Genomic DNA, 55,612 nt, shown 5'->3' on the forward strand with positions numbered 1-55,612 from the left:
CTCGGTCGAGAAGGTCGATCGCATCGTGCTGTCGGGCCGGGAGGCGACCCACCCGCGCCACCTCGCCTATGAGGGCCGGTTCGACGACGTCGCCGTCTACTGAGCGCCGATCGCCGCGAGCGCGCGTTCCGCGAGTTCCGGCGGCAGGCCGTGGACGAGCAGCGCCGCCGCCGCCAGTTCGACGGCGGTCACGAGCACCACGACGTACGGCGCCCACCGGCTGCTCACGGGGACGCCGAACGGGAGGCCGTACTCCTTCTCCCAGAACGGATAGAACAGCGCGAGTCCGCGCCTCGTTCCCAGCAGGTCGAGCACGTAGTGGGTGAGCACGCCGATCCACACCCAGTGGAGGTTGGCGAAGTGGATCGGATACGCGAGCACGACCGCCAGCACGGGCAGGTTGTGGAGCGTCTTGCGGTGGCGCCCGAGGACGGCGTCGACGTCCGGGAACAGCGCGCCGAGGACGATCGGGACGAACAGCTCCGCGATCGCGGTGAGGGTCTCGACGTCGCCCGCGGGGTGAACGACGTAGCCCAACCCGATGCTCAGCAACACCGCGTTCAGCACGTGCCCACGTTTGTTCATATATTTGATATATTACGCCGGCGAACGATAACGATTGCGTCAGACGCCGGACCGGTCCCGGTCGTCGATCTCGTCGAGCAGGTCGGCGAGCGCCCGTCGGGCGATCTTCCCCTTGATCTCGGTCCGCGAGCCGTCGAACTCGTGGCGAGAGACGGTGGCGTAGGAGCTCTCGGTCCCCCAGGGGCCGGCGTAGGCGACGCCGACGTAGACGGTCCCCACGGGGGTCTCCTCGCTGCCGCCGGAGGGGCCGGCGACGCCGGTGGTGCTGAGCCCCCAGGTGACGTCCGAGACGTCGCGGGCCGCACGGGCCATCTTGCGGGCGACCGGCTCCGAGACCGCGCCGTGGGTGTCGAGCGCCTCGCGGGAGACGCCGAGGCTCTCGCGTTTGGCGTCGTAGGCGTAGGTGACGAACCCTCGATCGAGGTAGTCGCTCGATCCGGGGACGTCCGTCAGCAGCGAGCAGACCAGCCCGCCGGTACAGGACTCCGCGACCGCGGCGGTCGCTCCGGCCTCACGCAGCGCCTCCCCGACCCGTCTCTCGACGGGGTCGTTCCCGGTTTCGTCCATAGTCCCGGCTACGGCGAGCCTCCCCATACCTCCTGCGGAGTCCGAAAGAGGGAGGGTAGATCGCTTCCGAGAGATGACATGGACTACGAGAAGCCCCTCTTCTTCCAGGTGATGCGCTACGCCGCCGAGGCGGATCGGGACGTGATCGACATGGTCAGCGGCAACCCCGACTGGGAGCCGCCCGAGGCGCTCCGCGAGGGGCTACGCGAGTACGCCGACCTCCCGGTCGAGGAGTTCCAGTACCCGCCGAGCGACGGTCTCGCCGAGCTGCGCGAGGAGATCGCCGCTCGACGATCGGTCCCGACGGAGTCCGTGATCGTCACCGACGGCACCGGCGAGGCCAACTACCTCGCGATGGCCGGAGCGCTCGAGCGCGGGTCGGGAAGCGAGGTGCTCCTCACGGATCCGGTCTACCCCTACTACCCTGGGAAGACGAGCATGCTCGGCGGGGAGGCGACGTACGTTCCGGTCGGGGAGGACGGCCGCCTCGACCCCGATGCGATTCGCGAGCACGCGAACGAGGGGACCGCGGCGATCGTCGTCAACACGCCCAACAACCCCACGGGAGCGGTCTACGGCGAGGGGACGATGCGCGAACTCGTCTCGATCGCCGAGGAGCACGACGCGATCCTCGTGAGCGACGAGGTCTACGACCACTTCGATCACTCCGGGCGGTTCGAGAGCGCGCTCGCGTTCGACTCCACTCACCGAGCGGTCACGAGCGGTTTCTCGAAGTCGATGGCGATCACGGGCTTTCGCGTCGGCTACGCGGTGCTGCCGCCCGCACTCGCGGAGGGGGCGCGCACCCGTCACATGCTGATCAACGTCGCCGGCTCCCGTCCGGCCCAGTACGCCGTCTTGCGCGCGCTCCGCGAGACCGGCCCCGACTACTACGAGCGAAACCGGGTGATGCTCGCGGAACGTCTGGACGCCTTCACCGATGCGCTCGCGGAGGCGGGGGCATCCTACACCCGTCCCGACGGCTCGTTCTACGTGCTCGCGCGCTTCGATGGCTATCCGGGAACGATGGAGAACGTCGAGCGACTGATCGACGAGGCCGGCGTCGCGGGGATGCCCGGCGATGCGTTCGGATCGAGCCGAGAGGAGTGGATCCGCTTCGCGCTGGTCACGCCACGCGCGGAGGAGGCCGCGGACCGGCTCGCCGAGTACTTCGGTTGAGCGGATCGACGGCGGTGACCGCCGGACTCCATCTACTGGATAGAGGACGCGTATCGATCACACCGGTCGGTTGCGGATCCCGATCCACGCACCGTCGTCCGGTGTGCACGGTTTAGCGAACCAGTGGAGATATCCGCAGTTCGTTGGGACTCCCGAGTGTTATTGGACGTCTTGAATCCTCGAACGGAGGTCTTCGACCGTCCCGTCGTCGAACTCCAGCTCGGGATGTTCGCTCTCAGCGTGTTTCTCGGCTTGCGACAGGACCTCCTCTTCGGTTTCGGCTTCGATAGTCGCATGGCATCCATCGAGAGGACATTCCAGTTTCTTTGGCATATGATCGTTATTTATAGGGCAGTCGCGTGGATAGCGCTATCGGTACATCCACCGGGACGTGCCATCGCTCCGGATGCAACGGATAGTACGGATCGTTATCCGGCGACTTCACTCAAACTACTTCGACCGACCGCTGTCCTCCTCTGGAATCGGGCCAGCAGTGTAGTGCGATGGTCGATCGGATCGTGAGGGTTCGGCTGACCTTCCCAGTCACTAGCAGAAATGGCGTGTCGAATGGATGATTCAGAGCTATCGCGTTCGGAGGGAACGTCCGTCTCACAGCCACCGGGTATAGCACGCCGATAGTCATCATCTACCAACCGGAAGGCGCATGTTCAGCACAGAGGCGGAGACGCGTCGATCCCAGACGGACGGAAATCCAACGGGTGATTTGGCACGTGTGAGTTACCCGCGTCGGAGCCGGTACCAGTGCTCGTCGGGCTTCAACAGCAGTTCGACCGGTCTTGGTGCCTCGAAGTGCGTCTCTCCCAGATCGGTCACCGTCCAGCCGGGGAACGCCGCCTCGATCTCGCTGCGGCTCGCCCCCCGCGGTAGCGGCCCTCTGCGCTTTGGCTCCCACGTGAGCATGAGTACGCTGGCATCGGGTGCGGCGACCGCATCGACTTCCCGACCCATTGCCTCTCGTTGTTCGCGGTTCAACCCGTGGAAGGTCCCCGTATCGAGTATCAACTGGTATCCGGGATCGATTCCGGACGCGCGAAGGTCCGTCACATCACCGAGGACGAGTCCCATCTCGACACCGGTAGTCCCGATCCGGTCACGGGCTCGTTGCAGGGCTTTCTCGACGTTGTCGATACCCGTGACCTGCCATCCACGTTTCGCCAGTTCGATTCCCCAGATCCCGCTCCCGGTGCCGACATCGAGCGCTCGTCCGTAGGGCGGCTCACGGTCACGCTCTTCTTCCTCGAACAGTTGCGTGATCCTCTCGACGAACAACGGCTCTTCAACGGCGTCCTCCCACGGGTGGAAGCCGATTCCGTACGCGAACTCGTAGTTCACCCCTGCCCACCACCGTGTCGCCAGCCTTCGGTTACGACGTTTGGCGTAGTCATGTCCATCCCCTCGGTGGATATACACGACGTGAAGCCATAAGCTAGCAGATACCACGTCCTCCCGGCTATAGTGGGTCGTCTATCGGTAGCTGGGCTCGCGAATCAGTGAATCTACCCGGAGATGACGTACCGTGTGTGCTGAATGGATCCACCGTATCTCACGCACCCTGAGAGAGCGATCGGGTATCGACTACTCGAACGCGGTGCTACGAACTCCCCTTGCTGTAGACCTACTGGACCGGGACCGACGGGTACACAACCGCGGATCGAAAAGGGCGGACATGGCCGAACTGGACGTCGAGCCCGTCGAACGGGTCGAGGACGCCGGCGTATCGCTCCCTACGGGGGTCGACGCCCCCGACTACGTGCTCTACGGAGGGAAGGGCGGCGTCGGGAAGACGACGATGGCCGCCGCGACAGCGCTCGCGAGCGCCCGCGACGGTACTGCCACGCTCGTCGTCTCGACCGACCCCGCCCATTCGCTCTCGGATACGCTCGAGACCGAGATCGCCGCCGAGCCCGAGCGGATCCGCGAGGCGATCCCGCTGTTCGCCGCCGAGATCGACCCCGATCAGGCGCTCGAGGCGGGAGGACCGCTGGGCGAGGGCGGCGACCTCGGCGGGTTCGAGGGACTGCTCGGCGGCGAGAACGACGAGGGAGAGAACCCGCTCGGCGACCTGCTGGGCGGCGGGGCGATACCCGGTGCCGACGAGGCGGCGGCGATGCGCCAGCTTCTCACCTACCTCGACGACGACCGCTTCGACCGGGTCGTGATCGACACGGCGCCGACGGGTCACACCCTCAGACTGCTCGAGCTTCCCGAGGTGATGGACACGATGGTCGGTCGGCTCCTCCAGTTTCGCCAGCGGATGCAGGGGATGTTCGAGGGCGTGAAGGGGATGTTCGGCGGCGACGCCGATCCGGAGGCGGGAATGGCCGATCTCGACGAACTCCGCGAGCGAATCGAGCGCCTCCGATCGGTGCTTCGCGACCCGACGAAGACCGACTTCCGGGTCGTGATGGTGCCCGAGGAGATGAGCGTCGTCGAGTCCAAACGACTGCTCTCGCGGCTCGAGGAGTTCGAGATCCCCGTCTCGACGGTCGTGGTCAACCGGGTGATGGAGAACCTGGCCGACGTCGCGGGCGCCGATCCCGACGCGTTCGTCTCGCCGGATCTCGAGGGCTGTGAGTTCTGCAAACGCCGCTGGAAGGTCCAGCAGGGCGCCCTCTCGAGCGCACAGGAGCTCTTCCGTGGCCACGACGTCAAACGAGTGCCGCTCTTCGCCGACGAGGTACGGGGCGAGCAAATGCTCGAACTCGTCGCCGCCTGTCTCGACTGACGCCCGGATTTATTCCCCTCGAGCGAGCGTATCCCGCATGGAGATCCGCGAGGCGACGCCGGAGGACGCGGAAACCGTTCGGGAGGTCCACGCCGACTCCATCCGCGGGCTCGGCACCGAGGCGTACTCCGAGGAACAGGTCGACGCGTGGGCGGCGGGCTGTGAATCGGCGGACTACGCGATGGCGATCGAGTCCGTCGAGGACCGGTTCGTCGTCGCCGAGGGCGGCGAGGGGATCCACGGGTTCGGGACGCTGTCGTTCGATACGCCCGCGTTTATCTCGAACCGATCCGAATCCCGGCCATGAGCGACGACTACGGCTCCGAGTTCGACTACGAGGGCCGAACCCGTGCCTGCCGGAGTGCGCTCCGCGACGCCGGCGCCGACTGTCTCGTCCTTCTCCCCGGCCCGAACCTCCAGTATCTCACGGGGTTTCGGGACGAGCCCTCCGAACGTCATTTCCTCCTGTTCGTCCCCCGCGAGGGCGAACCGATTCTCCTCGCCCCGACGATGTACGACGAGCAGCTCTCCGAGACCTGGCTCTCCGACGTGCGGCTCTGGGACGACCACGAGGACCCCCGCGACCGTCTCGACGCGATCGTCTTCGAGATCGATCCTGATCGGGTGCTCGTCGACGATCGCATGTGGGCACGCTTCACGCAGGACCTGCGAGCAGCGACGGACGCCGAGTTCGGGCTGGCGAGCGAGGTGCTCGCGGACCTCCGGATTCGGAAGGACGACGCCGAGATAGACGCGATCGAACGTGCGAGCGCGCTTGCGGATCGGGTGAGCGAGGAGATCCGCACGCTCGGTGAGGAGGCGATCGACGTGACCGAACGCGACCTCGCCCGCGAGATCGATTCTCAACTGGCGAGCGCCGGCGGCGAGGAGCCCGCCTTCGAGACGATCGTCGCCTCGGGGCCCAACGGGGCGCGACCCCATCATCGTCGGAGTAGTCGGGAGATCGAGGCGGGCGACCCGGTCGTGCTCGACTTCGGGACGCGCGTCGACGGCTATCCGAGCGACCAGACCCGGACCGTCGTCTTCGGCGCGGAACCCCGTTCCGCGAAGGAGAGCAGCGACGAGCCGCGATCGGGCGAGCCGCCGGCGGGGTTCGAGGACGTTCACGACGTCGTCCGCGAGGCCCAGCGGGCGGCGATCGATCGAATCGAGCCCGGCGTCCCCGCCGAGGCGGTCGACGCCGCGGCGCGGGAGGTGATCGAGCGGGCGGGCTACGGCGAGGCGTTCACCCATAGAACGGGCCACGGCGTCGGCTGCGAGGTCCACGAGCCACCCTATCTCGTCGCGGGTAACTCCCGAGAGCTCGAACCCGGCATGGTCTTCAGCGTCGAGCCGGGGATCTACCTGGAGGGCGAGTTCGGCGTCCGGATCGAGGACCTCGTGTGCGTCACCGACGACGGCGCCCGCCGGCTCAACGGCTCGTCTCGGGGCTGGCGGTAGCGCCCACCACGAGCACCCGGAGGTCGTTGACGTTCGTTCCTGTAGAACCCGTCTCGATCAGCGCGTCCCGCTCGTCGAGATAGGGGTTGGCGTCGTTGTCCTCGAGCGCGTCGCGCGCCCGCTCGGGATCGGAGACGGTCTCGCCGTCGATCAGCGCGCCCGCGACCTCGGTCGCGCCGTCGATCCCGTCGGTGTCGACGCTCGCGAGCGCGACGGCCTCCTCGCCGCGCAGTTCGAACGCCGCGCTCAGCGCGAACTCCTGGTTCGGGCCGCCGGTCCCTTCGCCACGGAGGGTGACCGTCGTCTCGCCGCCCGAACAGATCACGGCGGGGGCCTCGATCGGATTGCCGCTCGCGCGGACCTCCTCTGCGATCGCCGCGTGGGTCTTCGCGGCCTCGCGCGCCTCGCCCCGAACGCGCGAGGTGAGGATCAACGGCTCGTACCCCCGTTCGCGTGCGAGATCGCGGACGGCCGCGAGCGGGGTGAACCCGTCGGCGAGCACGTGGTTCTCGATCCGATCGAAGGCGGGATCGTCCGGTCCGGGCGTTTCGGCCACCTCACCCTCGTCGCCGCGTTCGAGCCGCCGTGCGATCTCCGCGGGCGGGTCGATCCCGTAGCGCGAGAGCACTGCGCGCGCGTCGGCGAACGTCGTCCCGTCGGGCACGGTGGGACCGCTCGCGATCGTGCTCAGGTCGTTGCCGACGACGTCGCTGACGATCAGCGAGACGACCGTCGCGGGGGCGGCCCGTCGTGCGAGCCCGCCGCCCTTCAGCGCCGAACAGTGTTTGCGGACGGCGTTGATCTCGTCGATCGTCGCCCCGCTCGCGAGCAGCGCCTCGGTGATCTCCTGGAGCGCCTCGAGCGAGACGCCCTCGGCGGGCGCGGGCATCAGCGCGCTGCCGCCTCCCGAGATCGCGACGAGGACGAGCGCGTTCTCAGCAGCGTCGTCGGCGAGTTCGAGCATTCGACGGGTGGACTCGACGCCCCGTTCGGAGGGGACCGGGTGATCGCCGGGAAGGACGTCGATCCGCTCGGTCTCCCGCGGCGCGTCCGTGACGATCGCGCCGCGGTCGATCCGGTCGCCGAGGACGCGCTCGAGCGCGGCGGCCATCGGCCCGCCCGCGTTGCCCCCGCCGAGGACGATCACCTCCTCGTAGTCGGCGAGGCCGTGGCTCGTCCCGTCGACGACCAGCCGGTCGCCCTCGATCGAGAGCACCCGTTCGATCGCGCGTTCGGGATCCGCGGCCTCGATGCCGGCCTCGACGCAGTCGAGCGCGAGTTCGCGGGCCTCGGTCCCGCCGAGCGCCTCGCGGTCGTGGATCATCCGGCGATCTTGAGCGCCAGCTTGAACAGCGTATCGCGCAGCCCGTCGGGCAGCAGTCGGGCGACCGACCCGACCTTCGCGAGCGTTCCGATGGGGTAGCGCGCGTTCGGCCGGGTCGAACTCGCGGCGTGGACGATCCAGTCGGCGACCTCCGCGGGCTGGACCGCACCGGGGCCGCCGCCGCCGACCGCCTGGGTGTCGTCGATGATCCCGTAGATGTCGCTGTACTCCGGCGAGCGGGGGACGTCGTCGGTCTCGTCGGTGGCGCGTTCAGTGAACGCCGACTCGACGGGACCGGGCTCGATCAGAACGACGTCGACGTCGAACCGACTGGCCTCGACGCGCAGTGCGTCGCTCATCGCCTCGAGGGCGGCCTTCGAGCCGGAGTAGACGCCGCCGCCGGGGAACGCGACGCGTCCGGCCACGCTGGAGACGTTGACGATCGTCCCTTCCTCGCGCTCGCGCATGTGGGGGAGCACCTCCTGGATCAGCCGTTGGGGGCCGTAGACGTTGGCGTCGAACTGCCTCTCGACGTCACGGACGGGCACGTCCTCGATCGGACCGAGCTGTCCGTAGCCCGCGTTGTTGACGAGACAGTCGATCCGACCCTGCTCGTCGATGATCCGTTCGACGACCGCCAGCACCTGGGCGTCGTTTGTAACGTCGAGTTCGGCGGTCTCACACCCCAGATCGGCGAGGTCTGCGACGTCTTCCGGATCACGGGCGGTCGCGTACACCTGCCACTCCTCGTCCAGAAAGGCCCGCGCCGTCGCCCGACCGATCCCCGACGAACAACCCGTGATACAGACGGTCTTCTCCATGGCCGGTCCGTCGGACGCGGGGGAGTTAACTGTTGGCGGGTTCGCTCGGGCGAACGCTTTTTGCCGCTTCCGGCCTGCCCTCGCGCGCGAACGAGAACCGAGCGGTTCCAGCGGCGAATCGACGAGGAGTACGTCTCGGTGCCGAGCCCGCGAGGACGAGCCGTACGCCGTCCTCCGAAGACCGGACTCCGGTTCGCCGTGGACCCACGTGGTGACCGCCGTCACCACCGTCTGGTCTCACTCTCGGGGTGGCGAACCTGCTGTACGCCGTCTACGTCTCCCTCAACTCGCCGACGAAGCTCCTGATCGAGGACGACTGCTTCGACGGACTTCGATCCCGACGCGAACGCATTGGCCCTGTTGCGCCAGCGCTACACACGGAGAGCTGAAGCGATCGCGAGTTCGACCATCGCCTCGAACGGCTGCTCGGAAGTCGGTACGAACGCGACCGTGACGGTGGCCGCTCGGAGCCCGAACGCGCTCACGGGCGCTACTGATCACGCATCGATCTCGCGGGCGCGCTCGCCGGCGTACCGGTCCGCGAGCCGGATCGGTTCGGGCAGCTTGTAGCCCGCACAGTGGGACTCGGCGAGCGAGGCGGCCGTCTCCGCGCTCACGCGGTGGCCGGGGCTCACGTAGAGCGGGTTGATGTAGCGTGATCCTCCCTCGTACTGGCGGGTCTGGACGGCGTAGCCGAGCACGGTACCCTCGGGGACGTCCACCCGGCCGTCGGCGACGACCGGGACGCGCGTCCCCTCCGAGAAGGGGTCCTCGGGCGGGTTGCTCAGCCGGCCACAGAGCAGGCTCTTAGCGACGCCGACGCTCGGCAGCTCCAGCGTCACGCCCATGTGGGTGGCCAGGCCCGCCTGCCGGAAGTGGATCCGGCCGCTGCCGTCGAACAGCGCGAGGTCGGGCTCGCACTCGAGCTTCTCGAACGCCGCGAGGATCGACTCGCCCTCGCGAAAGGAGAGTAGCCCGGGGATGTAGGGGATCGAGAGCTCCGTGACCGACGAGACGCGTTCTACCACCTCGCCGTCGCGCATGGCGACGACGACGCTCACGGCCCGCTCCTCGGGGAACGCCTGGTCGACGCCGACGACGACCGGTGAGTCGGGAAGCGAGACGTCGTCGCCGAAACACGCCTCGGCCGCGAGTTCGCGCTGGAGGCTCTCCATCTCCTCGCGGGTGAGCGCGGGATCGGGCCGAAACTCCGGACGCGTGACCTCCATTAGAACCCTCCTCGACCGGGGCCGCCGGGCCCTCCGGGTCCGCCGGGTCCTCCGGGCCCGCCCGGTCCGCCGGGACCGCCGCCGAACCGGAGCTGGTCGGGCGCGCGCTCGCCCTCGCGTCGCAGCTTCTCGCCGTACCCCAGGCCGATGAACAGCCCCGCGAGGTGCGCGAGGTGGGCGACGCCGCCCGCACCGACGCCGCCGATGCCGACGATACCGACCGACACCAGCGCGAACCCGAGCGTGAGCAGCCACAGCGGCATCGGGATGAAGAAGAACAGCAGCACCCGGAGCTGGGGGTTCAGCACGGTGAGCACGCCCATGACGGCCATGATCGCGCCGCTGGCGCCGAGGACGGGCGACGGCGGCTGGCCGAGCGCCAGCCCGACGCCGATCTGAGCCAGTCCGGCGACGACGCCGCTGACGAGAAAGAGCACGGCGAAGGCCTTGCTCCCGGCCTTGCGCTCGACGATCGGCCCGAAGAAGTAGAGCACGATGCTGTTGAAGACGATGTGAAAGAAGTTGCCCGGGCTGTGGGCGAACACCGAGGTGATCCACGTCCAGACGTTCCCGAGTGCGTTCGGATCGAGCAGGAACAGCGTGTTGTGGAGCGCCGTCCCGAAGAGGACGAGGACGACGAACTGCAGCAGGAACGTGACCCACATCACCCCGAGGAAGACGTAGGTCATGTTGTTCCGGAAGTACGCGAGCGGGCCGCCGGTGCCGGTGTTGATCGGCACTCGGTCGCTCAGCCTCCGTTCCTGCTGCCCGCCGGGATCGTTCACGTCATCGTCGAAGCCGCTGTCGAACAGTCCGTCGGGGTCGTCCCACTCCTGGAGGCCCGGACAGTCGTGGTTCTCCGGCAGTCGGTGTTGGGCACAGAAGACCCCACCGCAGCGTTGGCAGCGGTAGGGCAGGTTCTCGTGTGCGCCACACCGATCACACTTCGCCATTGGCGGGGGTTCGCGGCGGGGCGACAAAAGGGGTTTGGCATCCGACGGAACGACGAAACGGCGAGACGACGAGAGGGGATTTTTCTCCCTCGATCACCGAACCCGAGGCGTGCAGGAGTACGAACGGAAACAGCTGCTCGAACGGGTCGGTCGCGAGGGGGCGACCATCGGCGCGCAGATCCCCGAGGAGATCGACGTCCAGGGCGAGCGCGTCGAACTTCGAGACTTCGTCTTCGAGATCAAGCGCCGCGAGACGATCCCCTCGGGTGAGCGAGAACGCGTCGAGCAAGCCAAACGCAACCTGCGGCGCGAGCGGATCGAGCGGATGGACCGGCTGGAGGAGGGCGAGATCAGCCGCGAGGAGGGCGAACGCATTGCCGAGTCGATCATCGGAATCGACCGCGCGCTCGAGGGGCTCCAGAACCTGGGTCCGGCGGACGTCGAGGCCGAGGCCAAAGCCCAGGAGATCGCCGACCGCAAGCGCTGGACGCGCTTCATGCGCCAGGCGCTCGGGATGGACGAGGAGAACACGCCCAACAGGCGATAGCGCGGCCCGAGGGTCCCCTCGAACGCACGCCCCTACCGGCGTTCGCTCGACCGGTGGAAATACCGTCGGCCGGTACGTTCGAGCGGACATGAGCCGCAACGCCGAGCTCGCCGCCCTCTTCGAGGAGTACGCCGACTTCCTCGAGGCGAACGACGTCGAGTACAAGCCCAACACCTACCGACGGGCTGCCGACAGCATCCGCGAGCACCCGATCGCGATCGAGGAGCTCGCAAGCGAGGGCCAGGACGCCGTCGAGGAGATCGACGGCGTCGGCGACGCCATCTCCTCGAAGGCGATCGAGTACCTCGAAACCGGCGAGATCGAGGAGCTCGAGGAGCTGCGAGTCGAGCTACCCGTCGACATGGACGAGCTCACGAGCGTCGAGGGGGTCGGGCCCAAAACGGCCGGAACGCTCTACCGGGAGCTCGGCGTGACGAACCTCGCAGACCTCGAGGAGGCCGCGAGCGGCGGGGAGATCCGCGAGATCAAGGGGTTCGGCCCCAAGACCGAGGAGAACGTCCTGGAGAAGCTCGAGTTCGCCCGCGAGGCTCGCGAACGCGAACTGCTCGGTGACGCCCGGCCGCTCGCGGACGACGTCCTCACCCATCTCCGGGAAGCGGAGGCGATCGAACGCTGTGAGGTCGCGGGCTCGATCCGCCGCTGGCGCGAGACGATCGGCGACGTCGACGTGCTCGCCGCGAGCGACGACCTTCAGGGGGCAGTCGAGGTGTTCACCGGCTGGGAGCGGGTCGAAGGCGTGATCGAGTCCGGAGAGAACAAGGCCTCGATCCGCGTCGGCGGGATCCGGGTCGACCTCCGGGTCGTCGTTCCCGAGGAGTTCGGCAGCGCGCTCCAGTACTTCACGGGGAGCAAGGCCCACAACATCCGGTTTCGAAACCGCGCGCTGGATCGAGACCTGAAGGTCAACGAGTACGGGATCTTCGACGTCACCGAGCGAAGCTCGGCTGGCCAGTCAGAAGCGGACGCTTCTGACGATGTTTCCGATCTCGACGATACGAGCGGCCAGCGCGCGGGCGAGCGGGTCGCCGGCGAGACCGAGGAGGGGATGTACGACGCCCTCGATCTGGCGTGGATCCCGCCCGAACTCCGCGAGGACACCGGCGAGATCGACGCCGCGGCGGACGACGCCCTTCCGAAGCTGATCGAGGAGGGCGACGTCCGCGGCGACCTGCACACCCACACCGAGTGGTCCGACGGCACCACCTCGATCGAGGAACTCGTCGAGGCCGCCGAGGCGTTCGGCCACGACTACCTCGCCGTCGCCGACCACGCGACCGGCCCGGGGATGGTCGGCGGGGTCGGGCTCTCGGACGAGGAGCTGCTCGAACAGATCGAGCGGATTCGTGAGGTCGACGAGGAGGCGGGAATCGACGTGTTCGCGGGCGTCGAGGCCAACGTCGACCGCGAGGGCGGGCTGAGCGTCGGAAGGGACGTTCTCGAAGAGCTGGATCTGGTGGTCGCCTCGCCCCACAGCGCGCTCGACATGGAGCCCGATGCGGCGACCGACCGGCTCGTGGCGGCGATCTCACACCCCGAGACCGACGTGCTCGGCCACCCGACCGGACGACTGTTGACTCGCCGTCCCGGGCTCGAACCCGATCTGGAGGCGATCGCCGAGGCCGCCGCCGAGCACGGCACGGCCCTCGAGATCAACGCCAACCCCAACCGGCTGGATCTGTGGGGACGGGCGGTGAAGGTCGCGATCGAGGCCGGTGCGACGGTCGCGATCAACACCGATGCCCACGGACCGGCGGAGTTCGAGCACGTTCGCTACGGCGTCCACACCGCACGGCGCGGGTGGGCCGAAGCGGGTGACGTGCTCAACGCGGGCTCCGCTGCCGACGTGCGATCGTTCCTCGAGGAGTAGCGCCGGACGTCGCCGTTCAGCCGTTCGACCGACCGGGGTCCGACGGTCGAGCCGGCCGTTCGGGAGCGTTGCTGGTCCACTCCTCGCAGGCGTCTATCGACTCGAGCAGGCGTTCGTGTCGACGGCAGTACGGACGGATGCCGTCCTCGGTTCGGGCGTAGTCGACGTGGGCGCAGTTCCCGCAGTAGCGGTCGACCGGCGAACCAGGCGGCGCCGTCTCGGAGCCGCCGTCACCGCGGGGTTCCGCCGACGCGGGTGGGGTGGACGTGGGGACGTCGGACGAGCCAAGGAGGCCGACGCTACCCACGCCCACGGGCCGTTCGACCTCGACGATCCGCGTCTCTCCCCTGCGGACGACGTCGAGCGAGACGGTCCCACCGGGGGAGTTTCGCGTCTTGAACCGGGCGACGGCGACGAACAGACAGGCGAACGTCGCCGCAGTGCCGAGCAGGTAGCAGGCGACCACTGGAAACGTCAGATCTCGGCCGTAGCCCGCCCAGTCGGCCGGATACGCCGTCCAGAACCAGACGACGCCACAGCCGGCGAGCGTCGCCCCGCCGACCGCAGTGGTGCGCACCCGACGTGTCGCCGGCAGGACGGTCACGATCCCTAGAAACGCCGCCGGTACGCCGAACCCGGCGAGAACGCCCGCGATGCGACGTGACTCGTAGACCCCGTAACCGACGTCGGCGAGGAGTTCGGTCGTTCCGAAGAGCGCTCCGAGCGCCGCGAGGGTCACGCCGAGGACGAACAGCCCGCCGCCGAGCGCCAGCCGGCGCGTGCTCGCGTCAGCGCCCGCCCCGCTGTATACCTCCGTGAGACCGGCCATGCGATAGATACATACTCATCCTATAAAAATTTCTCTATAGATATAGGAAATAAAGTCGGGAAAACCTCTTTGTCGTCCGTGGGGGACCGTTCGCTATGGAATCGCCAGACACTACCGAGATCGTCCACGAACCCTCGGAGGAGTTCGTCGAATCGACGAACGTTCACGCGTTCATGCGGGAACACGGCATCGAGGACTACGACACGCTCATCGAGCGGACCACCGGCGAGATGGAGTGGTTCTGGGACGAACTCGTCGACCACCTGGGAATCGAGTTCTACGAGGAATACGACCGGGTACGCGACGATAGCAACGGCCCGCAGTTCGCCGACTGGTACCCCGGTGGGCGGCTCAACGTCGCGCACAACGTCGTCGACAGACACGCCGCCCCCGACAGCGAGACCCGCAACAAGGTCGCCTGCATCTGGGAGGGCGAGCCCGGCGACGTCCGCGAGATCACCTATCACGAGCTCCACCGCCAGGCCAATCGGGTCGCGAACGCCCTCGAGGCGCGCGGCGTCGAGACCGGCGACACCGTCGGGCTCTACATGCCGATGGTGCCCGAGGTGATCTCGATTCTATATGGGTGTTTCAAGGTCGGTGCGATCGCGGTCCCGATCTTCTCGGGCTTCGGCGTCGACGCCGCCGCGACCCGCCTCGAGGACGGCGGCTGTTCGGTGTTGTTCACGGGGGACGGCTTCTACCGCCGCGGGAGCGAGGTCCACCTGAAGGAGTCGGCCGACGAGGCCATCGAGCAGGCCGGAAGCGTCGAGCACACGATCGTCTTCGAGCGGCTGGGCGCCGACTACGACCGTCAGGAGCGCGACGAGACGTGGGAGGAGGCCGTCGGCTCCCAGCCAGACGAGTACGAGACCAAGTCGCTTCCCTCGAACCAGGAGTCGATGCTGCTCTACTCCTCGGGCACCACCGGGAAGCCGAAAGGGATCGTCCAGACCCACGCGGGCGTCCAGGTACAGTGTCCCAAGGAGGTCCACTTCGCCTTCGACCTCAAACCCGCGGATCGGTTCTTCTGGGTGTCGGACATCGGCTGGATGATGGGCCCCTGGACGCTGATCGGCGTCCACACCTTCGGCGGGACGATGGTGATGTACGAGGGCGCGCCCGACCACCCCCAACCCGATCGGTTCTGGGAGATGATCGACCGCCACTCGATCACGCAGTTCGGCATCTCGCCGACCGCGATCCGCTCGCTTCGCAAACACGGCGACGAGTACGTGGAGCGCCACGACCTCTCCTCGCTTCGACTGCTGGGCTCGACGGGCGAGCCGTGGGACGCCGAGGCCTGGGAGTGGTTCTACGAGAAGGTCGGCGGCGGCGAGGCGCCGATCATCAACATGTCCGGCGGGACGGAGATCTGTGGCTGCTTCCTGATGCCGATGCCGATCCAGCCGCTCAAGCCGTGTACACTCGGCGGACCAGGATTAGGAATGGACGTCGACATCGTCGACTCGAGCGGCGAATCGGTCGCCGACGCCCACGAGCGGGGCTTTCTGGTCGCTCGTGACTCCTGTCCGAGCATGACGAAGTCGCTCTGGGAGGGAGACGAGCGCTATCTCGAGGAGTACTGGTCGACGTTCGAGGATCCGCCGATGTGGGATCACGGCGACTGGGCCCAGAAGGATTCTGATGGATTTTGGTTCCTTCACGGGAGAGCCGACGATGCGCTCAACGTCGCCGGGCGGAAGGTCGGCCCCGCCGAGGTCGAGGGCGCGCTGATGGACCACGGCGCCGTGAACCAGGCCGCCGCGGTCGGCGTGCCCGACGAGACGACCGGAACGGCGGTCGTCACCTACGTCATCCTCGAGGACGACGCCGAGGAGAGCGACGACCTGCGAGAGGAGCTTCGAGCGCAGGTGGGCGAGGAGCTCGGAAAGCCGTTCCGTCCACGGGAGGTGCTGTTCGTCGATGAGTTCCCGAAGACCCAGAGCGGGAAGATCATCCGACGAGCGGTGCAGGCCTCGTATACGGGCGAGGAGCTCGGCGACATGAGCTCGATCGAGAACCCCGGCGCGATGGAGAAGCTCGAACGGGCGCACTGACCGACCGTTCGTCGCCCACCCCGGGGGGATCGCGTGCCGAGGACCTACCGAAGCGGAACGTCCGCCGGATCGACCGTGACCGGCTCCGGTGTGTCGTCCTCCGCCACGGCGACGTCGGCCTCCGCCTCCGCACCCGGGAAGACGATCGTCGCGCCGACCGACACCGGCGCGAGCACTCCCGCGACGATCGTTCCGGGTCGCGAGAGAGGCGCGCGGATCGCCACTGCGTCGCCCGAGTCGAGCTCCCACCGCTCGACGACGCTCTCCGTAGCCGCGAGTAGCTCACCGTGCTCGTACTCGTCCCCATCGGTCGCCAGAAACGCCGTCTCCGGGCCGATCTCGGGCGGCATCGGACAGAAGGGGTTCTCGCTCCAGACGCTCTCGCCGAACGATTCGACCGCGGGATCGTCGCTCTCCCCGTCGTAGGCGACGCGGGTTGCGCTCGGTGGCAGGTCGTACGTCTCGATCACGTCTGCGGGCGCCACGAGGACGCGGGCGTCGATCTCTCGAGGTGGGTCGAACCGGACGCGCGCGCCGAGCAGCGCCGCCCCGAACAGCGAGAGGATCGGCGCGCCGCTCTCGCTCGCGACGATCGCGACCCGTTCGCCGGCGCGTACCCCCCGGTGACTGAGGAAGTTGCCCGTCTTGTGGGCCGTCGTACAGAGCTGGTAGTAGTCATAACGGGTGTTCACGCCCATCCGCGCCCGAAGCGCCGGCTCGCGCGAGCGCCGGTCGCGGGCGACCAGCTCGCCGATGGTGTCCATGCCTCCCGTTGATCGTCCCGATAGAAAGCCGCTGTGTGATCCGCTCAGTCCGCCGTCGCGGGTTCGGCGTGTTCGACGTCGGTCCCGAGGAGATCGAGGAACTCGGCGAGCCACGCGGGGTGGTCCGGCCACGCCGGCCCGGTGACGAGGTTGCCGTCGCGCGTGACGTCGTCCTCCCAGCTCCCGCCCGCGGCGATCACCTCCGCCTTCAGCGCGGGGTAGGCGGTACAGTTCCGCCCGTCGAGGACGTCCGCGGCCGCGAGGATCTGCGCGCCGTGACAGAGCGCCGCCACCGGTTTCTCGGCCTCGAAGAAGTGCCGGACGATCTCCAGCACTTCGTCGTACGTCCGGAGGTACTCCGGGGCGCGCCCGCCCGGTACCACGAGCGCGTCGTACTCCTCGGGATCGACCGCGTCGAAGTCCTGGTTCAGCGTGAAGTTATGGCCCGGCTTCTCGGTGTAGGTCTGATCGCCCTCGAAGTCGTGGATCGCGGTCTTCACCTGGTCATCGGCGCTTTTCTCGGGACAGACCGCGTGGACCTCGTGGCCAACCGTCTGGAGCGTCTGGAACGGCACCATCACTTCGTAGTCCTCGACGAAGTCGCCTGCCAACAGCAGTATGTTCTTTCCTGTCAGGGCTCCCCGAACGGTTCGTGGTGCCCCACGATAAGCGTTGGCGCCGACCCTATAGGGAGCTCTTGATCCGCTCGAAGAAGCCCTGCTCGACCTCGATCTCCTCGCCGCCGGCCTCCGCGAACGCCTCGAGTGCCTCGCGCTGCTCGGGACTGAGGCTCTCGGGGGTGACGACCTGGACGGTCACGTAGAGATCGCCGTGGCCGCGTCGCCGAAGCCGGGGCATTCCCTTGTCCTCGAGTCGGAAGCGCTCGCCGCTCTGAGTGCCCGATGGAATGTCCATCTCCACGGAGCTCTCCATCGTCGGCACCTCGACGGTGTCGCCGAACGTCGCCTGCGGGAACGAGATGGCGTGACGGTAGTGGAGGTCGTCGCCGTCGCGCTCGAAGTCGGGGTGGTCCTCGACGACTATCTCGATCAACAGGTCGCCGCTCCGGGCGCCCGGTTCGCCCGGAGCGCCCTCGCCCTCCATGCGCAGCGTCTGGCCCTCGCGGATGCCCGGCGGGATCTCGACTGAGAGGTTCGCCTCGCGGGTGACCTGTCCCTCGCCGCGACACTCGCTGCAGGTCTCGTCGTAGACCTGGCCGTCGCCGCCACAGCGCCGACAGGTCTGGGTCTGTTGCATCCGGCCGAAGGGCGTCTGCTGGACCTGGGTGACCTGGCCCTGGCCGTTACACTCGGGACAGGTGCTCGGGTTCGTGCCGCCCTGGCCGTCGCAGGCCTCGCAGCGCTCGGGCCGGTTGATCGTCATCTGTTTCTCGACGCCCTCGTAGACGTCCTCCAGCGTGACCGTCAGCCGAGTCTGGAGATCGGCGCCGCCACGGGGGCCGCCCCGTCCGCCGCCCCCGCCGAAGAACTGCTCGAAGATGTCGCCGAGGCCGCCTCCGCCGCCCGTGCCGCCGAAGGGATCGCCACCGCCGAAGCCGCCGGCGCCCGCGCCGCCGCCGTCGAACCCGCCGCGCTTCTCGGCCTGCTCGAAGCGATCGTGGCCCATCCGGTCGTACGCCGAGCGTTTCTGCTCGTCGGTGAGCACCTCCTTCGCCTTCTTCGCCTTCTTGAACTTCTCCTCGGCGTTCGGGTGGTCGCTGACGTCGGGGTGGAACTCGGCGGCCTTCTTTCGGAACGCCGAGTTGATCTCGTCCTCGTCCGCGTCCCGACTCACGCCGAGAACGTCGTAGAAATCCTCGCTCATCAGTTGTCGGACCTACTCGGCTCATACACTTCAACTGCCCGCTCCGGTCGTTTCGATCGAAGGCCGTTGAACGACCCTACGCCGGCGCCAGCGACCGGATCGACGCAGGGAGCGTTCCCGCCTCCCGCCAGCCGTCCTCGCTCCGCCGGACGACCCGCCCGCCGTTCGTCCCCGCCGTGACGGTGCCGTCCGCGACGGTCCACGCGAGGATCACCTCCTCGGGGCCGCCCGGATAGGGCGCTCGCTCGAAGCCGTCTCCGTTCTCGGACTCGAACAGCGCGGCATCGGCCCCGTTCTCGCCCGACCAGGTGCCGGGCGAGCTCCGGGCGGCCGCGGCGTACAGCCGACCTTCGTGGGTGATCGCCTCACGGAAGTAGCGGTGATCGAGCCCGCCGTCCAGTCGGCTCCAGGACCGGCCCGCGTCCGCGGTCCGGTACAGCCCCGAACCGGTCGAGGCGACGTACGTCTCCGGGCCGCGAACGAGCACGTGGTGGACGTCGTCGTGGACGCCCTCCCGGCGCTCGGTCCACGTCTCGCCCCGGTCCTCGCTGACGTGGACGCCGCCGACCTCGACGCCGGCGATCACGCGCTCTGGCGCGTCGGGGTGGGTTCCGAGGCTGCGGACGTGGGCCTCGTTTCGATGCCGCGGCGTGTACCACTCCTCGCGCGAGGGCAGCTCCTGGAATCCCCCGAGCTCGCGCCACGACTCGCCGTCGTCGCTCGAGACGTACAGATGCGCGGGGTGGGTGCCCGCGTAGAGGCGCTCGCCGTCGGGGCCCGCCACGACCGAGTAGACCTCCTCGCGCGGAACGCCGAGGTCCGTCCACGAGTCGCCCCCGTCGCGCGATCGATACAGTCCGGTCTCCGAGGCGGCGAAAACCCCCTCGATCGAGTCGAAGCGCCGGACGCGCATGACGCGCCCGGCATCGAGCACGCGTTGGGCGTCCTCGGTCGTCCCGGTCGACGCTCGAAAGACGCCGTCGTCGGTTCCGGCGATCAGCGACATGGCCGGGAGTAGGCCACCCGACCGGATAAGATCGACGTGAACCGCACGTAGCCCGCCGCCCGCCGGTAGAGGTTAGTCGCCGTTCACTGTACTATGTTCCATGGCAACATCCGACGATGACTTCGTACGCGTCGCCACGACCGCGGACCTCGAGGACGACCGGACGCTCGTCACCACCGGCGGTCAGTCGATCGCGATCTTCCGCCACGAGGGAGCGCTCCACGCGGTCGACAACCGCTGTCCGCACATGGGATTCCCGCTGGCGCGGGGATCGGTCGAGGACGGCGTTCTCACCTGTCACTGGCACCACGCTCGCTTCGAGCTCTCGTGTGGCAGCACGTTCGATCCCTTTGCCGACGACGTCCCCTCCTACCCGGTCGAGCTTCGCGGCGATGAGATCTGGGTCGATCCCAACCCCGACGCGGACGAACCGCCCGCGGAACGCTGGATCGGCAGGTTGGAGGACGGTCTCGAGGAGGACCTCCGGCTCGTGCTCGCGAAGTCGATAATCGGTCTGGACGACGCGGGCGTCGAGCCCGGACAGCCGTTGGGAATCGTCGCGGGGTTCGGCGCCCGGTATCGCGACGAGGGCTGGGGCCCCGGCATGACGATCCTCGGGGCGATGGCGAACCTGCTTCCCGCGCTTGAACCCGAAGACCGTCGCCGGGCGCTCTACGTCGGCGCCGTTCGGGTCGCCGACGACTGTGCGGGACGGCCGCCGCGGTTCGTTCAGGACCCCCTCGCCGGCTCGGAGCACGATCCGGCACGACTGGAACGCTGGTTCCGCGAGTGCATCGAGGTCCGCGACCGCCAGGGGGCAGAACGCGTCCTTCGGAGCGCGATCGCGGCCGACCTCCCCGAGGAGCGGCTCGTCTCGATGCTCGTCGACGCGGCCACCGATCACCGGTATCTCGATACCGGCCACACGATGGACTTCCTCAACAAGGCCTGCGAGACGCTCGATCACGTCGGCTGGGAGCGCGCCGACGAGCTGCTTCCCGCGCTCGTCCCGGGGCTCGCGAGCGCCCAGCGAAGCGAGGAGCGGTCATCGTGGCGCCAGCCGGTCGACCTGGCTGCGCTGCTCGAGGAGACGTTCGAGGGCCTTTCCGACCGACTTGAGACCGGTGAAACGGTGGACGAGTGGAGCCCGGACGAGGGGTTCGAGGGGACGCTGCTCTCCGAGGATCCCGACGCGATCGTCGCCGCGCTAGACGGCGCGATCGAGTCCGGGGCGAGCGCGCAGGAGCTCGCCGATCGGGTCGCGCGGGCCGCCGCGATCCGAGTCGCGCAGTTCTCGACGGGCAACGAGTTCCGCGACTGGAACACCGTCCACCACACCTACACCTACGCGAACGCGGTCTGCGGCCTCGCGCGGCGGACGGACGGCGAGGGCGTCTACCGAGCGGTCTACGACGGCGCGATCGACGTCTACCTCGATCGATTCCTGAACACGCCACCCGCGACGATCCCGGAGCCACGCGAGGTCGACACAGCGCCCGAGAAGCTGCTCGACGCGCTCCTCGGGACGTTCGACGAGGAGGGCGAGGTCAACAGGGCAGGCCGGCTCGTCGCCGACTACCTCGACTCCGGCGGCGATCCCGACGTGTTGAAGCGAACCCTGGGAGGCGCGCTGCTCCGAGAGGACGCGAACTTTCACACGCTCCAGAACGTCGAGGCCGCCTTCAGGGGGTTCGACCGTGACGGGCCCGAGACGGGGCGGATCCACCTCGTCGCCACGGCTCGGTATCTCGCCGCCCACACCCCCACCCGCAGGGAGCGAGAGCAGACGTTCACCATCGCCTCGCGCCTGCATCGCGGCGAGGAGATCCACGAGTCGGCCTGAGCGATCCGTGTGGTGCCGGCCGTACGCTTTTGGAGCCGCCGTTCCTCCCTTATCTCGATGGAAGTACTCATCGCGGGTTCGCACGGAGGGGTCGGACAGCGGATCACCGATCTGCTGGCCGCGAGCGACCACGGCGTCAGGGCGATGGTTCGCGACGAATCGCAGGTGAACGAGATGGAGGGGTTCGGCGTCGAGGCCGTCGTCGCGGACCTGACCGAGGACGTCTCGCACGCCGTCGAAGGCTGTGACGCGGTGATCTTCGCGGCGGGCTCGAGCGGCGAGGACGTCGAGGGGGTCGACCGCGACGGCGCGATCCGCATCATCGACGAGGCCGAGAAGCAGGGCGCCGATCGGTTCGTCATGCTCAGTTCGATCAACGCGGACAGACCCGAGGAGAGCCCCGACGCCCTTCGAGACTATCTCGAGGCGAAGTTGGCGGCCGACGAGCACCTTCAGGAGAGCGACCTGACCTACACGATCGTCCGCCCCGGGGCGTTGACCGACGAGCCCCCGACCGAGCGGATCGAGGCGGCCCGCCGGGTCGAACGCGGCGAGATCGCCCGGGAGGACGTCGCACGGACGCTGGTCGCTGCGCTCGAGACCGAGAACACGTTCGGAAAGACGTTCGAGATCGTCGAGGGCGACGAGCCGATCGAGTCCGCGCTGGAGGGTCTCTAGATTCGTCGCTCGAACGGACGTGTTCCCCATACGGTAACGGCCGTTCGCGGAGGAGGTTCGGTTCGGAACCGAAACGATAGTTCGTTCTCGGTCGCTCGGGTTACTGCTCCTCGTCGTCCCCTTCGTCCACGTCCTCGAAGTCGGCGTCGACGTACTCGCCTTCCTGGCCGCCCGCACCGGCCGCTCCGGCGCCACCGGGACCGCCGGCGCCGCCCATGTCGCCCATGCCGCCGGGGCCCGCACCGGCACCCGCGCCGGCTCCGCCGGCGCCACCTGCGGCGCCCTCCTGGGCACCCTGGTACATCTGCTTGCCGATCTCCTGAAGTGCCTTGCTCAGCTCCTCGGTCGCCGACTTGAGCTCCTCGGTTTCGGCCTCCTCGTCCTCGAGGACGGCCTCGACGTTCTCGATCTCCTCCTCGATCTCCTCGACGAGCTCGTCGTCGACGTTCTCCTCGTTCTCCTCGAGCAGGTTGCGCGCGCGCTGGACCGAGCTCTCGGCGTCGTTGCGCGCCTCGATGCGCTCGCGGCGTTGCTCGTCCTCTTCGGCGTGCTGTTCGGCTTCCTCCTGCATCTGTTCGATCTGCTCGTCGGAGAGTCCGGCGCCGCCCTCGATGGTGATGTCCTCCTTGTTACCGGAGCCCTGGTCCTCCGCGCTCACGTTGACGATCCCGTTCTCGTCGATGTTGAAGCTCACCTCGATCTGGGGCGTGCCCGCGGGCGCCGGCGGGATGCCCGAGAGCATGAACTCGCCGAGCAGCTCGTTCTCCTCGGCGATCTCGCGCTCGCCCTGGAAGACGCGAACCTGGACGGAGGTCTGGTTGTCCGCGGCGGTGGTGAACACCTTCGACTCCTCGGTCGGGATCGTGGTGTTCTTCTCGATGAGCCGCTCGAAGAGGCCGCCCTTGACCTCGATGCCGAGGCTGAGCGGCGTCACGTCGAGCAGGACGATGTCGTCGACCTCCCCTCCCAGAACGCCGGCCTGGATCGCCGCGCCCAGCGCGACGGCCTCGTCGGGGTTGACGTTCTTCTTGGGCTCCTGGCCCACGAGGTCCTCGACCTTCTCCTGGACCTGGGGCATCCGCGTCGACCCGCCGACGAGGATGACCTCGTCGATCTCGTCGGCCGAGTAACCGGCGTCCGAGAGCGCCTGCTGGGTCGGCTCGACGGTCCGTTCGATCAGATCCGAGGTCAGCGACTCGAACTTCGCACGGGTGAGCGAGGTCTCGAGGTGGACCGGGCCGGAGTCGGTCGCCGTGATAAAGGGCAGGTTGATGTCGGCCTCCTTTCGTGAGGAGAGCTCGATCTTCGCCTCCTCGGCCGCGTCCTTCAGACGCTGGAGCGCCTGACGGTCCTCGCGTAGGTCGATGCCGTGGTCGTTCTGGAACTCCTGGGCGAGGTGGTCGATGATCGCCTGGTCCCAGTCGTCGCCGCCGAGGTCGTTGTCGCCGTTGGTGGCGACGACCTCGTAGACGCCGCCGCCGAGATCCAGTACGGAAACGTCGAACGTGCCGCCGCCGAGGTCGTAGACCATCACCGTCTGGTCGGAGTCGTCGTCGAGCCCGTAAGCCATCGAGGCGGCGGTGGGCTCGTTGACGATGCGTTCGACGTCGAAGCCGGCGATCTCGCCGGCGTCCTTCGTCGCCTGGCGCTGGCGGTCGTTGAAGTACGCCGGAACGGTGATCACCGCGCGCTCGACCTCGTCGCCGAGGTACTCCTCGGCGTCGCGCTTGAGCTTCTGGAGGATCATCGCCGAGATCTGCTCGGGGGTGTACTCCTCGCCGTCGACCTCGACGGTGTGGTCCTCCTCGCCCATGTGGCGCTTGATCGACGCGATCGTGCGCTCGGGGTTCTGGATCGCCTGGTTCTTCGCCGGCTTCCCGACGAGGCGTTCGTCGTCGGTGAAGGCGACGACCGAGGGCGTCGTCCGGTCGCCCTCGCCGTTGACGATGATCTCGGGGTCGCCCCCCTCCATGACCGCCATGGCGCTGTTCGTCGTTCCCAGGTCGATTCCCAGAATCTTGTTACTCGCCATCGTTGTCGTAGGATTGCGCTCTCGGTCGTTTAAGACTTGCTACCTCGGGGACGTGAGAGAATCCCTCTCACCGGACCGCTGGCGCGAGAATTCCGGGGATTCGTGGCTCCGGAGGACGGCGAAAAACCGGAACCACAACGCCACCCTACTCGCCGTCGGAGCCGTCGCTGACGGTGACCTGCGCCGGGCGGAGCACCCGCTCGCCCATCTCGTAGCCGGGGGTGTAGACCTCGTCGATCGCGCCCTCGGGTCGGTCGCTCTCGACGCGCATCATCACCTCGTGGCGCTGGGGGTCGACCTCGCTGCCCTCGTCGGGCGTGATCTCGCGGACGTTCTCGGCGTCGAGTACGCGGTCGAACTCCGCGAGCGTCATCTTCACGCCCTCGCGAAGCGCTTCGACGTCGTCGGACTCCTCCTGGAGCGCCCGGTTCAGGTTGTCCCGAACGTCGAGCAGTCGCTCGACGAGCTCCTCGGTCGCGCGCTCCTCCATCTGCGTCTGGCGCTTCTTCGCGCGCTTCTTGTAGTTCTGGAAGTCCGCCTGCGTGCGCTTGAGCCGGGATTCGAGTTCGTCGATTCGTTCCTCGCGCTCCTCGAGCTCGGTCTCGAGGGTCTCGACGCGGTCGTCCGCCGTCCCGCTCTCGTCCGCCTCGATCCGATCCGATTCCTCGGACGGCCGTCGATCGTCCGCCGGTTCCTCGGCGTCCCTCTCGGTCTCGACCTCCTCCTCGACGGTCCCTGGCTCGTCGTTGCTCATGTCAGAACGGTGCCGCCGGATGCGGTTAAGGGTTACAGAACCCGCTTGCGACGCAGACTCCTATTTGACAGAAAGTATATATGTGTCGTCGAAGACCTCCCACACATGTCCTCCCCGAGTTCTCGTCGGGAGGTGCTCTCACTCTCGGGCGCGCTGGCGGGGGCGGCGCTCGCGGGCTGTCTCGGCGAGGCGTCGCCCGAGGACCCCGAACCGAGCGTGAGCGACGAGACGCTCTCGGCGCTCGTCCGGGCGAACGCCGCGTTCGCACTGGCGCTCCACCGGGAGCTCTCCGCCGGGTCCGACGAACCGAACGTCTTCGCCTCGCCACACAGCGTCTCCGTGGCGATGGCGATGCTCTTCGCGGGCGCACGCGGCGAGACCGAACGCGAGATGGCCGAGGCGATGCGCTACGAGCTCCCACAGGAAACGCTTCATCCGGCGATCGAATCGCTCTCCGGGGCGCTCGACGAACGGGCCGAGAACGCCGACGACCTCGGACTCCTCGATCGGCTGCGTGGGCGCGAGGCGACCTTCGACCTCTCGGTCACGAACGCGCTGTGGGGGAACGAGGAGTACCCCTACCGCGAGGCGTACCTCGAGGCCTTGGACGACCACTACGGGGCCGGCCTTCGGCAGGTCGACTTCACCGAGTCCGAGGCGACGCGCGCGGAGATCAACGACTGGGTGGCCGGGGAGACGAACGATCGGATCGAGGAGGTCCTTCCTGAGGGGTCGATCCAGCCGAACACCCACCTGGTGGTGACGAACGCGATCCACCTCCTCGCCGACTGGGCGACGCAGTTCGACCCCAAGGACACCGCGGAGGGGGAGTTCACCGCCATCGACGGAACGAGTACCACCACACCGATGATGCGACAGAAGGCGGAGTTCCCCGCCGCCCTGAGGGACGGAATCTCGCTCGTCGAACTCCCCTACGTCGGCGAGGAGGTGAGCATGGTCGTGATCGTCCCCGACGGACGATCAGTGGAGTTCGAGCGATTCGAGGCCGATCTCACCGCGGACCGACTTGACGCGCTGCTCTCGGACCTCGAGACGAGCGAGGTCGAGGTCGTCCTTCCCCGCTTCGAGTTCGGGTTCGACGCCCACCTCAACGCAGTCCTCACCGGACTCGGTATGGAGCGTGCGTTCGATCTCGGCCGTGCGGAGTTCGGTGGGATGACCGACGCGACGGTGGCGATCGCCGATGTCTTCCACGAGAGCTACGTCGCCGTCGACGAGGCCGGCACGGAGGCCGCGGCGGCGACCGCCGGGAGCGCGGCGGACTCGGCGCCGCCCCGGGTGGTCGCGGATCGTCCCTTTCTCTTCCTGATCCGCGACCGGCCCACGGGCGCGATCCTCTTCCTCGGTCGGATCGGGGACGCCGGCGCGCTCGCGTGAGGACGGCGGGCGCGGACGCTCGGATCGGGTCGCAGGTTGAGGACGAAGGAGACGCCCGTTCGGGTCGACGTCTCCGTTCTCGGACTTCGATCGGGTTATGGTCGTTCCGGACGACCGTGACGCCGTGTCTCGCGCCCGGAACCTCGGTTCGTTCCTCCTGGTCACCCTGCTGTTCGGCGCGGTGTTCCCGGCGATCAAGGTCGGACTGGCCGACGTTCCGCCCCTGCTGTTCGCCGCCGCCCGCTACTATCTCTCGGCGGCGCTGCTGCTGGGATACGCGCTGGTGACGACCGACCGGTGGCGACCCCGCACTCGAAACGATCGGATCGCGGTGCTGGCCGGCGGCGTGCTGTTCGTCGGCGGGACCGGCCTCTCGTTCGTCGGGCTCCAGTTCACGACCAGCGGCGTCGGCGCGATCGTCTTCAGTCTCATTCCGATCCTCACCGTGCTCGTCGCCTGGGTGCTCCTCCCCGACGAACGCCCGAACCGTCGGGGTCTCCTCGGGGTCTGCGTAGGATTCGTCGGCGTCGCCATCGTCGTCCGACCGGACCCCGCCGCCCTCGGGGCGTCCGTCGTCGGCGAGCTGCTGGTCCTCTCGGCCGCGGCGGGCGTCGCGCTCGGAACCGTCTTAGTCCGGCGGAGCCGTCCGACCATGCCGATCGTGGCGCTGACCGGCTGGGCGATGGCCGTGGGCGCGACCGTCCAACTGGGGTTCGCCCTCGCGCTCGGCGAGTCGCTCGCCGCCGTGCGGCCGACGGCGTCGGCGCTCGCGGCGCTGCTGTACCTCGGCGTGGTCGGCGGCGCGGTCGGGTTCGTGATCTACTTCACCCTGCTCGAACGGCTCGGCGCCCTGGAGATCAACCTGATCGCGTATCTCGTCCCGATCGTCACGCTCGCCATCGGGTGGGCGGTGCTCGACGAGCCGATCGTCCCGTCGACGGTCGTCGGATTCCTCGTCGTTCTCGTCGGATTCGCCCTGCTGACCGACCGCGAGATCGCCGCCGAACTCGCACGGTTCCGAGGAGCGGGGCGCTGAACACGGACGCATCGGTTCGATCGGGCGGGCTGTGAGCCCCGCTCGACTCGGGCGAGTTAAGCCGCCGGAACGACTACGGACGCCCGTGTCCGCTCGACTCACCTACGAGGAGGGGACGATCCGCGTCTCGATCCAGAACGCGGACTCGGACGCGAGTACCGATCGGGCGGTCCCCGGTGACGAGGGGTGTCTCGACCTCCCCTACGTCGAGTACGACCCGCGCTCGAGGAGCGGTCGTGCCCCCGCCTTCCGGTACGCCGACCTCCTCGAACGTCTCGATCGCGAGGGAGTCGAGTACGAGGACGGCGTTTTCGAGACCCCGACGCTTCGAGGACTCGCCTCGACCTACGAGCTTCGCTCCTACCAGGCCGACGCGCTCTCGGCCTGGCGGGGAAACGACGACCGGGGCGTGCTCGAACTGCCCACCGGAAGCGGCAAGACCGTGATCGCGATCAAGGCGATCGAGGCGCTCGCGACCCCGACGCTCGTCGTCGTGCCGACGATCGACCTCCTCGAACAGTGGCACGCGGAGCTCCGCGAGGAGTTCGACGTACCCATAGGACGGTTCGGCGGCGGCGTCCAGTCCCGGGAGGCGATCACCGTCTCTACCTACGACTCCGCCTACCTCAAGGCCGAGTCGATCGGCGACGTCTTCCCCTTCGTGATCTTCGACGAGGTCCACCACCTCGGCGGCGAAGGGTACAGGGAGATCGCCCGCCTGCTCGCCGCACCCGCCCGGCTGGGCCTCACGGCGACGTTCGAGCGCCCCGACCGCGCGCACGAGGCCGTCGAGGAGCTCCTCGGCCCGGTCGTCTACCGCACAAGCGCGGACGACCTCGCCGGCGAGCATCTCGCACCCTACGACGTCAAGCGGATCGAGGTCGAGCTCACCGACGAGGAGCGTGAGGCCTACGAGCGAGACCAGGAGACGTTCGTCTCCTACCTCCGTGAATCGGGCATCGACATGCAGCGGGGCAGCGACTACCAGGAACTGGTCAAACGGTCCGGCTCCGACCCCCGAGCACGGGAGGCGTTGTTAGCGAAACAGCGTGCCCGCGAGGTCGTCTCGAACGCCGACCGGAAGATCGAGGAGCTCGCCGGGATCCTCGATCGTCACCGCGACGACCGAATCATCGTCTTCACCGCGCACAACGACCTCGTCTACCGGCTCTCGGAGCGTTTCCTGATTCCGGCGATCACCCACCGGACCGGAACGGAGGAACGCCGGGAGATCCTCGAGCGCTTTCGCGAGGGCACCTACTCACGGATCGTCGCCTCGAACGTGCTCGACGAGGGGGTGGACGTTCCCGACGCCAACGTCGCCGTCGTGCTCTCGGGCAGCGGGAGCGAGCGCGAGTTCACCCAACGGCTCGGGCGCGTGCTCCGGCCGAAGGCAGAGGGCGGCCGGGCGCTGCTCTACGAGCTGGTGAGCCGGGACACCGCCGAGGAGAACGTCGCCGCCCGCAGACGGTAGGCGAGCCGCGTTCCGCGTCGGAACGGCGGTCCTGCCGGTCGGGTGCGCCCTCGCCGTGTTCGCCCCGCTCGTCGGCCCGCAGCACGTGGTGGTGATCGTTCAGAATCCCCATCACAACGGAGAAGTCACCCGTTCCGCATTCGTCGGCGATCACGAGTGGGGTCGGGTCGGCGCTACTGCCGACGGCGGATCACCGTGTCCGAGCACGCGTCGTCTCGCGCGTTTGGCCGGGCTTTTGACTCCCGGGCCCCTACGGGGAGACGGTGCTGACGAAGGACCTGCTTCGCGTCTCGCGGGCGGGCGGGGGCTACCGCCTGTCGTTCGCGGGTCGCGAACACCGCCCGCTGGCCGCGAAGGTGCTCGGCGCCTTTCGCGAGCACGTCGGCAAGCCCCGAAGCGAGCTCGAGGAGGCGCTCGAAGCGCTCGAGCGGGAGGCGGAGGACTTCAAGCTCGTCCGCGGGCTCGCGAAGCTGGTCGAACGCGACTGCACGTTCGAGACGCGCTCGCCGGTCGAGCCCCGGCGAGCGCGTCGGGCGGCGTTCGAGGCCGCCGAGGCCCTCTCCGTCGCGAGCGAGGCCGACCGCCACGAGGCGCTCTCACGGGCGGGCGAGGCGATAGGCGTCGACGGCGAGGCGGTCGCGAAGTCGCTCTACGCCGACCGCGAGGAACGACAGGTGCTCGTCGCCGCCGGCGAGCGCTTCGATCCCGACTCGCTGCTCGCCCAGTACGACCTCTCGCTCGCCCAGACCGCGCTGTTCGACGCCACGGAGGTGCGCGTCCGCAGCAGCGACCCTCGACGACTGGTCTCGGCGACCAAACGGCTGGGACTGCTCTACGAGCTGCGACGGACCGATCGGGGTCGCGAGCTCGTCGTCACCGGCCCGGACGCCCTCTTTCGAGCGACCCGGCGATACGGCACGCGCTTCGCCCGCCTGCTTCGCGCGGTCGTCGAGGCGGGCGAGTGGGAGCTCGTCGCGACGATCGACGACCGCGGGACCGAACGAGTTCTGGAGATCTCTGACGCCGATCCGATCCGGCCGCCCGACGCCGAACCCGTCGTCGAGGTCAGCTACGACAGCGGCGTCGAGCGCGACTTCGCCGCCCGCTTCTCGGCGCTGGATCTCGACTGGGAGCTCGTCCGCGAGCCCGAGCCCCTCGAGGTCGGCGCGAGCGTGATGATCCCCGACTTCGCGTTCGACTATCTCCATACCGAGTTCCGCGTCTTCTTCGAGATCATGGGCTTCTGGACCCCCGAGTACGTCGAGAAGAAGCTCTCCCAGCTCGAGAACGTCGAGGACGTCGAGCTGCTGGTCGCCGTCGACGAGAGCCTCGGCGCCGGCGAGGCGATCGAGGCGCGAGACCACCGCGCGATCCCCTACTCGGGGCGCGTCCGGGTCAAGGACGTCCGCGACGCGCTTCGCCGCTACGAGGACGAACTCGTCGCCGCGAGCGCGGCGTCGCTACCCGCCGAACTCGTACCGGAGGAGGAGGTCCTCACGATCGCGGCGCTCGCGGCCCGCCACGGCGTGAGCGAGGCCGCGCTCGCGGACGTCACGTTCCCCGACCACGAGCGGATCGGTCGAACGCTCGTCCGGCCCGCGGTGCTCGACCGGCTCGCGGACGCCCTCGAACCGGGCCAGTCGCTCGCCGAGGCCGAGGCGGTCCTCGAGGAGGCCGGCATCCACGAGACCAGCACCGCCCTCTCCGCGCTCGGCTACCGCGTGGAATGGACGGGACTCTCCGGCGGGACGATCCGCTCGAAGGACGCGGGATGACCGGGCTACCGTACGCGGACCAAAAGACTTTTTATTCAGAGGTGTATAGGTTGTATTACTTCCCGGTCCTGCTGATCCCCTCCCCACCCCAGTGGATTCGGGAAGTGCTTTCCTTTCCTTACAACGAGACGTCCGACAGACGCACGGCTCCGAGGCTCCCGACCGCGAGCGCCAGGAGGACGGCGAGACCCCCGTAGGCGATCCCCCAGCCGGCAACGTCGGCGAGCGTGCCGACGACGACGCTGCCCAGCGCGCCGAGCAGCATGTAGACGGTTCGGACGAGCCCGAACCCCGTGTTGCGCTCCTTCTCGGAGAGGCGGGCGATGTAGCGGTCCTGGAGCGGCGCGCTCCAGCTCATCGCCACTCCGGCGAGGACGACGCCGCCGACGATGACCGACGTCGACCCGCCGGTCGCGAGCACCCAGTAGCCGACGATCCCGGTCGCGAGCGTGGCTGCGAGCGTCGGATCCCGTCCGAACCGATCGGAGAGTCCGCCGATCGTCGGCGCGCAGACGCCGTGAACCACGAAGTACAGCGAGAACAGCACGCCCGCGAACGCGGTCGAGTAGCCGTGGTGAGCGACGAGCAGCGTCGGGAGAAACGAGGCGGTCGCCTGCCAGGTGAACGCGGCGATGGTCGCGAGCACGGTGGTGTAGGCGATCCGCGGGCGCGAGAGCAGCGCGGCAAGCGTCCCCGGGTCGAACTGCTCGCGCATCGGTCGCTCGGGGTGCTGTGGCGTGATCGGCCGGACCCGCCGGGCGAACGTCACTCCGACCGGTACCGCGGCCGCCGTCCCGAGCAACAGCGCGCTCCGCCAGCCGTAGCGCGCGCCGATCGCCGCCGCGAGCACCGGCGCGGAGAGCCCCGCGATCGGACTCCCCGTGACGTGAAGCCCGATCGCCCGCCCGGTGTTCGAGAAGAGCCTCGTGAGCAGCGTCGTCGCCACCACGTAGTGAAGCCCGGCGCCGGCGCCGAGGACGACCGCGAACAGCCCGAACAGCGCGAGCGACGGCGAGAGCGCGAGAAGAAGCGAGCTCACCGCCGTGATCGAGACGGCCGTCAGGATGACCCGCCGCTCGCCGTAGCGATCCGCGAGCACTCCCGAGGGGAACTGCGAGAGCGCGTAGGCCGCCCACATCCCCGAGAGCGCGAGCCCGATCGCCCCGGTCGAGGTGTCGAAGTAGCTCTCGATCTCGGGGACGACGGGGCTGATCACCAGCCGCGCGACCATCGTCGCGAAGAACGCGAACGTACACAGGACGAGGACGGTGTAGCGGTACTGCCAGCGGCTCACGTCGGGGGTTGATTCGAGCGCCGCTAAAGGGTGTGGAAAGCGGTGATCCGTCGGGTCAGTCGAGCCGTCGTCCCTTCGGGACCACCGACCGGAGCTCGCCGTAGAGGTAGAGCCCGACGCCGAGCGGCTCGCGTCCGCCCGCGAGGTCGTGGGCCGCGATCAGGTAGCCCCAGTCGCCGTCCCACTCGAGCTCCTGGTCCCGGCCGCGAACGAACGGCTTTGCTTCCTCGGGGGTGAGTTCGACGACGTTTCGTTCGGCCAGCCGGCCGAAGCGCTGGGCGGCGTTCGTCGTCGGCTTCCAGTGTTCTTGACGGGTGCGCAGGAACGTCATGCCCAGCCCCTCGATCCCGACCGGCGAGGGGAGGTCGCTCGCGAGGATCCAGACCTTGCCCGCGCCCTTCTCCCAGAACGTGTAGCCCTCGAACGTCTCGGGAGGGATCGCGAAGCGCTCGTCCCACCACTCGAGGACCTCCTCGCGCGTCGCCCGGCCCTCGTCCTCGCGTTCGTCGGCACTCGCGGGCAGCCGGTCGAAGCGGCTTCCGTCGTTTCCCTTCGATCCGTCGCTCATCCCGTCACCTCCAGTCTCGCACAGAAGAACCCGCCCGTGTCGTTGTGATGGGGGTAGAAGCGTTCGGCGTGGCGGACCGACCCGTCGTAGCGCTCGCCCTCCCACTCGGTGACGCCGGGCACCGAGTCCAGCCCGCTCTCGAAGGGGACGACCCTACAGTCCTCGTTCGCGAGGACGTGATCGAGGACGGCCTCGTTCTCCTCGGGGGCGAACGTACACGTCGAGTAGACCACCGTTCCGCCTTCCCGGGTGGCCTGGATCGCCCGCCGGAGGATCCCTTTCTGGACGCCCGCGATCCCCTCGACGTGGTCCATCGTCCACTCGTCGAGCGCATCGGGGTTCTTGCGGATCGTCCCCTCACACGAGCAGGGGGCGTCGACCAGCGCCCGGTCGAACTCGGTACTGAAGGGTTTCAACGAGAAGTTTCGTGCGTCCGAGTTGGTCACCGCGACGCTCGTCGCGCCCAGGCGCTCGGCGTTCGAGCGGAGCGCGGAGAGGCGACCGAGGTTGCTGTCGTTGGCGACGACGAGTCCCCGATCGTCCATCAGCGCCGCGAGCTGCGTCGTCTTTCCGCCCGGCGCCGCACACGCGTCCCACACCCGTTCCCCGGGGTCGGGATCGAGTACCGTCGCCGGGAGCGAGGAGATCTCCTCCTGGCCGTGGATCCAGCCGTGGAAGTACGGCCACGTGTTGCCTGGCTTCGTCGTCTCGAGTTCGAGTACCCGCTCGTTCCATTCGCGCCCCTCCCAGCCGATGCCCTCCTCGTCGAGGGCATCGCGGACGCGTTCGGGACCTGCCTTTATCGCGTTCACCCGAACGACGGCGGGGAGCGGCCGCTCGCAGGCGGCGAGGAACGCCTCGAAGTCGTCGACGAGCGGTTCGTACCGCCGGAGCGGCTCCATCACCCACGGCTACCGCCGGCCGGCGTTTGGGCGTTTCGATCGGCCCCCTCAACACTCCGGGTGGTACCCCTCCCTGTACTCCGCGTGTTCGAGCCACTCCTCGAGCGCGGGTCGGACGTGATAGCGGGCCGTCTCGGTCCGCTCGTCGTACTCGATCGCTCCCGCGGCGACCAGTTTCGGCACGTGGCGCTCGCGGAGCTCGTCGGCGATCCGGTTCGAACGACGCTCGGCTGTGATGGTTCTGCCGTCGTCCTCCAACTGCCCCACCCGAACCGCCAGTCGATCGACCGTCATCGAGCCCCCCTTGGCTCGATGGAGTGCGTACAGTGCGTACCGTCTTCGGCGATCGCTCAGCACCTCGAACACCGAATCGAGGTCGAGCACCGACGCCGTCGTCGTCGTGTTCATTCCATCCCCCTCTCGGTCATTATTGAGCTATAGTTCATTGTTGGCTGCTAGTATCAGTTGGCGAATTTTATACGATCCCTGTCACTTACTGTGGGAGATGGATATCGACGTCCATAAGTACTAGGCTTGATAGCCCATGCCGCGAGGTCGGCTTCTTCGATCCATCGTAGCAAGCCACGCGTTGAAGTCGGTCGGGGACGATGACAGCCCATGGCACAGATCGCCGTCCACGACGAGTCGGTCTCGTTCGACGAGCCGTTCCTCGTCGAGGGGCTACCGGGGCTCGGCCTCGTCGGGAAGATCGCGACCGACCACATCGTCCGTGAACTCGAGATGACCCACTACGCGAGCGTCCACTGCGACGGACTCCCCCGGATCGGCGTCTACCACCAGGACGACGACGACCTGAAGCCGCCCGTTCGGCTGTACGCCGCCCCCGAACACGACCTGCTCGCGCTCCAGAGCGAGGTGCCCGTCTCGGGTAGCGGAGCACCCGAGTTCGCCGTCTGCGTCTCGAGTTGGTTCGAGGACGAGGGGGTGACGCCGATCTATCTCAGCGGCCGGCCCGCCGAGAAGGACTCGTTCCCCGAACTGTACGGGGTCGCGACCGGCGACGGTCGACGCCACCTCGACGATGCGGGGATCGTCCCGCCCCGCGAGACGGGGTTCATCAGCGGGCCGACGGGCGCGCTGCTCAACCGAGCGGCAGAGGTCGATCTCGACAGCGTCGGGCTGGTCGTCGAGAGCAACCCTCAGTTTCCGGACCCCGAGGCCGCCCGCGCGCTCATCAAGAACGGGATCGGCCCGATCACCGGCGTCGAGGTCGACGTCGACTCGCTGGTCGAGCAGGCCGAGGAGATCCGCGAGCAACGAGAACAGCTCGCCCAGCGGATGGGACAGGCCGAGGACGACGAGAGCACCCAGGCCCGCCCGCTCGGGATGTACCAGTAACCCCGCCCGCGCCGGTGGCCGTCTCCTCCATCGACGGAAACGATACGCACGGATCGGGAACCGTCGCGGGACGAACGTTCCGCCCTATTTGATACGAGTAGTAGGATTTGAAAACAAAGTATTTACCAACCCCAGATAACTCAGATCTGAATGCGATCGCACGCCTGGATCGGGCCACTACGAGGGGAGGTGCAGTAAGTGGCAGCCGGATCCCGCCTCGCCGAGACGGTCACGGAACGTCGTCGCGCGGTCATCACGGTCATGTTCGTGCTCACGATCGTGCTGAGCGGCGGCGTCGGCAGCCTGGAGTACTCCTCCTCGCTCGACCAGTTCAAAAGCGACGGACCGGAAGCGGAACGATTGGACTACGTCGAGACCAACTTCGGCGATGAGGGTGGGACGACCACTCAGATCCTCGTTCGCGACGAGAACGTCCTCTCGAAGGAGTCGTTGATCGCCACTCTGGAGCTCCAGCGCGAGTTCCGCGAGGACGGGACCGTCAGTCCGACGCTCGTCGAGGACGACCCGTTCGCCGACCTCTCGACGATCGTTGCGACCACGGCCATCCGCGAGGAACGTGCGGCCGACGCCCGGACACGGCCCGATCCGTCGACGGTCGATCCGACCCTCGACGAACAGATCGAACAGTTGGAGTCGATGAACCAGTCGGAGATCGACGCCGTCCTCGATACGGTCCTCGACGAGGACGGTTCGGCGGAGGCGTTCGTCTTCCTGCCGACGGACTACGAGCCCGGTTCGATGGAGGCCGACACGCGACTGCTGTTCGTGACCCAGCAGGCCGACGGCCAGCAGGTCATCGAGGGCGAGTCCTCCGAGGAGATCGTCGAGTCCCAGCTCGCGATGGACGCGATGGTCGAGGACCGATTCGCCGACGGCTTCGCGTTCGGCGAGGGAATCATCACCGACGAGATCGATCGATCGCTCGTCGATAGCCTCTCGTTGGTTCTTCCGTTAGCGCTGCTGTTCGTCTGTCTCGTCCTCACCGTCGCCTACCGGGACCTGCTCGACATCCTCCTCGGACTCGCGGGCATCGTCGTCGTCCTGCTGTGGACGCTCGGGTTCATGGGCTGGGTCGGCATCCCCTTCACCCAGATCATGGTCGCGGTTCCCGCGCTGCTCGTAGGGCTGTCGATCGACTACGCGATCCACGTCTTCATGCGCCACCGCGAGCGCCGCGAAGAGGAACGGGACTCCTCGGGGGCCGCGATGCGGATCGTCCTCGGCGGGCTGGGCGTCGCACTCCTCTGGGTGACGACGACCGCGGTGTTCGGCTTCCTCTCGAACCTCGTGAGTCCGGTCGCGCCGATCCGCGAGTTCGGCGTCGTGAGCGCGTTCGGCATCGTCGCGGCCCTGCTCGTCTTCGGGGTGCTGGTGCCGGCGGCCAAGGTCGAACTCGACGAACTGCTCGAGGCTCGCGGGATCGACCGCCGAAACCGCGCGTTCGGCACCGACGGGGCGTTCGCGAATGTCCTCTCGCTCGGCGAACGTGCGGCGAACCGCACGCCCTGGGCCGTGATTTGCGCGGTCCTGCTCGTGACCGCTGCCGGTGCTGCCGGCGCGACGCAGGTGGACACGACGTTCGAACGGGAGGACTTCATCGCCGACGACCCGCCGGCGTGGATGGCGTCGCTGCCGGGGCCGCTCGCACCCGGCGAGTACGGCGCGAAGGAGGATCTCGCCGTGCTCAACGACCACGCCCGACAGGACACGCGGACGCAGGTGGTGGTCACCGGTGACGTCACGGACGATCGGACGCTCGAGCGCATTGCGGACGCTCACGACGTCGCGGCCGACCGGAACGCCGTGCTCGTCCTCTCGAGCGGCGAGACCGGCGTTCGCTCCCCGATTTCGGTCATGCGCGCCGTCGCGGCGGAGGACGAGGAGTTCGCGGAGGCGTTCGTGGCGGCCGACACCGACGGCGACGGCGTCCCGGACGAGGACGTCGAATCGGTCTACGACGCGTTCTACGAGGCGGACGAGGAGCGCGCCGCCGAGGTGGTCCACCGGACCGACGACGGCGAGTACGAGGCCGTTCGAATGCTCGTCACGATGCAGGGCGACGCCTCGAGCGAGGTCATGGCCGACGACACCCGTGTCGTGGCGTCGTCCCTCGACGGCGATGGACTCGAGGCGACGGCGACCGGCCAGCCGGTCGTGTTCAGCGTCGTCGAGGACGAGCTCTTCGAGACGGTGGTCCAGAGCCTGAGCGTGACCCTCGGCGCGGTCGCGGTCCTCCTCACGCTCGTCTACCGCCGAACCGCCGGCAGCGCCCTCCTGGGGGCGGTGACGCTCGCGCCGATCGTCTGTTCGGTGGCGTGGATCCTCGGAACGATGGCGCTGCTCGGGATGCCGTTCAACGCGATCACGGGAACGATCACCAGCCTGACGGTCGGGCTCGGGGTAGCGTACAACATCCACATGACCGAGCGCTACCTGCTCGAACGCCGATGCGGCGAGGTTCCGGCCGAAGCGCTTCGCCGTAGCGTCCGCGGCACCGGCGGGGCGCTGCTCGGCAGCGCGGCGACGACCGTCGGCGGGTTCGGCGTGCTCGCGTTCGCGATCCTCCCGCCGCTCCAGCAGTTCGGGCTGATCACCGGGTTGACGATCGTCTACGCCTTCGTCGGCGGCGTGTTCGTCCTGCCGAGCCTGCTCGTTCTCTGGGAGCGACACGTCGATGCAGCCGTCGGATTCGCCGTGAACCGGCCCGTGGAGGCGGCCACCGACGGTGGGCGGGAGTAACGCTCCGCGCACGTCGCGAGCGATCGACTCTTCCGGTTGGCTCGCGTACCGGAGGTATGGCCGAACTGGACGACACCGTCGAGGAGTTCCTCGACAACGCGGACGACGTCTACGCCGAGTACGATCAGGGATACATGGACGCGGACGCCGCGCTCTCGATACTGGAGGATCACCTCGACGACCTGCGTGAGGAGTTCTACGGATAGGAGCCGTAGCCGGACCGTCAGTCGCCGATCAACGCCCGGATCCGCTCCTCGTACTCGGCGAACGCGGCGTCCGTCCGTTCCCGCGGCCGCGACAGATCGACCTCGACGATCTCGCGGATGTGTCCGGGGTCGGTTCCCATCACGACCACGCGATCGGCGAGCGTGACCGCCTCGCTCACGTCGTGGGTCACGAAGAGGATCGTCTTCCTCGTCTCCTGCCAGATTTCGAGGATCTCGTCGTGGAGTCGCTCCCGAGTCTGGGCGTCGACCGCGCCGAACGGTTCGTCCATCAGAAGGATGTCGGGATCGACCGCAAGCGAGCGGGCGATCGCGACGCGCTGTTTCATCCCGCCGCTGAGCGACTTGGGGTAGGTGTCCTCGAACCCCGAGAGGCCCACGAGATCGATCATCTCCTGGATCCGCTGCTCACGTTCCTCCTTCTCGACGCCCTGCTTCTCGAGCCCGAAGGCGACGTTGCCCCGAACCGTCCGCCACGGGAAGAGCAGGTACTCCTGGAAGACGACGCCCATCTCCGTGGTCGGGCCGTCGACGGGCTCGTCCCCGAGGTAGATCGCTCCCGAGCTCGCCTCCTCGAGGCCGGCGATGATCCTGAACAGGGTGGTCTTGCCACAGCCCGAGGGACCGACGACGCAGACGAACTCCTCGGGCTGGACCGTAAAGCTCACCTCCGAGAGCGCTCGGATCGGTCCCTGGGTTCCGGCGTAGCGCTTGCTCACCGATTCGATACTGATCTTCGGATCCATGTCTACCGCCATGCGATCACCCGTCTCTGAAGGGCACGAAAGCCCACGTCCACGAGCAGGAACATCAGACTCAACACGAGGATGTAGGCGATCACCACGTCGACGGCAAGGTTGTTGCCCGCGCTCAGGATCTCCCGTCCGATGCCGGGGACGCCGAAGATCTCGGCGGCGACGACGAGCATCCAACACCGGCCGATTCCCGTCCGAATACCGGTCATGATCTCGGGCAGCGCGCTCGGCAGGACGACCGATCTGATCAGTCCGAGGTCGTCGGTGACCCCGAGGCTGCGGCCCACGTCGAGCATGTCCTCCGAAACCCCCTCGACGCCGCCGTAGGCCGCGTAGAAGTTGATCCAGAACGCCCCGACGGCGATGATGAACGCCGCGCCGGCGTGATTGATGCCGAACCACGCGATGGCGAAGCCGATCAACGCCAACGGCGGCACCGGCCGAAGGACGCGGACGACGGGGGCGAACCCGTCGTCGGCGGCCGAACTCCAGCCCAGAGCGACCCCGGCGGCGATGCCGAGCAGCGTGCCGATGACCGCTCCGGGGATCCAGTGGAGAACGCTGCTGTACAGCGCGCTGGTCATCGTGCCCGAGGCGAGCTCCGTGAGAAACGTCTCGGCGACGACGGCCGGCGAGGGGAGGATGTACGGCGGCTGGAACAGGGCGGCGACCCACCATAGCACGAGGAAGCCGGTAACGCCGATAGCTCCCCGTAGCAGGCGTCTGGTCTCCCAATCGCGTTCGAGGATATCGTCTTCGCCGACGTCGATGGCGGTGTCGTGGCTCATATCTCAGCTGACCGATTCGTAGAGGTCGTAGTCGAAGACGTCCTCGAGCGAGAGACGCTCGTCGGTCCGTCCCAGCTCGTGGGCGTACTCGGCGAAGATCTCGGTCCCCTCCTCGATCTCGCGCGGGTCCGAGACGAAGTTCGACAACGGCGAATCCAGCGCTTTCCGTGCGCGCTCGACCGGGAGCGAGGACTCGCCGATCACGGTGCTCGCATGCCGGGCGGTCGCGTCGGGCTCCTCGTTGATGAACTCCGTCGCCCGGATGTGGGCCTCGAGGAACTCCTCGCCGACCTCGTGTTCGCGGGCCGTATCGTTCATGAGCACGACGGCGGCGGGCTGGCCGGGCATGAACTCCGAGGCGATGGCGAGCCGGCCGATCGGCGATCCCTCCTCCTCGGCGATCGTCGGGACGGGCTCCATGATGCTCGTGCCGTCGATCTCGCCGTTGGCCATCGCCTGCCAGACGGCGTTCGCGCCGCCGATCTCGGTGATCTCGACGTCCTCGCCGGGCGTGAGTCCATGGATATCCGAGAGCCAGTAGCGAAGCAGGATGTCCGGAGTGCTGCCCTCGGGGAACGTCCCGAAGCGGAACGGACGGCCGTACTCGGCCTCGAACTCGGCGAACGCCTCCGATTCGTGTTCGTCCCACAGCTCGCGCAGGTCCTCGTGGGCCATGATCATCATCGGCTCCTTGATGTTCGTGGCGACGACCTTCGCGGGGATGCCCCGGTCGATGACGATCATCGAAGGGACGATCCCGAACAGCCCGACGTCGATCTCGCCGCTGGCGTACGCCTGAACGATGCTCGGGCCGTCGGTGAACTCGCGGGCGTCGACCGACACGGAGAGCTCGTCGAGATACCCCTCCTCCTGCATCACGAAGTACTGCATGTCGGGATATATCGGCATGTACGCGACCGTGAGCTCCTCGAGTTCGTCGCCCCCGAGACAGCCCGCCAGCCCCGTCAGTCCGATCGTTGCTGTACCCGCGGCTCCTTCGAGAAACGTCCGGCGGGAGATGTCGACGGGACTACCGGGTTTCGTCACAGTTGCCCCTACTAGGCTAGCCACGGGTATTCCTCGCGCGAATCCGGTAATCCATACCTCTCTTCGTGTTCCCCCTGCCCCGGCTTCTCGTACCGGATGACGCTCCTCGTGACACGAGCGTTCCGATTCCCTCGACTGACCGCGTCCTAGCTACCGGCCAATACTGTCCGTTGTTCCGATCCCGTGACACAGCAAGCGTTATGCGGGCGCGGGCCGCGCCATCGGCCATGACGGAGTTCTCCGCGCGCGTCGAGGAGGTCTCGATCAGCGGCATTCGTGAGGTGTTCGAGGCCGCCGGCGACGACGCGATCAACCTCGGACTGGGCCAGCCGGACTTCCCGACGCCCGAACGCGCCCGACGGGCGGCGATCGAGGCGATCGAGTCCGGCGCCGTCGACGGCTACACCTCGAACAAGGGCACCCGCGAGCTCCGGGAGGCGATCGCCGCGAAGTACGATCGCGACTACTCCATTCCGATGGATCCCGGCGATCTGATCGCCACCTCGGGGGGCAGCGAGGCGCTCCACCTCGCGCTCGAGGCCCACGTCGATAGCGCGGGACATGGTCCCGCTGACGATCGGACGCAGTCCGATAGTCCGGGCGAGGAGGTGCTCTTTCCGGACCCGGGGTTCGTCTCCTACGACGCGCTGACCCGGATCGCCGGCGGGACGCCGAACCCCCTCCCGCTTCGCGAGGACCTCACGCTCGATCCCGCGACCGTCGAGGAGGCGATCACCGACGAGACCGCGGCGTTCGTCGTCAACAGCCCCGCCAACCCCACTGGGGCTGTCCAGAGCGAGGAGGACGTACGCGAGTTCGCGCGCATCGCGGACGAACACGACGTCCTCTGCGTCTCCGACGAGGTGTACGAGCACGTCGTCTTCGAGGGCGAGCACCGCTCGCCGCTCGAGTTCGCCGAGAGCGACAACGTGGTCGTCGTGAGCGCCTGCTCGAAGACCTACTCGATGACCGGCTGGCGGCTGGGTTGGGTCGCGGGCAGCACGCGTCGGATCGAGCGGATGCTCAGGGTCCACCAGTACGCCCAGGCGTGCGCGAGCGCCCCCGCCCAGTACGCCGCCGAGGCCGCGCTCTCGGGCCCCCAGGACGACGTCGAGCGGATGGTCGAGGCGTTCGAGGAGCGCCGGGACCTCGTGCTCGACGGCCTCGCCGACATAGGCCTCGAGACACCCACGCCACGGGGCGCGTTCTACGCGATGCCGAAGGTGCCCGACGGCTGGGTCGAGGAGGTGATCGACCGCGGCGTCGTCGTCGTCCCGGGCGAGGCGTTCGGCGAGGGCGGCGCGGGCTACGCGCGCATCTCGTACGCGACCGGACTCGAGGAGCTCGAGGAGGCGCTCGAGATCATGCGCGAGGCGACGCGGGCGGTCCGTTGATCGTCCGCTGCGCCATCGACCTCGGAGGGACCGCCACCGGCGAACACGGCATCGGCCAGGGGAAGCGCGAGCACCTGGTCTACGAGCACGGCGAGCAAAGCGTCGAGGCGATGTGCGCGATCAAGCGTGCCCTCGACCCCGGCACGCCGAACACCGGAAAGCCGTTCCCCGAGACGATCGACGACGGGTGAGCTCGACGCGTCGGCCGTCGGAGAGGAATTCCTCGTTCGGGCGTCGACGAGACGGCGTTCGCGGGTCGGCTACCGGGCGAGAAGCGATCGCAGGCTCCGATCGGAGCGCCGCTCCGCGACGAGGACGTGGATGTCGCGCTCGGGCTCGTCGGGACGCTCGTCGACGACGTCGTAGCCCAGCGAGTCGAGCACCTCCCGCGTCTCGGCCGACGGCGTACCGAAGCAGCCGTGGGTCTCGACGACGATCGTTCGCGGTCGGATCGAGAGCTCGCGGAGTACGTCGGCCTCGGCACCCTCGCAGTCGAGCTCGAGCACGTCGCAGTCGGGCAGCTCCGTGGGCTCAACGCGGTCGGCGCCGCCGCCGTCGCCGTCGAGCTTGACGCCGGGGCCGACCAGCGCCCGCCGGGCGTCGATCCGATCGTCGACCCGGTTGAGCGCGGCGGTCTCCTCGATGAACGGGAACCGTTCCTGGGTCGGCTCGAACGTGACGACCCGGCCGTCCGGGCCGGCGTGGCGGGCGGCCACGACGCTCGAGACGCCGTAGCCGCCGCCGATCACGACCACGTCGTCGTCGGGCTCGACCGTTTCGCGGACGGCGTCGATGAGCGCCGCCTCGTACTCGGGGAACTCGTCGGTACGATCGAGGAGGCGAACCCGTCGGGCGGGGACGCCGTTGAAGACGCCGATCTTGTAGGGCAGGTGCGGGCGCACCAACCGGTTGTACGCCTGCCGGAGGGCGGTCCCGCCCCGATCCAGCGCCGTCGGCTCGGATTCGCTCGCCATGCAGGCGCGTTCGTACCACGACCGAGCGTATAAACCCAGTGACACCGCACCGACGGCGTTCTCCCGCCATCTCCGACTACCCGTCGGAACGATCCCGCGCGTACGTTTCCACCCGTTCGGCGGCGCGGCCGTCCTCGTGATCGAAGGCCAGCCGCCGGACCCGCTCGCGCTCCTCGGCGTACACCTCGGGCGACGAGCGGACCTCCTCGAGCGCGCGGAGCAGTTCGTCGAACGTTCCGGCGACGGGACCGGGCGTGACCTCGTCGTAGTCGAGGTGAAAGCCCGAATCGTCGGCATAGGACTCGCGGTCGTAGGCGTAGAACGCGACCGGTCGATCCAGTAGTAGAAAGTCGAAGTAGACCGACGAGTAGTCGGTCACGAGCGCGTCGACGTCCCGGAGCGCGGGGTAGACGTCGAACTCCGGCGGGAGGAACTGCAGACGGCCGAACCGCTCGGCGTCGACCGCGGGGTCGTTGAACGGGTGGAACTTCACGAGCATGGCCGCGTCGCGCTCGGCGAGAAAGGCGTCGAGCGCCTCGAAGTCGAGGTGGCTCGCGGGGTCGGCGTCGCCCTCGCGGTACGTCGGGAGGTAGGCGAACAGGTGGTCGACGTCATCGGCGAGGGCGGCGACGGCGTCGTGTGCGTCGTCGTCCTGGCAGACGCGTTCACCGGGCACCTCGCGGACGAGCGCGTCGTTTCGTGGATAGCCCGTCACGGGGAGGTCGGCGTCGGTGCGGAACGCCGACCGGAAGTACTCGCCGAACCCGGCCGCCGTGAGGGTGATGGCGTCGAACTGCCGATAGGTGTAGAGCCGCGAGAGCCGATCGAACGCCGAGAGCTCCGCGAAGCGGGGCGCGTCGGCGGCGATGCGTTTCAGCGTGACGCCGTGCCAGAGCTGGATCAGGCGTGTCCCGCCGGTAGGCCACAGCGGCAGGTCGGTCATGCTGCCGGTGACGAAGACGGTCCCCGCGCGAAGCAGCAGCCACCGGCCGCGAAGCGAGTCCGCGCGGTAGGCCTCGAACCCCTCGGCGCGCAGGTCGCGCACCGTCCTCTCGCGTTTCGAGATCCAGACCGGCCGCGTCCCGCCCTCGTTCGCGACATGGAGGAAGAGGTACTTCGCGTTCCCCTCGAAGCGCTCGCCGCCGCGGGCGCCGAACGTCCACACCGACTCCTCGCGGGGGACGAGATGGGCGAGGCGGTGGGCGAGCAACGAGAGCCCGGACCGAAGCGCCCGTCGAACGTCCACTCAGTCCTCCCCGCGGAGTCGGCGGGCCGCGCGCAGGTCGTCGCGGTCGTCGATCTCGATCCAGTCGTCGTGCACCTCGACGATTCCGAGCGGATGGTCGGGGACGAGGCGGTCGAACGCCGCCTCGTACCACTCGTTGGTCCGACCCGCCTCGACGAGGTCGTCGAGGTGACCGACCAGCGCCTCCGACCCCTCGGGGTCGAACTTACAGACGCCGATGTACTCGCCGTCCGCCCGTTCGAGCTCCTTGCCGACGCCGACGACGCGGCCGTCCTCGACGCGGACCTTCATCTCCTCTTCGTCGAGCTCCTTCGCGGCGTCGACGACCAGCGCGGAGCCGTCGTGCTCGCGGAGTCGATCGAGACACTCCGGCGGGAACAGCGTATCGGAGTTGACGAGCGTGAAACCCTCTTGGAGGCGTTCGCGCGCCAGCCACAGCGAGTAGCTGTTGTTCGTCTCGCGGAAGGCCTCGCTGTGGACGTACTCGAACGCCAGTTCGTCGTACTTCCCACAGAAGCGACGGATCTGGTCGGCCTCGAAGCCCGTGACGACCGTCACGCGCTCGTAGTCCGCGGCGACGAGCGCGTCGAGGATGTGGCCGAGGATCGGCCGGTCGCCGACCTCCAGGAGCGTCTTCGGCGTTTCGTCGGTAAGCGGCTGGAGGCGTCGGCCGATTCCGGCGGCGAGGATCACCGCATGCACGTCGCACTGACTACGTACACCACTCATTACCCCGTGTGATCCGCGAGCAGGACGAAAAGCGTGGCGAACTCCCGACCGGACGCGCCCGCAGTCGCGACGACGGGACCCCCTCCGAACGGGCCCCCGCGGCGCGGACCGGGACTACCGTCGTACGTTCGTCCGGGCAAATGTATTTACAGCGTATCGTGCATACGGGTGCATGGAGTACGACGATACCCAACTGGCGACCGAGTTCGCCGAGCGAACCCGCGAGTTCGTCAACGATGTCGTGATCCCCGTCGAGCGGGAGACGCTCGGAGACGGCCCCGCCGACAGCGACGTCGTGGCTGACCTTCGGGAGCGCGCGCGCGAGCGCGACCTCTACGCCCCCCACCTGCCCGAGGAGTACGGCGGCCAGGGGCTGAACTACCGCGACATGCTCCCCGTCTTCGAGGCGGCCGGCCGGAGCCTGCTCGGCCCGCCCGCGCTTCGGGTCGAGGCGCCCGACGAGGGCAACATGCACACCCTGGAGCTTTTCGGCACGGAGGAACAGAAGGAGCGGTGGCTCGAGCCGCTCGCCGCGGGCGAGATCCGCTCGGGCTTCTCGATGACCGAGCCGATGCAGGGCGGCGGCTCGGATCCGAAGATGCTCAGGACGGATGCCGAGAACGAGGACGGAGAGTGGATCATCGACGGCCACAAGTGGTGGACCACTCAGGGCGCGGAGGCCGACGTGTTGATCGTGATGGCGCGCACCGACCGGGAGGCCCACCCCTACGAGGGCTGCTCGCTGTTTCTCGTGCCCACCGACACGGAGGGCGTCGAGGTCGTGCGCAACATCCCCCACGTCGGCGGCGAGGTCACGGGGATGAGTCACGCCGAGATCCGGTTCGACGGCGTACGGATCCCCGAGGAGAACCTGCTCGGAGAGCTCAACGAGGGGTTCACCCACGCCCAGGAGCGCCTCGGCCCCGCTCGCCTGACCCACTGCATGCGCTACTCGGGGATGGCCGAGCGGGCGCTCGACGTCACGAAGGCGTACGTCTCCGAGCGCGAGGCGTTCGACGGCCCGCTCGCGGAGAAGCAGTCGGTCCGCTTCACGATCGCCGAGGCCGAGACGAACCTGCATGCCGCCCGGACGATGGTACGCCACGCCGCCCGCGAGATCGAGTCGGGCGGGCAGGCACGGATCCCGGTCGCGATGGCGAAGGTGTTCGCCGCCAACACCATCCAGGAGGTGATCGACGACTGCCTCCAGCTCTGTGGCGCGAACGGCATCGGCAAGGACCTCCCGATCGCGGACTTCTACGAGAACGTCCGCCAGTTCCGCATCGTCGACGGCGCCGACGAGGTCCACAAGCGCGTGATCGCCCGCGACGCGTTCTCGGAGGTGAACCCCGACGAGATCGAGGCGATCACGCGCTACGAGGAGTGAGCGCGGTCGTCCCGCCGGTCCGCGATCGGTTCCTGCCGTAGCCGTTCCCGGAACGCACAGACTCTCGCTCATCAGGGCACCCCGTTTAATACCGTCGCCCCTCTCGAATCGCCATGGAGACGATCTCGCTCGGTAACGAGGAGTTCGAGGGCCGCAACAACGCCTACCTGCTCGAGGGCGAGCCGGTGACGCTCGTCGATACGGGCATCGCCACCGACCGGACGCGAGAACAGCTCCGCGAGTCCCTCGCGGATCGCGGCTACGACTTCTCGGACGTCGAACGGATCGTCCTCACCCACTGGCACCCCGACCACGCCGGGCTCGCCGGCGAGATCCAGGCCGAGAGCGGCGCAACCGTCCACGCCCACGCGGCCGACGCGCCGCTGATCGAGGGCGACCCCGAGGCACTTTCCGCGCTCGACGAGCGTCGCCGCTCGCTCGTCGAGCAGTGGGGGATGCCCCCGGAGAAGCGCGAGGAGCTGTTCGACTTCCTCGACGCACACGACGGGATCGCGGGCGAGCCGGCCGACGTCACGCGGATCGAGGACGGCACGACGATCGATGTCGGCGGGACGGTCCTCGAGACGATCCACACGCCGGGCCACGCCGCCGGACTCTGCTGTTTCGAGCTCGACGGCGGGCGCGAGGCGCTCGTCGGCGACGCGATCCTGCCGGTCTACACGCCGAACGTCGGCGGGGCGGACGTCCGCGTCGACCGTCCCCTCGAGCGGTACCTCGACTCGCTCCGCACGCTGATCGAGCGCGACTACGAGCGGGTGTGGCCGGGCCACCGCGACGTCATCGAGGAGCCGACCGACCGCGCACGGGAGATCGCGTCGCACCACCGCGAACGGACCGAGCGCGTCCTGGGAGTGCTCGAGGAACGCGGTCCCGCCGACGCGTGGACCGTCAGCGCCCACCTCTTCGGCGAGCTCGAGGGGATCCACGTCGTCCACGGCCCCGGCGAGGCGTTCGCCCACCTCGATCACCTCGAGCGGGCGGGCGCCGTCGAGCGCGACGGCGGCGAGTACGTCCTCGTCGACGCACCCGACCTCGACTCGCTGATCCCGCCGGCGTAGCGTCCTCGGTCGGTTCCGAAGGGTCCCTCGACGGCCGAGTGCCGGCGTCTCGGAACGGACCGACACGACCGTCTCCGTCGAGATCGAGTATATCGACCGGGATCGCAGCGCCGAGGGACGCACAACTATGTGAACCCGATCCGAACCACCGGTATGGTCTTCGCACGCCACGGGGGAGGAGCACGCGCCGACCTGGCGGCGATCGCCTCACAGGTCCATCCCGTGTTCATGCTGCCGCCGATCGCCGCCTCCTGGTTCGGCAGCATGCTGGCCGGGGAGTTCTCGCTACTGACGGGCGCGATCCACGCCACCGCGATCTTCGCGGCCGTCTACACCGCCCACGTCAAGGACGGCTACGTCGACTTCTACGGCCGCGGCGAGGACGACGATCACCCGCTCTCAGAGCGGGGCTGTGAGCGCGCGCTGGCGGGCGCGGCCGCCCTCTTCGTGCTCTGTCTGCTCGCGCTCGCCGGCAGGGTCGACGCGTGGGCCGCGCTGCTCACGCTTCCCTGCTGGCTCATCGGCTACCACCACGCCCCGCAGCTCGACACCAACCCCGTCACCACGACGACGGGCTATCCGGCGGGCATCGCGCTGGCCATCCTCGGTGGTTACTACGTCCAGGCGGGCACCGTCGGAACGAGCGCGCTCTCGTTCGCGCTCGTCTTCCTCGTGTTGCTCTCGGGCGTGAAGGTGATCGACGACGAGCAGGACTACGCGTACGATAAGTCGATCGAGAAGCGAACCGTCGCGGTCGCCGTCGGCCCCGAGCGCGCCCGGCAGAGCGCCTACGCGCTGATGGTGCTCTCATTACTACTGGTGGTGGGCCTCGCGCTGGTACGAGTGTTCCCGCCGAGTTCGGTGTTCGCGGCGGTCGCCTTCGGCGCGGTCGCCGCGGTCTCGCGCCGAGCGGACTCAGAGATCGCCACCATGCTGCTGGTGCGTGGCTCGTACGTCTTTCTCGCTCTGTTGCTCGCGGCGACCTGGTTCCGACCGCTTTCCTGATCGAATCGAGCGGCCGTCGCGGGTCGGGTGGTTTTAATTCGGTCGTTTCCCAACCTCGGGCCATGGCCGAAGACACGGCGCGGATCACGGCGATCGAGACGAGCATCGTATCGCGAACCGCCGACGACTTCGACGTCGACGAGGAGGAGCTGGCGGACGCCCTCGAGGTACTCGCGGGCGGCCTCAAGGGTCATCACTCTCGACTCGAACAGTACCCCTACGTCTCCGGCGATGAGCGTCGCGCGTACGCCGCCGCTCCCGACGAATGGGAAGAGTTACTCGAGTCCCACGAGTTCGACGGCGAGCTCGCCGACGCCGTACGGGCCGCGCACGATCACCAGGCCGAGGCGCTGTTCGTCGCGAACGAGGCCGATAGCGACGAACTCGAGGACGCCTCGGGAGTCGTCATCGGCGTCGATACCGCAGAACAGTTCGAGTGAGCCGACTCGCGACCGTCGGTCGTACGTGCTCATGGGGGACTCCCGTTCTAACCGAGTCCGGCCGGCGGAAACGCCGTTCGCGTTCTGCTCGCTGCGGTTCGTAGCCGACGTTCTGCAGGCCCGGTCGCACCCCTCATTCCTCGAACGAGAACAACCGTCCCGGTCCCCTGCTTCTCACGCCTGCGGCCCGGCAGGCGTCCCACAGCGTCGCCGCGTTGCTCGTCACTACCGGAAGGCCGAGGTCGTCCTCGAGCGGTCCGATCGCCGCCAGGGAGGGGTAGTTCGTACAGGAGACGAAGACGGCGTCCGCACCTACGTCGGCGGGTTCGCTCGTCTCGCGGACCTGCCGGTAGGCGTCCTCCGGAGTGAGCGCGCCGATCACGACGTTGTCCTCGATCCCCCGCCCCTCGATCGAGACCACCTCGTAGCCGGCGGCCTCGAAGTACTCCCGTTCGCGCTCGTTCAACTCCTCGTTGTAGGGCGTTCGGACGGCGATCCGTTCGATCCCGAGGGATTCGAACGCCCGGTCGACCGAGAGAGCCGTGGCGACCGCGGGTCCGCCGATCGTCGCTGCGAGCCCCTCCTCCAACTCCCGGTCGAACCCCGGTCCGTGCAGCAGGCTTCCCGTCGTACAGGCGTAGGCGATCGCGTCCACGTCGGCGTCGGCCAACAGTTCGGCACACTCGAGGGCGCGATCGCTCATCGCGTCGAGGGCCTCCACGGTAACCGATTCGAGGGGCATACGGCTGATGTGAACCGAGACGCCCTCGGGAACGTACTCCTCGAACTCGACCTCGGCGGCGGTGTTCGAGGAGGGGACGATCAGCCCCAGTTTCGCGCGCCAGCCCGTCATTCGGTTACCTCCGTTACCTTCCCGTCGGCGCGGTCGCGCTCCTCGAGGTCGAAATCGCGCTCCGCGGGGTCGCCGTGGCCGCCGCCGCCGGGCGTGCGAAGGGTGATCGTCGTACCCGGGGAGACGTCGCGGGTGGTCTTCGCGGGGACGGGCTCTCCATCCACGAGGTTCTCGCCGACGCTGCCGTCATCGCCGCCCGCGACGCCGCGGGGGGCGTGGCGCCGACGTTCGGTCAGCAGCGAGACCGTCGCGCTTTCCTCGACCGTGACCGATCGCACCAGGCCGAGGCCGCCACGGTGGCGTCCGCGCCCGCCGCTGTCCGCTCTGAAGGAGTACTCCTCGACGCGCATCGGGTACTCGGTCTCGAGCGACTCGACCGGCGTGTTCAGCGTGTTGGTCATCCCGACCTGGACGCCGTCCATGCCGTCCTTTTCGGCGCGCGCGCCGAACCCGCCGGCGATCGTCTCGTAGTAGGTGAACCCGCCCGTCCGCCCGCCGATCGTGAGGTTGTTCATCGTCCCCTGGCCCTGGGCTGGAACGCGCTCGGGGGCGGCCTTCGCCAAGGCGAGGAAGACGACGTCGGTGACCCGCTGGCTGGTCTCGACGTTCCCGCCCACGACGGCCGCCGGCACCCGCGGGTTGAGCAGCGATCCCGCGGGCGCGACGACGGAGACGGGGTCGTAACAGCCGTCGTTCGGCGGGATCTCGGGATCGGTCACGCAGCGCACGACGAAGTAGACCGCGCTCTTCGCGACCGCCAGCGGGGCGTTCAGGTTGCCCGCGACCTGGTCGGCGGTGCCCGAGAAGTCGACGCCGATCGAGTCGCCCTCGATCGTCACCGTCGCCTCGATCGGGATCTCCTCCTCGGTGACGCCGTCGCCCTCGAGGACGTCGCTCGCCCCGTAGGTGCCGTCCGGGAGCTCACGGATCTCGCTCTCGATGCGTTCGCGCGAGTACTCGATCACGGCGTCGAACCCCTCCTTCACTACGTCCTCGCCGTGTTCGGAGAACAGGTCGTCGAGGCGTTCCTCCGCGCGGTCGTTCGCCGCGAGCTGGGCGCGCAGGTCCGCGCGGCGCTCCGTCGGATTGCGGACGTTCGCTAACAGGAGGTCCATCACGTCGTCGTTGACCTCGCCGTCGCGGACGAGCCGAACCGCGGGGATGCGAAGCCCCTCCTCGTAGATCTCGCGGGCGCCCGCGGGCATACTCCCCGGTACTGAACCGCCGACGTCGGCGTGGTGCGCCCGGGAGACGGCGTAGCCGACGACCTCCCCCCGCGGCGCGAGCGGCGAGACCATCGTGACGTCGGGCAGGTGGGTGCCGCCCGCGAAGGGGTCGTTCAGCACGAACGTCTCGCCGGGTTCGGGATCGCGCTCCCGGACGGCGGAGACGGCCTCCGGCATCGCTCCCAGGTGAACGGGGATGTGTTCCGCCTGCGCGACCATCCGCCCCTCGGCGTCGAACAGCGCGGTCGAACAGTCCCGGCGTTCCTTGATGTTCGGCGAGTACGCCCCCGTGATCAGCACCTGTCCCATCTCCTCGGCGACGCTCTCGAGCTGGTTGCGGAGGATCTCGAGGGTGACCGAATCCATGCTCATCGTCGTTCCTCCTTCCTGCAGACCAGCGTTCCATCACCGCCGATCCGCCCGCCCCACTCGGGGGGGACGACGGCGGTGCTCTCGGACTGTTCGAGCACCGCGGGGCCCTCGATTCGCTCGCCGGGCGCCAGCCGTTCGCGGTCGTAAACGCTCGTCTCGCGGTGGCCCGTGCCGGGGAAGTACGCCTCGCGCTCGCCCTTCAGCGGGTCGCCATCGGCCTCGTAGGCGACCGCGGGCGCCTCGCGGGCGACGCTCGCGCTCGTTCGCAGGTTGACGAGTTCGACCGCTTCGTCCATCCGGTAGCCGTAGGTCCGTTCGTGAGCGGCGTGGAAGTCCGTCGCCGCGCTTTCGGCGTCGAACCCTCCGCTCACGGGCACTGTCAGCTCGAAGCTCTGGCCGACGTACCTGAGGTCGGCCGCCCGCTCGATCTCGGGTTCGCCGGTCGCGCTCTCCTCGCGAACCCGTTCTTGGAGGTCGGCGTAGATCGATTCGATCGATTCGGGATCGACCTCCGAGAGCGCGACACGGTGGGTTCGGACGGCGTCGTGTTTCTCGTCGGCCGCCAGAAGTCCAAAGGCCGAGAGCACGCCGCCCGGAAGCGGCACGACGACCGTCTCGACGTCGAGCGCGTCGGCGAGCGCGGCCGCGTGCATCGGCCCCGCGCCGCCGAACGCCACCAGCCCGAATCCCCGCGGATCGTAGCCGCGTTCGACGGTGACCGCCCGGACCGCGCGGGTCATGTTGGCGTTGGCGACGCGATAGACCCCGCGGGCCGCCTCGAGCGCCCCCTCCAGGCCGGCCTCGGCGGCGAGGTCATCGAGAACCGCGTGGGCGGCCTCCACGTCGAGGCTGAGTTCGCCGCCCAGCGCCGTCCCCGAGCCGATGTAGCCCAGTACGACGTTCGCGTCGGTGACCGTCGCGCGCTCGCCGCCCTTGCCGTAGCAGGCGGGGCCGGGATCGGCGCCCGCGGATCGTGGGCCGACCCGGAGCGCGCCGCCCGCGTCGACCCACGCGATCGAGCCGCCGCCCGCGCCGACGGTGTTGACGTCGACCATCGGCGTTCCGATCGGAAGGCCGTCGATCTCCGCGCTCGTGGTCCGCTCGATCTCTCCCTCACGAACGAGGCTCACGTCGCTCGAGGTCCCGCCCATGTCGAAGGTGACGAGCCCGTCGAGGTCGTTCTCGCCGCCGTCGGTATCGTCGCTCGAGACGACGGCGTCGGCGCCGACGACGCCCGCGGCCGGCCCCGAGAGCACGGTCGTCACCGCGTGCTCCCGCACCGTTTCCGCCTCGGCGGTGCCGCCGTTCGACTGCATGATTCGCGGGGTCGGAACCCCGGCCGCTGCCGTCCGTTCGGCGAGCCGGCCGACGTAGCGGTCGATCGCCGGCGTGACGTAGGCGTCGACCGCCGTCGTCGAGGCCCGTTCGAACTCGCGGAACTCCGCGAGCACCTCGCTCGAGACCGATATTGGGACCGAGAGCTCCTCGCGAAGCACCTCCGCCACGGCGCGTTCGTTCTCGTCGTTCGCGTAGGCGTGAAGCAGGCAGACTGCGACGCTCTCGGCGCCGTCCGCCTCGATCTCCCGGGCGAGTTCGCGGACCTCGCGCTCGTCGACGGCGGTCTCGATCCCGTCGGGGGTGGCCCGCTCGTCTAACTCGTATCGGCGCCGACGCGGCACCAACGGATCGGGCTTCTCGGCGTTCAGGTCGTAGAGGTCGGGCCGGGCCTGGCGGCCGATCTCGAGGACGTCCCGGAACCCGGCAGTGGTAACCAGCGCGGTCCTCGCGCCGCCGCGTTCGAGCAGCGCGTTCACCGAGACGGTCATCGCGTGGCTGAAGGCGTCGATCTCATCAGGGGGGATCCCCGCCGTCTCACACGCCTTCTCGATGCCGTCCATCACGCCGACGCTTTGATCCGTGGTGCTCGGCACCTTCGCCGTCACGAGGTCGCCGCCGACGTACAGCGCCACGTCGGTGAACGTGCCGCCGACGTCGACGCCGATGCGCGTCTCGTCGGCCACTCAGAGCACCCCCAGATCGAGCGCGATGGTGTAGAGCGTCCTGATTCCCAGCCCGATCACGACGAGCGTGACGAGCCCGCCCAGCACGTTCTGGGGCGTGGTGTTGACGTACTCGTCGAGGATCGATCGGTCGTTCATCACGTAGATGAGGAACACCGCGAGCACGGGCAGGAGGATGCCGTTCGCGACCTGCGCGAAGACGATCGCCTGGACGGGGCTGTAGCCCTGCGCGGAGAAGAAAACGCCGACGGCGATGATCGTCCCCCAGATCGCCCGAAACCGTGCCGACGTGAGGTCGCGCTCCCAGCCCAGCGCGCCGGCGGTGGCGTACGCGCCCGCGAGCGGTGCGGTCGTCGCGCTCGTAAAGCCCGCCGCGAACAGCCCGATACTGAAGAACACCTTCGCGTACGTGCCGACGAGCGGCTCAAGCTGGTCGGCCATCCTCGCGACGTTCTCGATCTCGGTGCCGACGGGGAACACCGCCGCCGCGGTGATCATGATCCCGAGCGTGATGATCCCCCCGAGGACGATCGAGGCGACCGTGTCGGTCCGGCACTCGGCGAGGTCGGCGGGGCCGGCCCATCGCTCCTGGACGCTGCTCGCGTGCAGGAAGAGGTTGTAGCCGACGACCGTCGTCCCGATCAGGCCGGTGATGAGGAAGATCGAGCCCTCGGGGATCGCCGGGACGAACCCCAGCGCGATCGCGGCGGGGTCGGGCCGGATGAGGATCGCGGTCAGCAGGAACGAAACGCCCATGACCGCGACGAGGCCGATGAGTACCCGTTCGATCAGCTCATACCGCCCGCTCCACAGCAGCAGGGCCGCGACGACTCCCAGAAGCGGCCCCCAGATCTGCGCGCTCACCGGCGTCAGCGCGGCCAGCCCGGCGGCGCCGCCGAGGATGTTGCCCGCCTCGAAGGCGGCGGTGCCGACGCCGATCGCGCTCACCACGAGCAGGACGCTCGCCCCCGAGAGAACGGGGTTGTCGAACTGTGTGCGGAGCGCCTCGCCCAACCCCTCACGGGAGACGAGCCCGAGGCGGGCGCTCATCTCCTGGAGGACGATCGTCGCGAACACCGAGAAGGCGAGCGTCCAGATGAGCGCGTAGCCGAACTGCGCGCCGGTCACGCTCGCGGTCGTCACCGTCCCCGGGCCGATGAAGGCGGCGGCGACGAGCGCGCCGGGGCCGATCGCTTCGAGCCGATCTCTGAGGGTCATGCTGCCTCCATGTGTCTCGTTCACAACGGCCGCGCACTACACAAAAAGGTTGTTGAGCCGACTGCATCGGGCGTGTTCGAGCGTACGACTACGATATGAACCCGTATGAACGCCGGCCCCGCTCGGGCTCACTCGTCGCTCGGCAGCTCCGTTAGCAACACCTTCGAGACGCCGGACTCGATACGCAGATCGAACGGAAGCGAGACGGTACTTCGCTCGATGAATCGGGTCATGAACCACTTCATCGACTCCGAGGGGAAGACGACGTGGTAGGTCCCGTCGTCCGTCCGGCGTACCGTCAGGAACCCACAAAAGGAGAGCCAGTCGAGCAGCTCGCCCAGATCCGAGAAGCGACTCTCGTACTCGCGAGCGTGGTAGTCGGAGACGCGGTCGGTCTCCTCGAGGAAGTCGGGGTCGGGATCGCCCTCGGCGTCGGTGACGTACTCGAGAAAGCAGTGCAGGAAGTCGACGTCGAGCAACACGTGCTCGCCGCTCGAGAGCATCTGGTGGTACTCCTCCAGATTGGCGCTGGCGTCGGCGGTCGCCGCCTCGAAGTTCGCGGCGTAGAACGCCAGTGCCCGTCGGACGACCTCGCTTTGGCCCTTCCCGGTCTCGCGGACGAGCGAGTCGAGCGCTGCGCGCGCGTCCTCGTCGAGCGATACCGTGACGCGGTCGGTCATACCCGTCGTAAGGAACGTGTATACTTATACCTCCATCCGCCTCAGAACGATCCGCGCCGGTAGAGCCAGACGTCGATCCCCGTCAAAAGGAGCGCGACCGCCAGGATGACTCCGCCGGCGAACGGCTCGCCCAGCGAGAACGCGTAGAGCCCCGTCCCGACCAGGAGCAGGTCCAGCGTCGCGATCGAGAGGATCATCCCGGCCGGCCCGCCCTCGTCGCCGTCGTTCTCGCCGTCGGAATCGGCGTCCTCGCTCATTGGTCGATCCTTCGGTGCGACGTTACTAACCGTTGTGTTCCGCCACTTCGGTGCTCCGAGTCGGAACTCGTTTCGGGCTCCGTGAAATCCTCGGCAGTTGATGGAGCTGTCGTGCTGAAGACGGAGGGTGTACTCCTCACTCCCCCTTCGGTCGTCGTCGTGAGAAAAAAGGATTCGAACGTGGCTCGCATGAGTGACGAAGAAGTGACATACGACGCCGGGCCGACGGGTGATGAGGAAAAGATACCCGAATATGAGGGG

The 55,612-nt window shown here is 68.4% G+C and carries 54 protein-coding genes and 1 pseudogene (2 of these 55 running past the window's edge); 24 read left to right on the forward strand and 31 right to left on the reverse strand.

The features are described 5' to 3' along the window. Window positions 1-103, forward strand: the end of a protein-coding gene (locus tag V0Z78_RS16705) for a PHP-associated domain-containing protein (RefSeq protein WP_336345804.1). The gene continues 668 nt to the left of window position 1, outside the view; 103 of the gene's 771 nt are visible here — the last part of the coding sequence; its start codon lies beyond the left edge, outside the window; the stop codon is at window positions 101-103. Here the strand turns inward: V0Z78_RS16705 and V0Z78_RS16710 are convergent. Together V0Z78_RS16710 and V0Z78_RS16715 are read right to left on the reverse strand one after the other, a co-directional pair. Beyond that, on the reverse strand, window positions 97-585 hold the full coding sequence (locus V0Z78_RS16710) for a metal-dependent hydrolase (RefSeq protein WP_336345805.1): 489 nt from the start codon (window positions 583-585) through the stop codon (window positions 97-99). The two genes, V0Z78_RS16705 and V0Z78_RS16710, sit on opposite strands and share 7 nt — an antisense overlap. Before the next feature lie 39 nt (window positions 586-624). Further along, window positions 625-1,152 (reverse strand): CinA family protein, encoded by a 528-nt coding sequence (locus V0Z78_RS16715; protein WP_336345806.1) that lies wholly within the window; start codon window positions 1,150-1,152, stop codon window positions 625-627. A 78-nt stretch (window positions 1,153-1,230) separates the two neighbouring features. Between V0Z78_RS16715 and V0Z78_RS16720 the strand changes: the two genes are divergently transcribed. After that, window positions 1,231-2,331, forward strand: coding sequence for a pyridoxal phosphate-dependent aminotransferase (locus V0Z78_RS16720; RefSeq protein WP_336345807.1), 1,101 nt, complete (start codon window positions 1,231-1,233; stop codon window positions 2,329-2,331). Between the two features lie 159 nt (window positions 2,332-2,490). On the opposite strand, the gene V0Z78_RS16725 is transcribed toward V0Z78_RS16720, so the two are convergent. Then, on the reverse strand, window positions 2,491-2,664 hold the full coding sequence (locus V0Z78_RS16725) for a DUF1059 domain-containing protein (RefSeq protein WP_336345808.1): 174 nt from the start codon (window positions 2,662-2,664) through the stop codon (window positions 2,491-2,493). A gap of 405 nt (window positions 2,665-3,069) precedes the next feature. Then, window positions 3,070-3,684, reverse strand: a complete 615-nt coding sequence (locus V0Z78_RS16730) for a class I SAM-dependent methyltransferase (RefSeq protein ID WP_336345809.1) — start codon at window positions 3,682-3,684, stop codon at window positions 3,070-3,072. Between the two features lie 334 nt (window positions 3,685-4,018). Here V0Z78_RS16730 and V0Z78_RS16735 point away from each other — a divergent pair, with 334 nt between their 5' ends. The 3 genes from V0Z78_RS16735 to V0Z78_RS16745 are packed head-to-tail and all read left to right on the forward strand — an operon-like array spanning window position 4,019 to window position 6,538. Beyond that, window positions 4,019-5,077, forward strand: a complete 1,059-nt coding sequence (locus V0Z78_RS16735) for an ArsA family ATPase (protein WP_336345810.1) — start codon at window positions 4,019-4,021, stop codon at window positions 5,075-5,077. A 37-nt stretch (window positions 5,078-5,114) separates the two neighbouring features. Beyond that, on the forward strand, window positions 5,115-5,384 hold the full coding sequence (locus V0Z78_RS16740) for a GNAT family N-acetyltransferase (protein ID WP_336345811.1): 270 nt from the start codon (window positions 5,115-5,117) through the stop codon (window positions 5,382-5,384). Then, window positions 5,381-6,538: a M24 family metallopeptidase gene (locus V0Z78_RS16745; RefSeq protein WP_336345812.1), complete on the forward strand. Its 1,158-nt coding sequence runs from the start codon at window positions 5,381-5,383 to the stop codon at window positions 6,536-6,538. Before V0Z78_RS16740 ends, V0Z78_RS16745 begins: the two co-directional genes overlap by 4 nt. On the opposite strand, the gene V0Z78_RS16750 is transcribed toward V0Z78_RS16745, so the two are convergent. From V0Z78_RS16750 to V0Z78_RS16765, 4 genes are all read right to left on the reverse strand, one after another. Beyond that, the gene (locus V0Z78_RS16750) at window positions 6,510-7,862 is read right to left on the reverse strand and encodes a glycerate kinase type-2 family protein (protein ID WP_336345813.1); all 1,353 of its coding nucleotides are present in this window, start codon (window positions 7,860-7,862) and stop codon (window positions 6,510-6,512) included. The genes V0Z78_RS16745 and V0Z78_RS16750 overlap by 29 nt on opposite strands. After that, on the reverse strand, window positions 7,859-8,683 hold the full coding sequence (locus V0Z78_RS16755) for an SDR family oxidoreductase (protein ID WP_336345814.1): 825 nt from the start codon (window positions 8,681-8,683) through the stop codon (window positions 7,859-7,861). Before V0Z78_RS16755 ends, V0Z78_RS16750 begins: the two co-directional genes overlap by 4 nt. Before the next feature lie 497 nt (window positions 8,684-9,180). Then, on the reverse strand, window positions 9,181-9,912 hold the full coding sequence (locus V0Z78_RS16760) for an endonuclease V (protein ID WP_336345815.1): 732 nt from the start codon (window positions 9,910-9,912) through the stop codon (window positions 9,181-9,183). Then, complete coding sequence (locus tag V0Z78_RS16765; RefSeq protein ID WP_336345816.1) at window positions 9,912-10,865, reverse strand: rhomboid family intramembrane serine protease; 954 nt, start codon at window positions 10,863-10,865, stop codon at window positions 9,912-9,914. Before V0Z78_RS16765 ends, V0Z78_RS16760 begins: the two co-directional genes overlap by 1 nt. Before the next feature lie 109 nt (window positions 10,866-10,974). On the opposite strand from V0Z78_RS16765, the gene V0Z78_RS16770 reads away from it, so the two are divergent. Next, the gene (locus V0Z78_RS16770; protein WP_336345817.1) at window positions 10,975-11,412 is read left to right on the forward strand and encodes a DUF5788 family protein; all 438 of its coding nucleotides are present in this window, start codon (window positions 10,975-10,977) and stop codon (window positions 11,410-11,412) included. Between the two features lie 88 nt (window positions 11,413-11,500). Further along, on the forward strand, window positions 11,501-13,300 hold the full coding sequence (locus tag V0Z78_RS16775; protein WP_336345818.1) for a PHP domain-containing protein: 1,800 nt from the start codon (window positions 11,501-11,503) through the stop codon (window positions 13,298-13,300). 16 nt (window positions 13,301-13,316) lie between these two features. On the opposite strand, the gene V0Z78_RS16780 is transcribed toward V0Z78_RS16775, so the two are convergent. Continuing rightward, window positions 13,317-14,129, reverse strand: a complete 813-nt coding sequence (locus V0Z78_RS16780) for a DUF7139 domain-containing protein (RefSeq protein ID WP_336345819.1) — start codon at window positions 14,127-14,129, stop codon at window positions 13,317-13,319. Window positions 14,130-14,224: 95 nt separating this feature from the next. Between V0Z78_RS16780 and V0Z78_RS16785 the strand changes: the two genes are divergently transcribed. Next, entirely contained in the window at window positions 14,225-16,189 is a 1,965-nt protein-coding gene (locus tag V0Z78_RS16785; RefSeq protein ID WP_336345820.1) for an AMP-binding protein, read from the forward strand. A 44-nt stretch (window positions 16,190-16,233) separates the two neighbouring features. On the opposite strand, the gene V0Z78_RS16790 is transcribed toward V0Z78_RS16785, so the two are convergent. The 4 genes from V0Z78_RS16790 to V0Z78_RS16805 all read right to left on the reverse strand — a co-directional run bounded on the left by V0Z78_RS16790 (window position 16,234) and on the right by V0Z78_RS16805 (window position 19,783). Then, on the reverse strand, window positions 16,234-16,953 hold the full coding sequence (locus V0Z78_RS16790) for a hypothetical protein (RefSeq protein ID WP_336345821.1): 720 nt from the start codon (window positions 16,951-16,953) through the stop codon (window positions 16,234-16,236). A 44-nt stretch (window positions 16,954-16,997) separates the two neighbouring features. Next, window positions 16,998-17,588, reverse strand: a complete 591-nt coding sequence (locus V0Z78_RS16795) for a DJ-1/PfpI family protein (protein WP_336345892.1) — start codon at window positions 17,586-17,588, stop codon at window positions 16,998-17,000. 49 nt (window positions 17,589-17,637) lie between these two features. After that, window positions 17,638-18,777 carry a molecular chaperone DnaJ gene (dnaJ, locus tag V0Z78_RS16800; protein WP_336345822.1) on the reverse strand — a complete coding sequence of 380 codons (1,140 nt, stop codon included), beginning with the start codon at window positions 18,775-18,777 and terminating at the stop codon, window positions 17,638-17,640. 76 nt (window positions 18,778-18,853) lie between these two features. Further along, window positions 18,854-19,783 (reverse strand): WD40/YVTN/BNR-like repeat-containing protein, encoded by a 930-nt coding sequence (locus tag V0Z78_RS16805; protein WP_336345823.1) that lies wholly within the window; start codon window positions 19,781-19,783, stop codon window positions 18,854-18,856. 100 nt (window positions 19,784-19,883) lie between these two features. Here V0Z78_RS16805 and V0Z78_RS16810 point away from each other — a divergent pair, with 100 nt between their 5' ends. After that, window positions 19,884-21,626: a Rieske 2Fe-2S domain-containing protein gene (locus V0Z78_RS16810; RefSeq protein WP_336345824.1), complete on the forward strand. Its 1,743-nt coding sequence runs from the start codon at window positions 19,884-19,886 to the stop codon at window positions 21,624-21,626. Window positions 21,627-21,683: 57 nt separating this feature from the next. Further along, window positions 21,684-22,304: an SDR family oxidoreductase gene (locus V0Z78_RS16815; protein WP_336345825.1), complete on the forward strand. Its 621-nt coding sequence runs from the start codon at window positions 21,684-21,686 to the stop codon at window positions 22,302-22,304. Between the two features lie 100 nt (window positions 22,305-22,404). Here the strand turns inward: V0Z78_RS16815 and dnaK are convergent, their stop codons facing one another. After that, a complete protein-coding gene (gene dnaK / locus V0Z78_RS16820; protein ID WP_336345826.1) occupies window positions 22,405-24,336 on the reverse strand; it encodes a molecular chaperone DnaK in 1,932 nt (643 codons plus the stop codon). Window positions 24,337-24,481: 145 nt separating this feature from the next. Continuing rightward, window positions 24,482-25,090 carry a nucleotide exchange factor GrpE gene (locus V0Z78_RS16825; protein ID WP_336345827.1) on the reverse strand — a complete coding sequence of 203 codons (609 nt, stop codon included), beginning with the start codon at window positions 25,088-25,090 and terminating at the stop codon, window positions 24,482-24,484. 105 nt (window positions 25,091-25,195) lie between these two features. On the opposite strand from V0Z78_RS16825, the gene V0Z78_RS16830 reads away from it, so the two are divergent. The 4 genes from V0Z78_RS16830 to V0Z78_RS16845 all read left to right on the forward strand — a co-directional run bounded on the left by V0Z78_RS16830 (window position 25,196) and on the right by V0Z78_RS16845 (window position 30,773). After that, on the forward strand, window positions 25,196-26,488 hold the full coding sequence (locus tag V0Z78_RS16830; protein WP_336345828.1) for a serpin family protein: 1,293 nt from the start codon (window positions 25,196-25,198) through the stop codon (window positions 26,486-26,488). Window positions 26,489-26,612: 124 nt separating this feature from the next. Then, window positions 26,613-27,524 carry a DMT family transporter gene (locus V0Z78_RS16835; protein ID WP_336345829.1) on the forward strand — a complete coding sequence of 304 codons (912 nt, stop codon included), beginning with the start codon at window positions 26,613-26,615 and terminating at the stop codon, window positions 27,522-27,524. Between the two features lie 85 nt (window positions 27,525-27,609). Next, the gene (locus V0Z78_RS16840; protein WP_336345830.1) at window positions 27,610-28,998 is read left to right on the forward strand and encodes a DEAD/DEAH box helicase family protein; all 1,389 of its coding nucleotides are present in this window, start codon (window positions 27,610-27,612) and stop codon (window positions 28,996-28,998) included. A gap of 263 nt (window positions 28,999-29,261) precedes the next feature. After that, window positions 29,262-30,773, forward strand: coding sequence for a DUF790 family protein (locus V0Z78_RS16845; RefSeq protein ID WP_336345831.1), 1,512 nt, complete (start codon window positions 29,262-29,264; stop codon window positions 30,771-30,773). Window positions 30,774-30,891: 118 nt separating this feature from the next. Here the strand turns inward: V0Z78_RS16845 and V0Z78_RS16850 are convergent, their stop codons facing one another. The 4 genes from V0Z78_RS16850 to V0Z78_RS16865 are packed head-to-tail and all read right to left on the reverse strand — an operon-like array spanning window position 30,892 to window position 33,945. Then, on the reverse strand, window positions 30,892-32,067 hold the full coding sequence (locus tag V0Z78_RS16850) for an MFS transporter (RefSeq protein ID WP_336345832.1): 1,176 nt from the start codon (window positions 32,065-32,067) through the stop codon (window positions 30,892-30,894). 55 nt (window positions 32,068-32,122) lie between these two features. Then, complete coding sequence (locus V0Z78_RS16855; protein ID WP_336345833.1) at window positions 32,123-32,635, reverse strand: DUF7122 family protein; 513 nt, start codon at window positions 32,633-32,635, stop codon at window positions 32,123-32,125. Next, window positions 32,632-33,537: an RsmB/NOP family class I SAM-dependent RNA methyltransferase gene (locus V0Z78_RS16860; RefSeq protein ID WP_336345834.1), complete on the reverse strand. Its 906-nt coding sequence runs from the start codon at window positions 33,535-33,537 to the stop codon at window positions 32,632-32,634. Before V0Z78_RS16860 ends, V0Z78_RS16855 begins: the two co-directional genes overlap by 4 nt. Before the next feature lie 48 nt (window positions 33,538-33,585). Further along, window positions 33,586-33,945, reverse strand: coding sequence for a DUF7344 domain-containing protein (locus V0Z78_RS16865; protein WP_336345835.1), 360 nt, complete (start codon window positions 33,943-33,945; stop codon window positions 33,586-33,588). Between the two features lie 210 nt (window positions 33,946-34,155). Here V0Z78_RS16865 and V0Z78_RS16870 point away from each other — a divergent pair, with 210 nt between their 5' ends. The 3 genes from V0Z78_RS16870 (at window position 34,156) to V0Z78_RS16880 (ending at window position 37,862) form a co-directional block, all read left to right on the forward strand. After that, a complete protein-coding gene (locus V0Z78_RS16870; RefSeq protein WP_336345836.1) occupies window positions 34,156-34,896 on the forward strand; it encodes a proteasome assembly chaperone family protein in 741 nt (246 codons plus the stop codon). Window positions 34,897-35,094: 198 nt separating this feature from the next. Beyond that, window positions 35,095-37,656, forward strand: coding sequence for an efflux RND transporter permease subunit (locus V0Z78_RS16875; protein ID WP_336345837.1), 2,562 nt, complete (start codon window positions 35,095-35,097; stop codon window positions 37,654-37,656). Between the two features lie 56 nt (window positions 37,657-37,712). Then, window positions 37,713-37,862: a hypothetical protein gene (locus V0Z78_RS16880; RefSeq protein WP_336345838.1), complete on the forward strand. Its 150-nt coding sequence runs from the start codon at window positions 37,713-37,715 to the stop codon at window positions 37,860-37,862. Window positions 37,863-37,879: 17 nt separating this feature from the next. Here the strand turns inward: V0Z78_RS16880 and V0Z78_RS16885 are convergent, their stop codons facing one another. Genes V0Z78_RS16885 through V0Z78_RS16895 form a run of 3 tightly spaced genes read right to left on the reverse strand, consistent with a single transcriptional unit; the run spans window position 37,880 to window position 40,470 of the window. Beyond that, entirely contained in the window at window positions 37,880-38,638 is a 759-nt protein-coding gene (locus V0Z78_RS16885; protein WP_336345839.1) for an ABC transporter ATP-binding protein, read from the reverse strand. Further along, window positions 38,629-39,423, reverse strand: coding sequence for an ABC transporter permease (locus tag V0Z78_RS16890; protein ID WP_336345840.1), 795 nt, complete (start codon window positions 39,421-39,423; stop codon window positions 38,629-38,631). Before V0Z78_RS16890 ends, V0Z78_RS16885 begins: the two co-directional genes overlap by 10 nt. A 3-nt stretch (window positions 39,424-39,426) precedes the next feature. Continuing rightward, complete coding sequence (locus V0Z78_RS16895; protein WP_409338755.1) at window positions 39,427-40,470, reverse strand: ABC transporter substrate-binding protein; 1,044 nt, start codon at window positions 40,468-40,470, stop codon at window positions 39,427-39,429. Window positions 40,471-40,697: 227 nt separating this feature from the next. Between V0Z78_RS16895 and V0Z78_RS16900 the strand changes: the two genes are divergently transcribed. Then, complete coding sequence (locus V0Z78_RS16900; RefSeq protein ID WP_336345842.1) at window positions 40,698-41,864, forward strand: pyridoxal phosphate-dependent aminotransferase; 1,167 nt, start codon at window positions 40,698-40,700, stop codon at window positions 41,862-41,864. Further along, window positions 41,864-42,055: pseudogene (locus V0Z78_RS16905) on the forward strand (FAD-linked oxidase C-terminal domain-containing protein); the annotation flags it as partial. The gene V0Z78_RS16900 and the pseudogene V0Z78_RS16905, both read left to right, overlap by 1 nt. A 69-nt stretch (window positions 42,056-42,124) precedes the next feature. Here the strand turns inward: V0Z78_RS16905 and V0Z78_RS16910 are convergent. The 3 genes from V0Z78_RS16910 to V0Z78_RS16920 form a co-directional block, all read right to left on the reverse strand. Further along, window positions 42,125-42,838 (reverse strand): class I SAM-dependent methyltransferase, encoded by a 714-nt coding sequence (locus V0Z78_RS16910; RefSeq protein WP_336345844.1) that lies wholly within the window; start codon window positions 42,836-42,838, stop codon window positions 42,125-42,127. A 76-nt stretch (window positions 42,839-42,914) separates the two neighbouring features. Beyond that, window positions 42,915-44,084, reverse strand: coding sequence for a CDP-glycerol glycerophosphotransferase family protein (locus V0Z78_RS16915; RefSeq protein ID WP_336345845.1), 1,170 nt, complete (start codon window positions 44,082-44,084; stop codon window positions 42,915-42,917). After that, window positions 44,085-44,813 carry a phosphocholine cytidylyltransferase family protein gene (locus V0Z78_RS16920; RefSeq protein WP_336345846.1) on the reverse strand — a complete coding sequence of 243 codons (729 nt, stop codon included), beginning with the start codon at window positions 44,811-44,813 and terminating at the stop codon, window positions 44,085-44,087. A 172-nt stretch (window positions 44,814-44,985) separates the two neighbouring features. Here V0Z78_RS16920 and V0Z78_RS16925 point away from each other — a divergent pair, with 172 nt between their 5' ends. The 4 genes from V0Z78_RS16925 (at window position 44,986) to V0Z78_RS16940 (ending at window position 48,724) form a co-directional block, all read left to right on the forward strand. Then, complete coding sequence (locus tag V0Z78_RS16925; protein WP_336345847.1) at window positions 44,986-46,200, forward strand: acyl-CoA dehydrogenase family protein; 1,215 nt, start codon at window positions 44,986-44,988, stop codon at window positions 46,198-46,200. 113 nt (window positions 46,201-46,313) lie between these two features. After that, on the forward strand, window positions 46,314-47,279 hold the full coding sequence (locus V0Z78_RS16930; protein WP_336345848.1) for an MBL fold metallo-hydrolase: 966 nt from the start codon (window positions 46,314-46,316) through the stop codon (window positions 47,277-47,279). 153 nt (window positions 47,280-47,432) lie between these two features. Beyond that, on the forward strand, window positions 47,433-48,284 hold the full coding sequence (locus tag V0Z78_RS16935; RefSeq protein WP_336345849.1) for a UbiA family prenyltransferase: 852 nt from the start codon (window positions 47,433-47,435) through the stop codon (window positions 48,282-48,284). Window positions 48,285-48,346: 62 nt separating this feature from the next. Further along, window positions 48,347-48,724 carry a hypothetical protein gene (locus tag V0Z78_RS16940; protein WP_336345850.1) on the forward strand — a complete coding sequence of 126 codons (378 nt, stop codon included), beginning with the start codon at window positions 48,347-48,349 and terminating at the stop codon, window positions 48,722-48,724. 133 nt (window positions 48,725-48,857) lie between these two features. Here the strand turns inward: V0Z78_RS16940 and V0Z78_RS16945 are convergent, their stop codons facing one another. The 6 genes from V0Z78_RS16945 to V0Z78_RS16970 all read right to left on the reverse strand — a co-directional run bounded on the left by V0Z78_RS16945 (window position 48,858) and on the right by V0Z78_RS16970 (window position 55,351). Beyond that, window positions 48,858-49,577, reverse strand: coding sequence for a maleate cis-trans isomerase family protein (locus tag V0Z78_RS16945; protein WP_336345851.1), 720 nt, complete (start codon window positions 49,575-49,577; stop codon window positions 48,858-48,860). Next, on the reverse strand, window positions 49,574-51,169 hold the full coding sequence (locus tag V0Z78_RS16950; RefSeq protein WP_336345893.1) for a hydantoinase B/oxoprolinase family protein: 1,596 nt from the start codon (window positions 51,167-51,169) through the stop codon (window positions 49,574-49,576). The genes V0Z78_RS16945 and V0Z78_RS16950 overlap by 4 nt, the downstream gene beginning before the upstream one ends. Window positions 51,170-51,171: 2 nt before the next feature. Further along, window positions 51,172-53,196, reverse strand: coding sequence for a hydantoinase/oxoprolinase family protein (locus V0Z78_RS16955; protein ID WP_336345852.1), 2,025 nt, complete (start codon window positions 53,194-53,196; stop codon window positions 51,172-51,174). After that, entirely contained in the window at window positions 53,197-54,414 is a 1,218-nt protein-coding gene (locus V0Z78_RS16960) for an Nramp family divalent metal transporter (protein ID WP_336345853.1), read from the reverse strand. A gap of 128 nt (window positions 54,415-54,542) precedes the next feature. Further along, window positions 54,543-55,094 carry a ribbon-helix-helix protein, CopG family gene (locus V0Z78_RS16965; RefSeq protein ID WP_336345854.1) on the reverse strand — a complete coding sequence of 184 codons (552 nt, stop codon included), beginning with the start codon at window positions 55,092-55,094 and terminating at the stop codon, window positions 54,543-54,545. Window positions 55,095-55,135: 41 nt separating this feature from the next. Further along, complete coding sequence (locus tag V0Z78_RS16970) at window positions 55,136-55,351, reverse strand: hypothetical protein (RefSeq protein ID WP_336345855.1); 216 nt, start codon at window positions 55,349-55,351, stop codon at window positions 55,136-55,138. A gap of 111 nt (window positions 55,352-55,462) precedes the next feature. On the opposite strand from V0Z78_RS16970, the gene V0Z78_RS16975 reads away from it, so the two are divergent. Further along, a protein-coding gene (locus V0Z78_RS16975) for a group I truncated hemoglobin (RefSeq protein ID WP_336345856.1) crosses the window boundary here: on the forward strand, window positions 55,463-55,612 show its beginning. It continues 402 nt past the right edge of the window; 150 of the gene's 552 nt are visible here — the first part of the coding sequence; it begins with the start codon at window positions 55,463-55,465; its stop codon lies off the right edge, out of view.

This window comes from Halalkalicoccus sp. CG83 (assembly GCF_037081715.1).
In the GTDB taxonomy this organism is placed as follows: domain Archaea; phylum Halobacteriota; class Halobacteria; order Halobacteriales; family Halalkalicoccaceae; genus Halalkalicoccus; species Halalkalicoccus ordinarius.

What these genes read in the sequence shown, in the direction of transcription:
- V0Z78_RS16710 (WP_336345805.1), bottom strand. Translation starts at nt 585, where the DNA reads ATGAACAAACGTGGGCACGTGCTGAACGCGGTGTTGCTGAGCATCGGG.
- V0Z78_RS16715 (WP_336345806.1), bottom strand. Translation starts at nt 1,152, where the DNA reads ATGGACGAAACCGGGAACGACCCCGTCGAGAGACGGGTCGGGGAGGCG.
- V0Z78_RS16720 (WP_336345807.1), top strand. Translation starts at nt 1,231, where the DNA reads ATGGACTACGAGAAGCCCCTCTTCTTCCAGGTGATGCGCTACGCCGCC.
- V0Z78_RS16725 (WP_336345808.1), bottom strand. Translation starts at nt 2,664, where the DNA reads ATGCCAAAGAAACTGGAATGTCCTCTCGATGGATGCCATGCGACTATC.
- V0Z78_RS16735 (WP_336345810.1), top strand. Translation starts at nt 4,019, where the DNA reads ATGGCCGAACTGGACGTCGAGCCCGTCGAACGGGTCGAGGACGCCGGC.
- V0Z78_RS16740 (WP_336345811.1), top strand. Translation starts at nt 5,115, where the DNA reads ATGGAGATCCGCGAGGCGACGCCGGAGGACGCGGAAACCGTTCGGGAG.
- V0Z78_RS16745 (WP_336345812.1), top strand. Translation starts at nt 5,381, where the DNA reads ATGAGCGACGACTACGGCTCCGAGTTCGACTACGAGGGCCGAACCCGT.
- V0Z78_RS16750 (WP_336345813.1), bottom strand. Translation starts at nt 7,862, where the DNA reads ATGATCCACGACCGCGAGGCGCTCGGCGGGACCGAGGCCCGCGAACTC.
- V0Z78_RS16755 (WP_336345814.1), bottom strand. Translation starts at nt 8,683, where the DNA reads ATGGAGAAGACCGTCTGTATCACGGGTTGTTCGTCGGGGATCGGTCGG.
- V0Z78_RS16760 (WP_336345815.1), bottom strand. Translation starts at nt 9,912, where the DNA reads ATGGAGGTCACGCGTCCGGAGTTTCGGCCCGATCCCGCGCTCACCCGC.
- V0Z78_RS16765 (WP_336345816.1), bottom strand. Translation starts at nt 10,865, where the DNA reads ATGGCGAAGTGTGATCGGTGTGGCGCACACGAGAACCTGCCCTACCGC.
- V0Z78_RS16775 (WP_336345818.1), top strand. Translation starts at nt 11,501, where the DNA reads ATGAGCCGCAACGCCGAGCTCGCCGCCCTCTTCGAGGAGTACGCCGAC.
- V0Z78_RS16780 (WP_336345819.1), bottom strand. Translation starts at nt 14,129, where the DNA reads ATGGCCGGTCTCACGGAGGTATACAGCGGGGCGGGCGCTGACGCGAGC.
- V0Z78_RS16785 (WP_336345820.1), top strand. Translation starts at nt 14,225, where the DNA reads ATGGAATCGCCAGACACTACCGAGATCGTCCACGAACCCTCGGAGGAG.
- V0Z78_RS16790 (WP_336345821.1), bottom strand. Translation starts at nt 16,953, where the DNA reads ATGGACACCATCGGCGAGCTGGTCGCCCGCGACCGGCGCTCGCGCGAG.
- dnaJ (WP_336345822.1), bottom strand. Translation starts at nt 18,777, where the DNA reads ATGAGCGAGGATTTCTACGACGTTCTCGGCGTGAGTCGGGACGCGGAC.
- V0Z78_RS16805 (WP_336345823.1), bottom strand. Translation starts at nt 19,783, where the DNA reads ATGTCGCTGATCGCCGGAACCGACGACGGCGTCTTTCGAGCGTCGACC.
- V0Z78_RS16810 (WP_336345824.1), top strand. Translation starts at nt 19,884, where the DNA reads ATGGCAACATCCGACGATGACTTCGTACGCGTCGCCACGACCGCGGAC.
- V0Z78_RS16815 (WP_336345825.1), top strand. Translation starts at nt 21,684, where the DNA reads ATGGAAGTACTCATCGCGGGTTCGCACGGAGGGGTCGGACAGCGGATC.
- dnaK (WP_336345826.1), bottom strand. Translation starts at nt 24,336, where the DNA reads ATGGCGAGTAACAAGATTCTGGGAATCGACCTGGGAACGACGAACAGC.
- V0Z78_RS16825 (WP_336345827.1), bottom strand. Translation starts at nt 25,090, where the DNA reads ATGAGCAACGACGAGCCAGGGACCGTCGAGGAGGAGGTCGAGACCGAG.
- V0Z78_RS16830 (WP_336345828.1), top strand. Translation starts at nt 25,196, where the DNA reads ATGTCCTCCCCGAGTTCTCGTCGGGAGGTGCTCTCACTCTCGGGCGCG.
- V0Z78_RS16855 (WP_336345833.1), bottom strand. Translation starts at nt 32,635, where the DNA reads ATGAGCGACGGATCGAAGGGAAACGACGGAAGCCGCTTCGACCGGCTG.
- V0Z78_RS16860 (WP_336345834.1), bottom strand. Translation starts at nt 33,537, where the DNA reads ATGGAGCCGCTCCGGCGGTACGAACCGCTCGTCGACGACTTCGAGGCG.
- V0Z78_RS16865 (WP_336345835.1), bottom strand. Translation starts at nt 33,945, where the DNA reads ATGAACACGACGACGACGGCGTCGGTGCTCGACCTCGATTCGGTGTTC.
- V0Z78_RS16870 (WP_336345836.1), top strand. Translation starts at nt 34,156, where the DNA reads ATGGCACAGATCGCCGTCCACGACGAGTCGGTCTCGTTCGACGAGCCG.
- V0Z78_RS16880 (WP_336345838.1), top strand. Translation starts at nt 37,713, where the DNA reads ATGGCCGAACTGGACGACACCGTCGAGGAGTTCCTCGACAACGCGGAC.
- V0Z78_RS16885 (WP_336345839.1), bottom strand. Translation starts at nt 38,638, where the DNA reads ATGGCGGTAGACATGGATCCGAAGATCAGTATCGAATCGGTGAGCAAG.
- V0Z78_RS16890 (WP_336345840.1), bottom strand. Translation starts at nt 39,423, where the DNA reads ATGAGCCACGACACCGCCATCGACGTCGGCGAAGACGATATCCTCGAA.
- V0Z78_RS16900 (WP_336345842.1), top strand. Translation starts at nt 40,698, where the DNA reads ATGACGGAGTTCTCCGCGCGCGTCGAGGAGGTCTCGATCAGCGGCATT.
- V0Z78_RS16910 (WP_336345844.1), bottom strand. Translation starts at nt 42,838, where the DNA reads ATGGCGAGCGAATCCGAGCCGACGGCGCTGGATCGGGGCGGGACCGCC.
- V0Z78_RS16920 (WP_336345846.1), bottom strand. Translation starts at nt 44,813, where the DNA reads ATGAGTGGTGTACGTAGTCAGTGCGACGTGCATGCGGTGATCCTCGCC.
- V0Z78_RS16925 (WP_336345847.1), top strand. Translation starts at nt 44,986, where the DNA reads ATGGAGTACGACGATACCCAACTGGCGACCGAGTTCGCCGAGCGAACC.
- V0Z78_RS16930 (WP_336345848.1), top strand. Translation starts at nt 46,314, where the DNA reads ATGGAGACGATCTCGCTCGGTAACGAGGAGTTCGAGGGCCGCAACAAC.
- V0Z78_RS16935 (WP_336345849.1), top strand. Translation starts at nt 47,433, where the DNA reads ATGGTCTTCGCACGCCACGGGGGAGGAGCACGCGCCGACCTGGCGGCG.
- V0Z78_RS16940 (WP_336345850.1), top strand. Translation starts at nt 48,347, where the DNA reads ATGGCCGAAGACACGGCGCGGATCACGGCGATCGAGACGAGCATCGTA.
- V0Z78_RS16945 (WP_336345851.1), bottom strand. Translation starts at nt 49,577, where the DNA reads ATGACGGGCTGGCGCGCGAAACTGGGGCTGATCGTCCCCTCCTCGAAC.
- V0Z78_RS16950 (WP_336345893.1), bottom strand. Translation starts at nt 51,169, where the DNA reads ATGGATTCGGTCACCCTCGAGATCCTCCGCAACCAGCTCGAGAGCGTC.
- V0Z78_RS16960 (WP_336345853.1), bottom strand. Translation starts at nt 54,414, where the DNA reads ATGACCCTCAGAGATCGGCTCGAAGCGATCGGCCCCGGCGCGCTCGTC.
- V0Z78_RS16965 (WP_336345854.1), bottom strand. Translation starts at nt 55,094, where the DNA reads ATGACCGACCGCGTCACGGTATCGCTCGACGAGGACGCGCGCGCAGCG.
- V0Z78_RS16970 (WP_336345855.1), bottom strand. Translation starts at nt 55,351, where the DNA reads ATGAGCGAGGACGCCGATTCCGACGGCGAGAACGACGGCGACGAGGGC.